Raw genomic sequence first — 57671 nt, 5'->3', positions numbered from 1 at the left:
GGGGCGGACGAGGCGGGTGAGGACGAGAAGCACGAGGTCAGGAGCGTCTCGTACCACTACGAGGGCGGCATCGTCGACTTCGTGAAGTACCTCAACTCCCGCAAGGGGGACGTGGTGCACCCCACCGTGATCGACCTGGAGGCCGAGGACAAGGACAGGAGCCTGTCCCTCGAACTCGCGATGCAGTGGAACGGTGGCTACACCGAGGGTGTCTACTCCTTCGCGAACATCATCCACACGCACGAGGGCGGTACGCACGAAGAGGGCTTCCGCGCGGCGCTGACGAACCTGGTCAACAAGTACGCGCGCGAGAAGAAGCTTCTGCGTGAGAAGGACGACAACCTCACGGGCGACGACATCCGCGAGGGTCTGACGGCGATCATCTCGGTGAAGCTGAGCGAGCCGCAGTTCGAGGGCCAGACCAAGACCAAGCTGGGCAACACCGAGGTGAAGACCTTCGTCCAGAAGGTCGTCTACGAGCACCTGAACGACTGGCTGGACCGCAACCCGGTCGAGGCGGCGGACATCGTCCGCAAGGGCATCCAGGCGGCCACCGCGCGCGTGGCGGCCCGCAAGGCCCGGGACCTCACCCGCCGCAAGGGCCTGTTGGAGACGGCGTCGCTGCCGGGCAAGCTCTCCGACTGCCAGTCGAACGACCCCATCAAGTGCGAGATCTTCATCGTCGAGGGTGACTCCGCCGGTGGCTCGGCCAAGTCCGGCCGGAACCCCGAGTACCAGGCGATCCTCCCGATCCGCGGCAAGATCCTCAACGTGGAGAAGGCCAGGATCGACAAGATCCTGCAGAACCAGGAGATCCAGGCGCTGATCTCGGCCTTCGGTACCGGAGTCCACGAGGACTTCGACATCGAGAAGCTGCGCTATCACAAGATCATCCTGATGGCGGACGCCGACGTCGACGGCCAGCACATCAACACCCTGCTGCTGACCTTCCTGTTCCGCTTCATGCGGCCGCTGGTCGAGGCCGGGCACGTGTTCCTGTCCCGCCCGCCGCTCTACAAGATCAAGTGGGGACGCGAGGACATCGAGTACGCGTACTCCGACCGCGAGCGCGACGCGCTGATCGAGATGGGCCGGCAGCGCGGCAAGCGCATCCGGGAGGACTCGATCCAGCGCTTCAAGGGTCTCGGCGAGATGAACGCCGAGGAACTGCGCATCACGACGATGGACCAGGAGCACCGCGTCCTCGGCCAGGTCACACTCGACGACGCAGCCCAGGCCGACGACCTGTTCTCGGTCCTGATGGGTGAGGACGTCGAGGCCCGTCGCGCGTTCATCCAGCGCAACGCCAAGGACGTCCGCTTCCTCGACATCTGAGTCGGTCTCAGCTGACCGCACCAGGAAGGATCTTCACCGGCCATGGCCGACCAGAACACTCCAGTGACGCCCGAAGAGGGCGGCGAGATCGTCATGCGCGTCGAGCCCGTCGGGCTCGAGACCGAGATGCAGCGCTCGTACCTCGACTACGCGATGTCCGTCATCGTGTCCCGCGCGCTGCCCGACGTACGCGACGGTCTCAAGCCCGTCCACCGCCGCGTCCTGTACGCGATGTACGACGGTGGCTACCGGCCCGAGAAGGGCTTCTACAAGTGCGCCCGTGTCGTCGGCGACGTCATGGGCAACTACCACCCGCACGGTGACTCCTCGATCTACGACGCGCTGGTCCGCCTCGCGCAGCCGTGGTCGATGCGGATGCCGCTGGTGGACTCCAACGGCAACTTCGGTTCTCCGGGCAACGACCCGGCGGCGGCCATGCGCTACACCGAGTGCAAGATGGCGCCGCTGTCGATGGAGATGGTCCGTGACATCGACGAGGACACCGTCGACTTCACGGACAACTACGACGGCCGCTCCCAGGAGCCGACCGTCCTGCCCGCCCGCTTCCCGAACCTGCTGATCAACGGCTCGGCCGGTATCGCGGTCGGCATGGCCACCAACATCCCGCCGCACAACCTCCGCGAGGTCGCGGCCGGCGCCCAGTGGTACCTGGAGAACCCCGAAGCCTCCCACGAGGACCTCCTGGACGCGCTGATCGAGCGCATCAAGGGCCCCGACTTCCCGACCGGCGCCCTGGTGGTCGGCCGCAAGGGCATCGAGGAGGCGTACCGCACGGGCCGTGGCTCCATCACGATGCGCGCGGTCGTCGAGGTCGAGGAGATCCAGAACCGTCAGTGCCTGGTGGTCACGGAGCTTCCCTACCAGGTCAACCCGGACAACCTCGCGCAGAAGATCGCCGACCTCGTGAAGGACGGAAAGATCGGCGGCATCGCGGACGTCCGTGACGAGACGTCGTCCCGTACGGGGCAGCGCCTGGTCATCGTCCTGAAGCGCGACGCGGTCGCCAAGGTCGTGCTGAACAACCTGTACAAGCACACGGACCTCCAGACGAACTTCGGCGCCAACATGCTGGCGCTGGTCGACGGCGTGCCCCGCACGCTCTCCCTGGACGCGTTCATCCGCCACTGGGTGACGCACCAGATCGAGGTCATCGTCCGCCGTACGAAGTTCCGGCTGCGCAAGGCCGAGGAGCGGGCGCACATCCTGCGCGGTCTGCTGAAGGCCCTGGACGCCATCGACGAGGTCATCGCGCTGATCCGGCGCAGCGACACCGTCGACATCGCGCGCACGGGCCTGATGGACCTCCTGGAGATCGACGAGATCCAGGCCAACGCCATCCTCGAGATGCAGCTGCGCCGCCTCGCCGCCCTGGAGCGTCAGAAGATCATCCAGGAGCACGACGAACTTCAGGCCAAGATCCGCGAGTACAACGAGATCCTCGCCTCGCCGGTCCGCCAGCGCGGCATCGTCAGCGCGGAACTCGCCGCGATCGTGGAGAAGTTCGGCGACGACCGCAAGACGATGCTGGTGCCCTACGACGGTGACATGTCCATCGAGGACCTCATCGCCGAGGAGGACATCGTCGTCACCGTCTCGCGCGGTGGTTACGTCAAGCGGACCAAGACGGTGGACTACCGCGCGCAGAAGCGTGGTGGCAAGGGCGTGCGCGGTACGAAGCTCAAGGAAGACGACATCGTCGACCACTTCTTCGTGTCCACGACCCACCACTGGCTGCTGTTCTTCACCAACAAGGGCCGTGTCTACCGGGCCAAGGCCTACGAGCTGCCGGACGCCGGACGTGACGCGCGTGGACAGCACGTCGCCAACCTGCTGGCCTTCCAGCCGGACGAGGCGATCGCCGAGATCCTCGCGATCCGCGACTACGAGGCCGCGCCCTACCTGGTGCTCGCCACCAAGGGCGGACTTGTGAAGAAGACGCCTCTGAAAGATTACGATTCGCCCCGTTCCGGTGGTGTCATCGCAATCAACCTCCGTGAAAAGGAGGACGGTTCGGACGATGAACTGATCGGAGCCGAACTCGTATCATCAGAAGATGACATGCTTCTGATCAGCAAGAAGGCGCAATCGATCCGCTTCACGGCGACGGACGAGGCACTGCGGCCCATGGGCCGTGCCACCTCGGGTGTCAAGGGCATGAGTTTCCGCGAGGGCGACGAGCTGCTCTCGATGAATGTTGTTCGACCCGGTACGTTCGTGTTCACTGCCACAGACGGCGGGTACGCGAAGCGGACCGGCGTCGACGAGTACCGCGTCCAGGGTCGCGGCGGCCTCGGTATCAAGGCCGCCAAGATCGTCGAGGACCGCGGTTCGCTCGTCGGCGCGCTGGTGGTCGAGGAGACCGACGAGATCCTCGCCATCACGTTGTCGGGCGGTGTGATTCGTACGCGAGTCAACGAGATCAGGGAAACCGGCCGTGACACCATGGGCGTCCAACTGATCAACCTGGGCAAGCGCGATGCCGTGGTCGGCATCGCTCGTAACGCCGAGGCGGGGCGGGAGGCGGAGGAGGTCGACGGCGACGAGGCCGTGGACGAGACCGCCGAGGGTGCCGCGACGACCGGTACGGACGAGGGTGAGGCGCCCTCGTCCGAGTAGCACGAGGAGTGAGTCAGCGTGAGCGGAGCCACGGGCGCGGGATCGTCCGGTACTTCGGCCGGCACTTCGACCGGGTCGGAGGCGGACGGCGGCGGCCGTGGCTCCGCCGCGCGTGCGATGGACACGCACACGACCCAACTGAAAGCGATCAAGGGCGCGACCGACTCGGCTCCGCCCGCGCCGTCGCTCGACAAGGCTGAACCCAAGGGGGGAACCGTGACGGGCACCCGTGGTCCGCAGGCCCACCAGCCCGCGCCGGGCAGCACGGCCGCGGCTGCGGGCGGGTCCCCCCGCCCGGCTCCCTCGCAGGCCGGTGGCTCGGCACTGCCCGGTGAGCGGCAGTCGCAACAGCAGGCCGGCCCGTACCACCCGCCGCAGGCGTACCAGCCGGTGCCGGACGGTGCGTCCCGCAACCCGCGTCCGGGAGCGCGCACGACGCCGCGGACGCGCAAGGCGCGGCTGAGAGTGGCCAAGGCCGACCCGTGGTCCGTGATGAAGGTCAGCTTCCTGCTCTCCATCGCCCTCGGTATCTGCACGGTCGTCGCGGCCGCGGTGCTGTGGATGGTCATGAACGCGATGGGCGTGTTCTCCACTGTCGGTGCCACCATCTCCGAGGCCACCGGCTCGAACGAGTCCAACGGCTTCGACCTGCAGTCGTTCCTGTCGCTGCCCAATGTGCTCGTGTTCACCACGATCATCGCGGTCATCGACGTCGTCCTCGCGACCGCCCTCGCCACGCTCGGCGCCTTCATCTACAACATCTCCGCGGCCTTCGTCGGCGGCATCGAGCTGACGCTCGCCGAGGACGAGTGAGCACGGCGACCACTTAGGAACGGCCCCCGGGGACGGCGTCGAACGCCGTCCCCGCCAGGGTGCCCGACCGCGTCGCGGCTCCCCTCCGGGTATCGATTTTGGGACTCCCCACGTCGTGCGCTAATCTTCAGGAGTCAGCGCGCGGGATACACACCGCACAGCGCGGCGGGGCTATAGCTCAGTTGGTTAGAGCGCATCCCTGATAAGGATGAGGCCACAGGTTCAAATCCTGTTAGCCCCACCAGCATGAAGACCCTCGACCGATGACGGTTGAGGGTCTTCGTCGTTCCGGGCGTCGACTGATGACCGATGAGTACTGACGCAGGAACCCCCGGCCATTCCGGCCGGGGGTTCCTGTTGTTCTGTCGCGGTTGTTCTCTGCCGTCGTTCTCTTTGGCCGTTCGTCCTGGCCGTTCTTCTGGCCGTTCTTCTGGTCGTGCTCTGTGGTTGTTCCGTGTGTCTGTTCAACGGGGCGTCGTACGCAAGATCGCCACGGTGGTCGTGCGGGTCTGCTGCCTGGGGCGAATCAGCGCTGGAGGGGTGGGGCGAGTCGCTCGGCCTGCGGGAGAGAGGGCCGCAGGGCGGTGGCGTCCGTGGCGTCCGTGGCGTTCGTGGCTTCCGATTCCAGGAGCGCGCGGTGGCGGCAGGAGGGCGAGGAGCCGTGGGCCTCGGCGCGGATGCGTTGTTTCATCGTGGGGGGCAGAGCGCGATCGTGGGGCCGGACCGGCAGGGCCGTCGCCGGCAGCGTCGTGGGGGCCGCGCAGTTGCGGGTGGTGCCGGTCTGCGGTACCGCGGCCGATGCCGTGGTCGTGATCAGTCCGAGTGCCGTGCACAGCGCCAGGACGGCGGTGACGACGACGGTCCACAGCTTCATGACCTTGTTCTGGGCCACGGCCCCTCACTTTCGGGTTGGGCGATTTGCGTACTTTCCCCATGATGTGTATGTGGGCTCTGGAATCGTGTACCGACGCCCGTGGCGTGTGGATCGTCGGATCAACACCACTCGGATGGCCGCAAGGGGCTCGGAAAGCTCCCGGATGCCCGTACGGGGCCGTGGGGGTCCTGGGGGGTCCTCGAGGCCGTGGGGGGCCGTGAGGGCAGGCGGGTGGACGGGGTGGAGGTCTGCGGCGACCGGAGTCCTGCGGGTTCGCGTCGCATGCGGGAGAAGTGTGGGACCTGTGTGATGAACCTGCGATCGGAACAGTCGCATCCGGTTCTACTGCGGCCTTCCCGGCGGCAGTTGAGGGGCGGGACGCAGGTCACCGATCGGTATCGGTCGGTGTGTATAGTCGGGCGCCAGAGGTCCCCTACGTCAAGGAAAGACGAGGTCGCGCGGTGAAGAAGCTTCTCCTGGTCGCACTGGCCGCCATCGGCGGGCTCCTCGTGTACCGCCAGATCCAGGCGGATCGCGCCGAGCAGGACCTGTGGACGGAGGCTACTGACTCCGTGCCCACGGGTTCGTGAACATCGACATCAGTCTCAGAGCAGACCCCGGCCGCGCTCGCGGTCGGGGTTTTGTGTCGCTCGGGCGTCTCGCCCGCATCCGCCCTGACAGTCATGAGGGTTTTGCCGGCACCGGATTCGCTCTGGCGAACGATGTGCTTGCCGAAGCAAAGCAGGGGGTCGGGTAGAGGCCGTTTTCGGCCGCTCCTTGCCAGGAACGAGGGCACCGGCGGGCACGGCCCGGCAGGATGGGCGCATTCACTCCAGGCTTTCTTCCACGCTTTCTTCCGGGCGGTTCTTCCGGGCTTTTCCGCGGGCTTCGACTCCGGAGCCGCGACTTCGGTCTACGACGAGGGGTGGCGCTAGATGGGGCGGCGCACGGGCCGGTGGCGAACTGTGGCAGCCGTGGGAGCGGCTCTGTGCACGGCGATCACGGCGGCCGGACCCGTGGCTGCCGCCGACGACCCCACGCCGTACGCCTATGCCGAGGGCGCGAGGACGGTCGAGGGCGCCACGAGCAGCACGGGTGCCGCGCGGCTGGTGGCCGGCGGGATCTACCGCGGCTCCATCGGCTCGGGCGGGAAGCTCTACTACCGCCTCGACCTCGATGCCGCCGCGAACGCGTACGTCTCGGCCACCGTCGTACCCGACGCCGGAGCGGCGGTCGCCTCCACGGACGGCATCAGGGTCTCTGTGCAGGACGCCGACGCGCATCGCTGCTCGTACGAGACCGCCCGCTTCGGCCCGACCCGCAGCGCGCACCCCGTGACCGCCTGGGCCTCGCGTGAGATCGGCAGCGACGAGTACATGTGTCAGGAGGCGGGGACCTACTACGTCGTCGTCGAACGGGTCGGCGTCGGCGTCGGAGGAGGCGCGGGAGCGGGAACGGGCGCGGGCTCGGTTGCCGGATCCGCTTCCGGATCGGTGTCGGGCTCGTCCTCGGAGGGCTCGTCGGAGAAGTGGGGGCTGGAGCTCGGCTTCGTGTCTGAGCCCGCCGTGACGAAGGGGGGTTCGACCAGTGCCCCCGAGAGCTTCGACTCCGCACCGCCGGAAGATCTGTCCGGTGACCCCGAGCGGCGGCGCGGAGGGAGCGGTTTCGCCTCGGCGAGTCCTGTGGCGCAGGGGGTATGGCGGGACGAGGCCGGGATCAGGGCCGGGGAGACGCTGTTCTACAAAGTGCCCGTCGGCTGGGGACAGCAGCTCCACGTCACCGCCGATCTGGGCAGCGCGACAGGCGGCGACGGGTACGTGGGGAACGCGTTCGCCATGTCGCTCTACAACCCCGTACGTGGCCTCGTGGACGACAGAACCGCCAACTACGGGGGCGAACAACGGTCCACCGCCCTCGACCCGCTCCCGCCCGTCGCCTACGAGAACCGTTTCTCCCTCGCCGGCGAAGTGAGCGGGATGCGGTTCGCCGGCTGGTACTACCTGGCCCTGCATCTCGGGACCTCGGTCGCGGACCGGTACGGCGAGGAGCCTCTCGGGCTGACCCTGAGGGTGCGGCTGGAGGGCCGGGCCGGGGCCGGGCCGGGATATCTCGGTACCTCCGAGCCACGCGGCGTCTTCGAGGTCACCACGCAGGACAAGGAGGCCGCTGAGAAGGGGATCACGGGGGAGACGCTGGACGGTGCGGGGACCGGTGGCGGTGGGGACGACGCGGACGCTTCCGACGGTGGGGAGGATTCCGCCGACTCCTCCGGCGGGAAGCGGCGTCTTGCCATGACGGTCGTCGCGGCGGGTGGCATCGGTACGGGAAGCCTTCTGGTGTTCGGACTCGTGGTGTGGACCCTCGTGGCGCGCAGGCGGGCATCCGCCGACGCGAAGGGGAAGGCGAGGCCGACAGCGGTGGCGGGCGCGGGCGCGGAGGCCGGGCGGCCAGAGGCGGGTGCGGTACCGCGGGGGCGGCACGGGGCATCCCGGGGGCGGTGAGGCGGGGCCGGGCCCTAAACGGTGCTGGTCAGGAGGGGGGTCAGAGTTGACCCAGAGCCCAGAACCCCACCGCGAAGCAGGCCAGCGCCAGCAGCAGGACCGGGAGCACCACCTTGAGGGGAGGACCCGTGCGGCGTCGGGGAAGCGCCCTCGAACGCCGCCCGGGAACCTGAGGCGGTCGAGCGGTGTATGAACCAGTAGAGGCGTAAGCGTGCTGCTGCACCGCCGCGGTCGGGGCCTGAGCGAGGCCCAGCGGCGAGTGGGTCTGGGGGGAGGGGACATGCGTGGGTTCGACGTACTGCGCCGGGGCGGCTTGTACGGGCGTCGCGCCGGGGGGCGTGGCCTGCTGCTCGGGCTGGTGCTCCGGGTAGCCCGGGTCGTGGCTGCGCTGTTGTTCCGTCTGGAGCGCGGACGTGCGGGCGGCGAGTACGTGGGGCGGCGGCAGATGGAAGCTGCCGGTGTCCGACATCGTGGACGGCCGCGAGGGAGCGGGGTCGCGCTCGGGCCGCGGAGGTACGGGGGTGAGGGGCGCCCCGGGTGCTGTGTGACCGGTGGGCGCCGAAGGCGCCGAAGATGCCGCTGGAGAGGGGGCCCCGTCGTGCGGCCGATGCCCTGTGTCGCTGCCGGCACCGGGGCCGGGGCCGGACGTGGTGGGGCCGGCCGGGGGCGGAGCGGTCGTGGGCATGGGCGGGGGCGGGGGCGGGGGCGGGGGCGGGGGCGGTATGAGGCCCCTGTGCTGGGGCTGGGGTCCGGAAGCCGCGGACGGTGGGGGTGGTGCGGTGCCCGCGCCAGGCGGGAGCGGCGGGCCCTGGAAGGTCGGGTTGTGGGCAGGTGGGTTGTGGGGCGGCGGAGGTGTCACCTCCGCACCGGACGGTGAGACACCTCCCACGACCGGTCCCGCGTGGGAGGGCGAGGTCGAGGGCGCCGACGGAGACGAAGCCGAAGATGAAGCCGAGAACGGGGGCGAGGACGCAGACGAAGCCGAGGACGGAGGCCCGGACAGAGAGGGAGGTGCCGCGGCCGACGGAAAGTGGCCAGGAGCCGAGGAGGCGGCGGAAGCCGAAGGAGACGCAGGGGTCTGTCGGCCGAGCGGGCTGAGAGCGGCGGCGTCCGTACCCTGGCCGGGAATCGGCGAGGACATGCCACTGTCCGTCCCCGTGCCGCCGGTGTGCGTGCCTGTTCCGGTCTTGTCCAGACCGGATGCCCTGTGCAGGGGCCCTTGGGGGGCGAAACCGGACGGCAGTGGGCCGAGTTGGTCGAAGACCTCCACCAACTCTTCGTCGGGCCCGGGTTCGGGGAGGAGCTCCGTGGCGGCGGCGAGGGCCTTTCGGGCGCCTGTGGCGGTGCGGAAGCGGGAGTCGGGGTCGGGCTGGAGCAATGTGGCGATGACCTGCCACAGCGGCTCGGGGATGCCTCGCGGGGCCTTCGGAGTGCCGTGGGCGGCGAAGTGCTCGATGAGGGCCTTGGAGTCGGGTTTCGCGCCTTCGAGGAGGTACAGGGCGACGAGGCCCACCGCGAAGAGGTCGGCCGGGAAGTCCGGGTCGGCTCCCAGCATCTGCTCGGGGGCGAAGTAACCCGGCGTCCCCACCACGTAGTTGGTCTCGGTCAGACGGGGCTCGCCCAAGCGCATGGCGATGCCGAAGTCGGACAGGCGCAGGCGGGGCCGGGCCGTGCCGGTGGCCTCAAGCAGCACGTTGGCGGGCTTGATGTCGCGGTGGATGATGCCCTCGGCGTGCACGGCGGCGAGGCCGGACAGAAGCTGATCGAGCAGGCCGCACACGTAGACGGGCGGGAGGGGGCCGTAGTCGTTGATGAGGTTGACCAGGGAGCCTCCGGCCACCAGGTCCATGGTGAACAGGACCTTGTCGTCGTCGGCGGCCCAGCTGGCGGGCGCGAGCACATGAGGATGGTCGATCCGCACGGCCTGCTCGCGGACGAAGCGCAGCAGGGCGTGCGCGTCGCGCTGTTGCAGGACCTTGGCGGCCACATAGCGGCGGCGGCGGTGGTCCCAGGTGCGCCAGACCGCGCCGACTCCCCCGCGTCCGATCGGGTCGACCAGTTCGTACCGGCCGGCGAAGACCTCACCCATGGCTGTGCGTCGTTCCCCCTTCGGCTCCCCCGTGGCTGCCCGCCGACGGAGGACACGGCGTTCCTGCCGCCCATTGCGGAGCCGGCTCGCACGTGCCCCGGCTTCCCCGCAGCTCGATGTCCCGCCTCGGTATCCCTTGTTCCCCGTCGCCTTCCGCTTGTGTCCACCGGCTTGCCTGGAGCCTACGTCCACGTCTCCAGGGCTCAAGAGGGGCCTACAGAACCCTCGTTCCCATTTCGGCCTCGGCCCGGCCGCCGAACCCCCTTCCGGGGACCGGGCCTCGGGCTCAGCTCTGGTGGGACTGGTAGTGCGCCACCGCGTCCGAGGTGCGGCCCGCGCCGTACACCCGGAGGAACTCTGCCAGTTCCGGGTGGGTCGGGGCGAGGGTGTCCGCCGCCTCGATGATGTCGCCCGCGGCCGCCACCGAGCGAAGCAGCGACTGGATCTCGCGGACCACCCGCTTGACCGTGGGCGCCCCCGAACTCGTCGTCGACTGCGTGGTGTTGCTGAGCACCGATCCCCCCTGTGACTTCTTGATCTCGTCCATGCGCTCGGTCGCCTCGGCGGCGCTCACGCTGCCGTCCGCGACCTGACCCGCCAGGTCCTGCAGCAGCTGCACCCGCTGGACCACTGCCGGATTGCCGATCTTGGCACGCTGACCGCTCATCAGCTGCGACAGCATCGGTGCGGACAGGCCCAGCACCCCCGCGAGACGGGCCTGGTTGAGCCCCAGGTCCTCGATGAGCCTACGGAAGAGCGCCCCCAGCGGCTCTCCGTACCAGTTCCGCTGCAGCTCCCGGGCTCTTGCGGTCGCTTCCTGCTGTGCGGCGTCCATTGCGTCTCCCCATCGCTTCCCCAAATACCGTGGTTCGCTGTAGCGAACCACGACGAGCATCTTACGGAGAGTGGTCGTTCACGGGGACCCCCAATCTTTTTGCGAGATCCCGGGGGTGACCCGGTACTCTGGTCTGCGAAGCCCCCCGGTGGTCGGTTGTTCCGGGTGGATGCTTCGCCTCCGGGGCCTTAGCTCAGTTGGTAGAGCGCTGTCTTTGCATGGCAGATGTCAGGGGTTCGACTCCCCTAGGCTCCACAGCGGATCGGCCGGGCCGGATGTCGTACGACATCCGGCCCGGCCCTTTTCGTGCTCCAGGTGTCGATTCGCCGGAGCCGCGTCGGACGAGGTTCGTCGCGATCGCTACGTGTGCACTTTGCGGAGAAGGGGCCGTTGGTGCGGGGTGACGTGCGGTGGCGTATGCCGGTGTGCGCATATGCGAAACGGTGTTCTGCGTCACAGGCGAGGGCGGCGGAATGTGTGCCTCACTCTTTGCAACCGGATCAATACATTCCAGTCTGCGTGTGAACGAGTCCGAGCGGGCCCGCCGTTTCACGTGAAACAGCCCGGTGGGGCAGAAGACCAGCAAGTCTTCTGCCCCACCGGGCTGTTGGAGAATGTCCCGCCGAACGGGCCTTCGGGCACGACCGGGCCACAGGCGAGATCTTCGCGGGCCGGCCGCGGCCGTGCGAAGAGGACCTGGGGCCCAGACCCTCAGCGGTGGTTGTCGCGGTCGGCGGCCTCGTCCTCGGCCTGCTTGGCCTCAACCTCCGGATCGAGGACGGACTGACCGCTGCCGTCGACGGAGGACAGCCGACCGGAGTCGGAGACCTCGGTGGCGGCGGGCGGCTCGACCAGCCAGTCGGGGTTGGCCTGCTTGTCCCACCACTTCCAGGCGGCGAACGCGCCCCCGGCCAGGACGCCGATCACGGCCAGCCCCTTGGCGGCGCGCCCGAGCTTCGCGCGGCGCTGCTGCCTGCGGACCAGCCTCTGGATCTGCTGGGGCGAGACCTGTCCACGCAGCGCGGCCAGTGCCGCGACGCTGCGCGCGGTGGCCTCCTCGCGTACCGGGCCGGCGGCGGCCACGGCCTGCTCGATGCGGGGGCGGGAGTAGTCGGCGGCCTGACGGGCCGCCTTGCGGGTGCGGACGGCGGCTTCATGGGCCGCGTGGTCGACCTTCGGCGGCACATGCGTGCGAGCCTGCTCCAGGCGCGGGACGACAAGGGCGCCGTACTGGACGCGGGCCTGCTCCGCGGCCTGCGACACCTTCGGCGCGATGAGCACGCGTGCCTCGTGCGCGTAGTGCGAGGCCTTGTCCTTGGCCGTGTCGGCGTAGGGCGCCACCACTTCCGCGGCGTGCAGCACGCTGTCCTTTGCCGAGCCGGTCGCGGCGCGCACGCTGTCGATGCGGGTCACGGGATCCTCCTCCTCGGTGGCGTACGTAATTCGACTTTCCACCCTTTTGGGGATCATGCCTCTCGGAGCGATCCGGGGCATGTGCGGGCGGGCATCCGGGTCATGGGCGCCGGCTCCGGCCGATCATCGAGCAGGAGCCGTGCCGGACCGGTCCATGCGATGGTCCGGGCGTTTGGGTCCGTGCAATAGAGGATGAATACGGGGCAACGGGAACTTGTCCGCGACAGTGCCGACAATGCCACGGATCGTCGCGAAGCGCGCCACTACCGGGGGTACTCGACCGGTTTTTGCGTGTTCTTCCGGGCGAGAGCGCGGGCGTCGCGGGACGCACGGTGTCGGCCGTGCGAGGATCGGAGGAGTCACAGAGGACAACGGAAGGCAGATCGTGGCAGAGCAGCTGTACGCCACCCTGAAGACCAACCATGGCGACATCGAGGTGCGGCTGCTGCCGAACCACGCGCCCAAGACGGTCCGCAACTTCGTCGAGCTCGCCCAGGGTGAGCGTGAGTGGACCAATCCGGCCACCGGCCAGAAGTCCACGGACAAGCTCTACGACGGCACGGTCTTCCACCGGGTGATCAGCGGATTCATGATCCAGGGCGGTGACCCGCTGGGCAACGGCACCGGCGGCCCCGGCTACCAGTTCGAGGACGAGTTCCACCCGGACCTCGCCTTCGACAAGCCCTACCTGCTGGCCATGGCCAACGCGGGCCCGGGCACCAACGGCTCGCAGTTCTTCATCACCGTCTCCCCGACGGCGTGGCTGACCCGCAAGCACACCATCTTCGGTGAGGTGGTCGACGCGTCCAGCCAGAAGATCGTGGACGCCATCGCCGGGATCCAGACCAACCCGCGCACCGACCGCCCGGTCAACGACGTCGTCATCGAGTCGGTCGTCGTGGAGACCCGTCAGGGCTGACCCCGTCGGCATGCGCCGCCAGGGCCGAGGACGCAGGGTTCCCCGCGAGGCCGGAACCGAAAGGTTCACAAGGTTGTGAAGGGAACCAATCGCCCCGCTCATCCGTAGGGATGGGCGGGGCGACGCGCTCCACACACGAGACGGAGGGGACCCGATGGACCAGGTGCCGAGCAGCCCGCAGGACGCACAGAGCCTGCCCACCTGCTACCGGCACCCGGACCGTGAGACGGGCATCCGCTGCACCCGCTGTGAGCGCCCCATCTGTCCCGAGTGCATGGTGAGCGCCTCCGTGGGCTTCCAGTGCCCCGAATGCGTCCGCGGTGGCTCCGGCACGGGTCACGCGCCCTCCGCTTCCGTCCCGCGCACCCTCGCGGGCGGCACGGTCGCCGCCGACCCCCGGCTCCTCACCAAGATCCTCATCGGTGTGAACCTGCTGCTCTTCCTGGTGCAGACGGCCGTCGGCGACACCTTCACCGACCGGTTCGACCTCATCGGGCGGGCATGGGTGCCGGAACTGGGCTCCTCGCTCCAGGGCGTCGCCGAAGGGCAGTGGTACCGGCTGGTGACGTCGATGTTCCTGCACGGCAGCGTCACCCACATCCTGTTCAACATGCTCAGCCTGTGGTGGATCGGCGGCCCCCTGGAGGCGGCGCTCGGCCGGGCCCGCTACCTGACGCTCTACTTCGCCTCGGGCCTCGCGGGCAGCGCGCTCACGTACCTGCTCGCAGCGCCGAACCAACCGTCGCTCGGTGCGTCAGGCGCCATCTTCGGTCTCTTCGGTGCGACAGGCGTTCTGATGCGCCGTCTCAGGTACGACATGCGTCCGTTGATCATCCTGCTGGTGATCAACCTGATCTTCACCTTCAGCCCGATGTTCAACATCGCCTGGGAAGCCCACGTGGGCGGCCTCGTGGGCGGTGTGCTGATCGGCTACGCGATGGTGCACGCACCGCGCGAGCGGCGGGCGCTGATCCAGTACGGCGTGTGTGCTCTGGTACTCGCCGCTGTGGTGATCATGACAGTGGTCCGGACGGCACAGCTGACCTGAGGTGATGGCGCACCGTCACCGTTCCGCTGCTCCATCGGCACCGTCCCGGCACTGTTGTCCACAGAACGTGGCGGATCTTGTGCATAGGGTGCGGGTACAGGTGCGCCCCCTGCCGCTCACCTGCGTTCTCGCAGGTCAGGCAGGGGGCGAACGTGTTTGCGGATGCCGGTAGGTCAGTCATACCGGCGTCAACGCCCAGTGAGTTATCCACAGATCGTCGTTCTTTTTCCCCACTGTGGAAAACGCCTGTGGATAACTCGGTGGATGGCTCTGGGGAGAGCTACGTCCGCCGGGCGGAGACCGCTACTTCCACTGGGTGGAGACGCCGAATCCCGCGGCGATGAAGCCGAAGCCGACCACGATGTTCCAGTTGCCGAGCGCATCGATCGGCAACGAGCCGTCGGTCACGTAGAAAACCACGATCCAGGCCAGCCCGATGAGGAACATGGCCAACATGACCGGAGCCACCCAGCCCCGGCTGTTCAGCTTGATGTTCGTGGCCTGCTTGGACGGCGGCGGCGTGTAGTCGGCCTTCTTGCGGATACGTGACTTCGGCACGAGGGTCTCTCCTGTCGATGCGCTGCGTGGCCGCGCAGGGAACTGTGGCGGGCTCCGGGGCAGAGTACAAGGGGACGCGGAATGCTCCCCCGGGCGTCCGTTAGCGTAGTGCTTCCGCGGCGCCTAAGGAGATAAGGGTACGTTGAGCAATTCGGCCGACTCCCCCGAGGCCGGTTCCGGCACCTCCCCGGAGGCCGGGTCCGGTGGCTCCACCGGGACGGGCTCCGCTCCCGCCGACCGGAACGAGGGCAGCTCGTCCCGCGGCGGGATCCGCCCCGTGCGGGTGCTCACCGTGGGCGTCTTCGCCCTCGCCGGGCTGATCTTCTTCACCAGCTTCGACACCGCCAAGGGCACCAACATCCGGACGGACGCCTCGTTGCTGAAGCTCTCCGACCTGATCCAGGAGCGCAGTCACAAGAACGGGCAGCTCGACGAGACCAACGCGGTGCTGCGGGACGACGTCGAGGCCCTCGCCGAGCGGGACGACGGCAGCACCGAGGCCGAGGACGCCCGGCTCAAGGCCCTGGAGAAGAACGCCGGCACGCAGAAGCTCAGGGGCGAAGCCCTCACGGTCACCCTGAACGACGCCCCGCCGGACGCCACCGCCAAGCTCCCCGGCTACCCCGAGCCGCAGCCCGACTATCTGGTCATCCACCAGCAGGACCTGCAGGCCGTGGTGAACGCCCTGTGGCTCGGTGGCGCCGAGGGCATCAAGGTCATGGACCAGCGGCTGATCTCCACCAGCGCCGTCCGCTGCGTCGGCAACACCCTGATCCTCCAGGGCCGCGTCTACTCACCGCCGTACAAGATCCAGGCGGTCGGCGATCCGGAGAAGCTGCGGAAGGCGCTCGCCGCGAGCGAGGCGATCCAGAACTACATGGTGTACGTCAACGTCTACGGGCTGGGCTGGAAAGTCACCGAGGACGGGCCGGTGACTCTGCCCGGGTACTCGGGCACAGTTGATCTGAAGTACGCGAAGCCCGTGGAGTGACGGCAGCCGGGGGACCTGTGTCGGTGCGCGTGATCGTGAGGACCGTCAGCGAACTCTGCATCACCGTCGGCACCCTGATCGTGCTGTTCGTCGTCTACGTGCTGTTCTGGACGGGCGTGAAGGCCGACACCGAGATGGACCACCAGGCCGACCTGCTCCGGGACCGGTGGGCGAAGCAGCCCGCGGGGCCGGCGCCCGGACAGGGCACCCCGGCCGCTCCGCAGCGGCCCGCCCCGTACCGGGACGCCGAGCCCTTCGCCCTCATGTACATCCCCCGCCTCGGTTCCACGTGGAACAAGCCCGTCCTGGAGGGCACGAAGACGGACACTCTCAAGAAAGGGCTCGGGCACTACGCGAACACCACGCAGCTGGGGCAGAAGGGGAACTTCGCGGTCGCCGGCCATCGCCGCACCTACGGTGATCCCTTCAAAGATTTTCCCAAGCTGCGCCCCGGCGACGCGGTCGTCCTGTCCGACGGCTCCAACTGGTTCACGTACGTCATCGACAAGGGTCCCTATCGGACATTGCCCGCGGATGTCCAGGTCATCGACCCCGTGCCGCGGAAGTCCGGGTACACGCGCGTGGGGCGCTATCTGACACTGACGACCTGCGACCCGGAGTGGGGACACAGCCATCGGCTCGTCGTCTGGGGCCATCTGGATTCCACCCAGCCCGTGGAGTCAGGGAAACCGGAGGCTCTCCGCCGTTAGTCTGGTGGCGGTACGGCGTGATTCCGGTGCCGTGGTGTGAAGGAAGGGACGGCATGTACGGCTGGATCTGGCGGCATCTGCCGGGCAACGCGTGGCTGAAGGCCCTGATCTCCCTGGTGCTGACCCTGGCCGTCGTCTATGTCCTCTTCCAGTACGTCTTTCCCTGGGCGGAGCCTCTGCTCCCCTTCAACGATGTGACGGTGAACGACCAGTGAGTGCCGCCCGACCCGCCCGGGTCCTCGTCGTCGACAACTACGACAGCTTCGTCTTCAACCTGGTCCAGTACCTCTACCAGCTGGGCGCGGAGTGCGAGGTGCTGCGCAACGACGAGGTGGCGACCGCCCACGCCCAGGACGGCTTCGACGGCGTCCTCCTGTCCCCCGGACCGGGCACCCCCGAGGAAGCCGGCGTCTGCGTCGACATGGTCCGTCACTGCGCGGCGACCGGCGTCCCGGTCTTCGGCGTCTGCCTCGGCATGCAGTCCATGCAGGTGGCGTACGGCGGTGTCGTGAACCGTGCTCCCGAGCTGCTGCACGGCAAGACCTCGCTGGTGGAGCACGAGGGCGAGGGCGTCTTCGCGGGCCTGCCCACCCCCTTCACGGCGACCCGGTACCACTCCCTGGCCGCCGAGCCGACGACCGTACCGGCCGAGCTGCGGGTCACGGCGCGTACCCACGACGGGATCATCATGGGCCTCCGGCACCGCGAACTGCCCGTCGAGGGCGTGCAGTTCCACCCCGAGTCGGTGCTCACCGAGCACGGCCACCGCATGCTCGCCAACTGGCTGGCGGAGTGCGGCGACCAAGGGGCCGTGGCGAGGTCGACGGGGCTCGCCCCCGTGGTGGGCAGGGCCACGGCGTGACCGCACTGCGCCCCGAGCGCGAGAGTGCCCCCTACGGCGGCGAGGCCGCGTACGGGGGCGCCGAGGCGTTCGAGGCGGAGGCCTTCGAGCCCGGGGTGCCCTTCCGCGACACGGCCGAGCCCCAGCAGTGGGCCGCCCCGCAGGCATCTCCCTACGCCCAGGGCGACTGGCACGGACAGCAGCCGTACCCCGAGCCATCGTTCGGGCCCTACGAGAACTACGGGCAGCGTCCCCAGGCCCCGTACGACGGCACGTACGACACCTATGCGGCGGCGGGCGTCCAGGGGGGCCTGTCGGCGGACACGGCCCAGGAGCACCCTCCGATCGACGAGGAGACCGTGGCGCTCCGGGTGGAGGAGGCGCGGCGGGCAGCGGCGATGGCCGAGTCCATACCCCCCTCCGCCGTCACGGCGGGCCGTGCGGCCCGCCGTAAGGCCGCCAGACGGCACGGGAGGCACGGAGGCTCCCCGGCCGCCCACGCGGCCTCCAGGGCCGCTCAGGGGCCCGATCAGCCCTTAGGTGCGGCCACGGGGGCGTCGGCACCGCTGTCCCGGATCGAGGCGCGGCGGGCGGCGCGGGCGCAGAAGCCCGGCATGGCGGTGATCGCGAGCCGCGTGATCGGCGAGGTGTTCATCACCACCGGTGTGGTGATGCTGCTGTTCGTCACGTACCAGCTGTGGTGGTCGAACATCCGGGCCCACCAGCAGGCGGGCAGGGAGGCGACGAGCCTTCAGGAGGAGTGGAAGAGCGGGAAGCGCGCGCCGGGAGCGTTCGAGCCGGGGCAGGGCTTCGCCATCCTGCACATTCCGAAGCTGGACGTCGTCGTGCCGATCGCCGAGGGCATCAGCAAGTCCAAGGTCCTGGACCGCGGGATGGTCGGCCACTACGACGCGAACAGCATCAAGACGGCCATGCCCGAGGACAAGACGGGCAACTTCGGCGTCGCCGGCCACCGCAACACCCATGGTGAACCGTTCCGCTACATCAACCGGCTGAAGCCGGGCGACCCGATCGTCGTGGAGACGCAGGACAAGTACTACGTCTACGACATGTCCTCGATCCTGCCGGTGACACCGCCGTCGAACGTCAGTGTGCTCAACGCCGTGCCCCCGGGCTCCGGTTTCACGAAGCCCGGCCGCTACATCACGCTGACCACGTGTACGCCGGAGTTCACGAGCAAGTACCGCATGATCGTGTGGGGCAAGATGGTGGAGGAACGGCCGCGCAGCGAGGGGAAGCCCGACGCGCTCGTTCAGTAGGGGCTCGACCGAGGGCGGAAGAAGAACTGTGGCAGTGACCACCGACGACACCGAAGAGAAGACGAGCGAGCCCGAGGCCGCTCCGCGCCGCCGCCGGATGAGCCGGCTCGCCATGGCGGTCAGTGTCTTCGGTGAACTCCTCATCACGGCGGGCCTGGTGCTCGGACTGTTCGTCGTCTACTCGCTGTGGTGGACGAACGTCCTCGCCGACCGCGAGGCGGACAAGGAAGCGAGCAAGGTCCGCGACAACTGGGCGGCCGAGAACGGTCCGGGCGCCCTGGACACCAAGGACGGCATCGGCTTCCTGCACGTCCCCGCCATGAACAACGGCGAGGTCCTGGTGAAGAAGGGCACCTCCGCCAAGATCCTCAACGGTGGTGTCGCCGGCTACTACACCGACCCGGTCAAGGCGACCCTTCCCGGCTCCGAGAAGGACGGCAACTTCAGCCTCGCCGCCCACCGGGACGGTCACGGCGCGAAGTTCCACAACATCGACAAGCTCGGCAAGGGCGACTCGATCGTGTTCGAGACCCGCGACAACTGGTACGTCTACAAGGTCTACGACACGCTCACCGAGACCTCGAAGTACAACGTCAAGGTGCTGTCGAACATCCCCAAGGAGTCCGGCAGGAAGAAGGCCGGCAAGTACATCACCCTCACCACCTGCACGCCCGTCTACACGTCCCGGTACCGGTACATCGTCTGGGGCGAGCTGGAGCGCGTGGAGCGGGTGAACGCGGAGCGCACACTGCCGAAGGAACTGCGGTAGCCGTCGCGTCCCCTGGCTGCTCGGAGGGACGTTTCACGTGAAACATCCGGTTTCACGTGAAACATCGCCACGACAAAAGGAGTCCCGGCCCCCTCTCAGGGGGCCGGGACTCCTTCGTTACGGGAACCGGTGGCGCTATCCGAAGAAGCCGCCGCCGTCGCCCCCGCCATTGTTGTTGTTGCCGTTGTTCCCGCCGAAGCCGACCGACGCCAGGGTGATCGTCGTCTGGGTCGGGTCGGCGTCGTTGCCGCCGTCCGGGTCCTGGTCGGTGACCAGCGCGGTGTCGCTCTGGTCGCTGCCGTTCGCGAACTGGATGTTGGTGAAGCCGGCTGCCTGCAGGATCTGCTTGGCCTGGCCCACGGTCCGTCCCACGACGTTCGGGACCTTGGACTTCGGCTTCTCCTCCTCGGCCTTCTTGCCGATCTGGATCGTGACCGTGTCGCCCTTGTTCAGCTGGGAACCCGCCTCGGGGCTGGTCGCGACGACCTTCCCGACGAGACCGTCGTCGTCGGTCTCGACCTCGGTGCAGGTGCCGACGAGGTTGTTGGCCGCCATCTGGTTCTTGGCGGCGTCACAGCTCTGCCGGGCCACGTCCGGGACGGTTTCCTTGTCCGGGGCCTTGGCCACGGTCAGCGTGACCGTGGAGCCCTTTTCGAGCTTGCCGCCTTCCGGGTCTTGACCGATCACGACTCCTGCCGTGCGATCCGACTCCTCGTTCTTCCTTTCGACCTCGAAGCCCTTGTCCTTGAGCTGGTCCCTGGCCTCGTCGAACTGCACGCCCTTGACGTCGGGGACCGTGACCTTCGGAGCACCTGTCGAGATCGTCAGGGCGATGGTGTCGCCCTTCTTGACCTTGGTGTCGGCCTTCGGCGTCTGGTCGCAGACGTTTCCGGTCTTCTCCTTCTCGCACTCGGCCTTGGTGACCGTCACGTTGAGGTCGACGTTCTCGGCCGACGCTCTCGCCTCGGCCTCCGTCTGGCCGACGAAGTTCGGCGTCTTGAGGGTGTCCTTGCCCGCGTCGTTCCCCGAGAACATCCACTGCCCGATGAGGACCGCGCCGATCAGCACCAGCACACCCGCGACCACCAGGAGGATCGTCGAGGTGTTGTTCTTCTTCTGCTGACGGCGGCGGCCCTGGCGGTCGTCGTAACCGCCGTAGCCGTCGTCCGGGCCGACCGGAGGCAGCATCGTCGTGGCACCGGCGTCGGAACGCAGGGCCGTGGTCGGCTGGTCGTCGGGGTAGCCGCCGTAGCCGACCGAACCCATCGCCGCCGTGGCCGCGACGGGCTGGCCGTCGAGGCAGGCCTCGATGTCGGCGCGCATCTCGTCGGCGGACTGATAGCGGTAGTCCGGGTCCTTGACCAGGGCGCGCAGAACGATGGCGTCCATCTCCGGCGTGATCTCCGGGTCGAAGACGCTCGGCGGCTGGGGCTCCTCCCGCACGTGCTGATAGGCGACCGCCACGGGGGAGTCACCGATGAACGGCGGGCGGACCGTCAGCAGCTCGTAGAGCAGACAGCCCGTCGAGTACAGGTCGGAACGGGCGTCCACCTGTTCGCCCTTGGCCTGCTCCGGGGAGAGGTACTGGGCGGTGCCGATGACCGCGGACGTCTGCGTCATCGTCATGCCGGAGTCGCCCATGGCGCGGGCGATGCCGAAGTCCATGACCTTGACCTGGCCGTTGCGCGTCAGCATGACGTTGGCCGGCTTGATGTCGCGGTGGACGATCTGGTTGCGGTGGGCGTACTCCAGGCCCTGGAGGATGCCGATGGTCATCTCCATGGCCCGCTCCGGCAGCAGCTTGCGGCCGCTGTGGAGAAGCTCACGGAGGGTGGAACCCTCGACGTACTCCATGACGATGTACGGGATCGAGACCCCGTCGATGTAGTCCTCGCCCGTGTCGTAGACCGCCACGATCGCGGGGTGGTTGAGCGAGGCGGCCGACTGGGCCTCCCGGCGGAACCTGGCCTGGAAGGTGGGGTCGCGCGCGAGGTCCGCTCGCAGCGTCTTCACCGCCACGGTGCGGCCGAGGCGGGTGTCCATCGCGAGGTAGACCTCCGCCATGCCACCACGGCCGAGCACCTGGCCCAGCTCGTACCGGCCGCCGAGGCGACGCGGCTCTTCCATAGCTTCCTACCAGCCCTCTCCGTCGGATCCCGACCGCACCAATGTGTGGTCCGGCGGCTGTGCTCCGGGCATACGGTACCCGGCTCGCCTTCTGTGACCTGGTCAACCGCGTCACCCGATACAGGACCGGTATCGCAACGTGCACCGATGTGAAGGTGACGTGAGCGGGGTCACTTCTTGCTGTTGATCACTGCCTGCATCACGCTCTTCGCGATCGGGGCGGCCAGACCGCCACCGGAGATGTCACCGCGATCGGCCGCACCGTCCTCGACGACCACGGCCACGGCGACCGGCGAGCTGCCGTCGCTGAGCTTGGCGTAGGAGATGAACCAGGCGTACGGCTTCTCCTTGTTGTTCAGGCCGTGCTGCGCGGTACCGGTCTTGCCGCCGACGGTGACGTCGCCGCCGATCTTCGCCCTGCCGCCGGTGCCCTGCGGGTCGTTGACGACGGTCTCCATCATGTCCTGGAGCTTCTGGGCAGTCTCCGACGAGATCGGCTGGGACAGCGTCTCGGGGTCGTGCGTCTCGATGACGTCGAGGTTCGAGGCGCGCAGCTGGTCGACCATGTACGGCTTCATCAGCTCGCCGTCGTTGGCGACGGCGGAGGCGACCATGGCCATCTGCAGCGGGGTGGCGCGGTTGGATGCCTGCCCGATGCCGTCCATGGCGTTCTGCGGCTCGTTGTCCTCGGGGTAGACGCTCTCGGCGGCACGCACCGGGACGTCCAGCTCGTTCTCGTTGAAGCCGAACTTCGTGGCCTGCTCGATCATCTTCTCGTTGCCGACGCTGTCCGACATCTTCGCGAAGACGGTGTTGCAGGAGACCATCAGCGCGTAGCGCAGGCTGGCGTTCTTGCACTCGCCGTGCTCGTTGGTGAGGTCGGTGCTCGTACCGGGCAGCTGGTACGGGTCGGGGGTCTTCGTCTTGTCGTCGATACCCGAGACGATGTCGTTCTCCAGCGCCGCGGCGGCCGTGACGACCTTGAACGTGGAGCCCGGCGGGTAGGTCTCGCGCAGCGCGCGGTTCAGCATCGGCTTGTCGCGGTCCTTGTCCAGCTTCGAGAAGGTCTTGCTGTCCTTGTTGCTGATGCCGGCGAAGCTCGACGGGTCGTACGACGGCGTGGACGCCAGGGCGAGGATAGCGCCGGTCTTGGGGTCGAGCGCCGCGACCGCGCCCTTCTTGTCACCGAGGCCCGTGAAGGCCGCTTTCTGTGCTGCGGCGTTGAGGGTGGTGACGACGCTGCCGCCCTCCTTCTTCTTGCCCGTGATCATGTCCAGCGTGTTCCGGAAGAAGAGCCGGTCGTCGTTGCCGGTGAGGATGCCGTCCTCAAGGTTCTCCAGCTGGGAAGCGCCGATGATCTGGGAGGAGTAGCCGGTGACCGGCGCCCACATCTCGCCGTTCTTCCAGGTGCGCTTGTACTTGTAGTCCGTCCCCTTGGTGGCGACCGATCCGGTGATGGCCTTGCCGTCGACGATGATGTCGCCGCGTGGCGTGGCATAGCGCTCGATGGCCACCCGGCGGTTCTTGGTGTCCGTTTTCAGGGAGTCGGCCTGGACGTACTGGATCCAGTTGTCCCGGATGAGCAGGGCGAGCACGAGGAGCCCGCAGAAGATCGCGATCCGGCGCAGGGGCTTGTTCATGGTCGGACCACCTGGGTCATCTCGGCGTCGGGGTTCGGGGCGGGGGCCGGCGCGGGGCGGCGTGCGGTGTCGCTGATGCGCAGCAGGATGCCGATCAGCGCCCAGTTGGCGATGACGGACGAACCGCCGTACGCCACGAAGGGCAGCGTCATACCGGTCAGCGGGATAAGGCCCATGACGCCACCGGCGACCACGAAGACCTGGAGGCCGAAGGCGCCGGACAGGCCGACCGCCAGCAGTTTGCCGAACGGGTCGCGGGCGGCGAGGGCGGTGCGGATGCCGCGCTCCACGATCAGGCCGTAGAGCAGGAGGATCGCCATGACACCAGCCAGCCCCAGCTCCTCGCCGAAGGTGGCGAGGATGAAGTCGGAGTTGGCGGCGAAGCCGATGAGGTCGGAGTTGCCCTGGCCGAGTCCGGTGCCGAGGGTGCCGCCGGAGCCGAAGGCCCACAGGGCTTCCATGGACTGTGCGGAGTGTCCGAGCACAGTCTTGGAGAGTTCCCACTCACCCATGGGGTCCAGCCAGGCCTGGACACGCTGCTGCACGTGAATCTCGAACGAGGCCACGCCCACGGCACCGACGGCCGACATCAGCAGACCGAAGACGATCCAACTGGTCCGCTCGGTGGCGACATACAGCATGATCACGAACATGCCGAAGAACAGCAGCGACGTACCGAGGTCGGTTTCGAAGACCAGGATCAGGATGGACATCGCCCACACGACCAGAATGGGACCGAGGTCGCGGCCGCGCGGCAGGTAAAGGCCCATGAAGCGACGGCTGGCGAGGGCCAGGGCATCTCTCTTCACCATGAGGTAGCCGGCGAAGAAGACCGCGATGACGATCTTCGCGAACTCGCCGGGCTGGATGGTGAATCCGGCGATGGAAATCCAGATCTTCGCACCGAAGACGTCTAGGCCGAGACCGGGAACCAGCGGCAGCATCAGCAGGACAAGGGAGCCCGCCATGGAGATGTACGTGTAGCGCTGGAGTACCCGGTGGTCCTTCAGGAAGATCAGCACGGTGATGAACAGGGCCACGCCCAGCGCGGAGTACAGCAGCTGTCGGGGCGACGCCTCGACATACGTCCTGCTCAGCTGCAGCCGTTCCGACTGGTCCAGTCGCCAGATGGCCACTAGGCCCAACCCGTTCAGCAACGTGGCCAGCGGGAGCATCAGCGGGTCCGCGTACGGCGCGAACTTGCGCACGACGAGGTGGCCGATGCCGGCCAGCAGACCGAAGCCGAGGCCGTAGGCGGCCAGCCCTGCCGGGATCTGGTCGTTCAGGGCGAGACCCACGTTGGCGTAGGCGAACACCGGGATGACGACCGCGAACGCCAGCAGGGCCAGCTCGGTGTTGCGTCGGCTCGGGGTGCCGATCGCGCCGATCGTGGACGTGTGCTGCGTCGACGGGTTGGTAGTACTGCTCATCGTGTGACTGGGCCCCTCGCGGCTTGCCTACTGCTCACCGCACCGTGAGACCAGTTCCTGCTCCTCCTCCGAGAGGCTGGGGCCGGTCGACGGTGTGGGTGCGGTCTGGGTCGGGGTCGGGGACGCCGACAGTGTCGGCGTCGGGGTCGGTGTGGCCTTGGACGTGAGGGAGGTCTTCGTGGTTCCCGTGACCCCGCCTGCCTCGCCCTCGCCGGTCTTGGCGTTGTTGTCCGCCGCCTCGCGGCGCTCGGCGTTCTTCTTGCACGCCGACGCCTGGGTGGACAGCTCCGTGATCTTCTTCTCGGCGTCTCCCAGACCGCCTTCGGCGATCGTGGCCTCGACCAGCTTCTGCTGGTAGGGCGGGAGGTACTTGAGTTCGATCTCGGGGTGGTCCTTCTGCACCTTCGAGAGCGAGATCCAGGCCAGGTCCTGGCTGATGCCCCGGTACAGCGCCACGTGGTCGTCGTTGGCGCCGACGTAGTACTGCGTCTGGGTCCAGCGGTAACCGCCGTACATCCCCCCGCCGACGACGGCGAGGGCGAGGACGCCGAAGAAGGATCTCTTCAGCCACCTGCGCTTCTTGCGCGGCTTGACGAAGTCGTCGTCCGAGTAGTCGTCGAAGCTGCCCGCGGCCGGCATGTACCCGGTGGCGTCGCCGGAGCCGGGCGGGCCGAACTCGCCGCCGCCCTGTCCGTGGCCCTGGCGGCCGAGGCCGGAGGCGCGGCCGGCCGGGGTCTGCATGATGCCGTTGTCCTGCAGGTGGAGCTGGTTCTCGGCGACCGCGCCCACTACGACCGGGGTGTCGGAGAGCTGCCCGGCGAGGGTGTCCCCGGTGTCGAGGTCGAGGACGTCGGCGATGATGACCGTGATGTTGTCCGGGCCGCCGCCGCGCAGCGCGAGCTGGATCAGCTCCTGCACGGTCTCCTGCGGGCCCTGGTAGCTGGCGAGGGTGTCCTCCATCGTCTGGTGGGACACGACGCCGGACAGTCCGTCGGAGCAGATCAGGTACCGGTCTCCGGCGCGGACCTCACGGATGGAGAGGTCGGGCTCGACGTGGTCGCCGCTGCCCAGGGCGCGCATCAGCAGGGAGCGCTGCGGGTGGGTGGTGGCCTCCTCCTCGGTGATGCGGCCCTCGTCGACCAGACGCTGCACCCAGGTGTGGTCCTGGGTGATCTGGGTGAGGACGCCGTCCCTGAGGAGGTACGCGCGGGAGTCGCCGACATGCACGAGGCCGAGGCGCTGTCCGGTCCACAGCAGGGCGGTGAGCGTGGTGCCCATGCCCTCCAGCTGTGGGTCCTCCTCGACCATGGCGCGCAGCTGGTCGTTGGCGCGCTGTACGGCGGTGCCGAGCGAGGTGAGGATGTCGGAGCCCGGGATGTCGTCGTCGAGCGTGACGAGGGTGGAGATCACCTCGGAGGAGGCGACCTCGCCGGCCGCCTGGCCGCCCATGCCGTCGGCGATCGCGAGCAGCCGGGGACCGGCGTAGCCCGAGTCCTCGTTGCCCTCGCGGATCATGCCTTTGTGCGATCCGGCGGCGAAGCGCAGTGACAGACTCATGCGCACCTCGCCCGTCGGCTCCGGGTACATCCGCACGGTGCCCACCCTCCGGTCGGGAGCGCGCCGGGGCCCCTGGTGGGGGACTCCGCTGCGTGCTCGCTCCGCTCGCGCCTATTCATGATGTAGCACTACTTCCGCAGCTCGATGACGGTCTTGCCGATGCGGATCGGCGCGCCGAGCGGAATCGGCGTGGGAGTCGTCAGTCGGTTCCGGTCGAGATATGTGCCGTTGGTGGACCCCAGGTCCTCGACGATCCACTGGCCGTCGCGGTCCGGGTAGATCCGTGCGTGCCGGCTGGAGGCGTAGTCGTCGTCCAGCACGATCGTGGAGTCGTGCGCGCGGCCCAGGGTGATGGTCTGGCCCTGCAGCGCCACGGTGGTGCCCGTCAGCGTGCCCTCGCTGACGACGAGTTTGGTCGGCGCGTTGCGCCCGCGGCGGCCGCCGCCGCCGGTGGCGGCCGCCGCGGGCTGCTGGCCGCGCTGCTGCGGTGGCGCGGCCTGGCGGGCGGCCACCTGCGGCCGCTCCCGGCGCGACCCCCGCTGGGTGACACGCGTACCGAACAGGTCGCTGCGGATGACCTGCACGGCCACGATCACGAACAGCCACAGTACGGCCAGGAAACCCAGCCGCATGACCGTGAGGGTCAGCTCTGACATTGCCCCCGCTTCACCCTTCGGCTTGCCGGTAAATGATGGTGCTGCTGCCCACGACGATCCGCGAGCCGTCGCGGAGCGTAGCGCGGGTGGTGTGCTGCCCGTCCACCACGATGCCGTTGGTGGATCCGAGATCCTGGATCGTCGAGGGCGTTCCGGTCCGGATCTCGCAGTGCCGGCGGGAGACGCCGGGGTCGTCGATCCGCACGTCGGCTTCGGTGCTGCGTCCCAGCACCAGCGTCGGGCGGGAGATCTGATGGCGGGTGCCGTTGATCTCGATCCAGTAGCGCGTGCGCCCGCCGGCAGCCGGAGCGCCGGGCGGTCGCTGGCCGAGCGGGGCGGCGCCGGGGCGGCCGCCGCCCGGCGGTGGCGCCGCCGGCATGGGCGGGGCACCCGCGGGAGCCGCGGTGGGCGGGTAGCCGTAACCGCCGGGGCGGCCGGCGGCCGGGCTCGCCGGGGCGCCCGAGGGCGCCTGCTGGTCCGTGGATCCGGCGAGCGTACGGCTGCGCACCCGGTACAGACCGGTGTCGAGATCGTCGGCCTTCTCCAGATGGACCTTGATGGGGCCCATGAAGGTGTAGCGCTGCTGCTTCGCGTAGTCGCGCACCATGCCGGCGAGCTCGTCGCCGAGCTGGCCGGAGTAGGGGCTGAGGCGCTCGAAGTCGGGTGTGCTCAGCTCCACGATGAAGTCGTTGGGGACGACCGTACGGTCGCGGTTCCAGATGGTCGCGTTGTTGTCGCACTCCCGCTGGAGCGCTCCCGCGATCTCCACGGGCTGGACCTCGGACTTGAACACCTTGGCGAAGGTGCCGTTGACCAGACCTTCGAGACGTTGCTCGAACTTCTTCAGGACTCCCATGGGGCACCTCCTCCGTCGTCACCGCTCTGCGTACCGTGTCGGTACTGCTTACTGATCGTATCCACGCGCCGGGAAATCGGCTGGTTCCCCCGGTCGGCCCGGTCGACCGGTGTCATCCGGTGTCGGCGCCCACTGAGGTCCCCCTGCCGGATTCCCGCCGGAGCTCCTCTTCGAACTACCTCGTCCGAACTCTGCCAGGGATCGTAGAGGCGGTGCAGGACCAGTGTCCCGCACCGGACTGTGCGCCCCGTCCCTCTCCGGTAGAGATGGCCGGGACCGGTACGAGGTTGATACGTGGACCAGCACTCGTTGATACGTGGCCCGAGGGGCCGTGTGTTCGGTCCGTGCTGGTGGTTCCGGTCGCGTCGCCGCGCAGCGGGCGGCGGTGAACAAGTGATGTGAAGCCACCCTCTCCAGCGTGCTAATCTTCTGCATGTCGGAAGGCGCCGACACCGCAAGGAACGGGGCCTGAGGACACACCCAATGCGCGGGTGGCGGAATAGGCAGACGCGCTGGATTCAGGTTCCAGTGCCCGCAAGGGCGTGGGGGTTCAACTCCCCCCTCGCGCACAGCGAAGCGGTCCCATCGTAATCACGGTGGGACCGCTTCTCTTTGTGTGCTCGCGACCCGCTCGGCAGCGCCGAATGAATCGAGCTGTGGGCCCTGAAGTGTGAGGAGTCTCTCAGGGGGACTGGGTAAGGGCTTTCGCCTTTCGGGGGCGCGGAACGTCGTGGGGGCGTGCCGCGCCCCTTGTGCGCGGTGCGGGTGGCGTCCGAGTCAGCGTCACGTGAATCGTCGTAGATGGGGACACGAGCGATGTTTCACGTGAAACGGTGCCGAGTGCCGCATCGGCGGCTCCGTGCGGGCGGCGAGTGTGCGAGTTCTGTCCGTACCGTTGACGCCCGCCTGCCTCATACCTATCTTCTGGTCGGCAATTCGCACAACGTTCGTATTTTCGAACATGCATCTCGCTTTCTCCGACCCCCACACCTGCCAGAGACGAGGCGCACATGGCACCGCCGCTCTCCCGACGTTTCCTCCTCCAGTCCGCGTTGCTGACCGCGGCCGCACCCGGGGCCTCCTTCGCGGCGGGGAGCGGCCGTGCGGTCGCCGCCACGGTCCCGACGCCTTCCGACTGGTCGGTGCGGCCGTTCGAACTGAAGGACGTGACGCTCGGCCAGGGCCTGTTCGCCGAGAAGCGCCGGCTGATGCTCGACCACGGCCGTGGCTACGACGTCGACCGTCTGTTGCAGGTGTTCCGGGCGAACGCGGGCCTCTCCACCAAGGGCGCGGTCGCGCCCGGGGGCTGGGAGGGACTGGACGGCGAGGCCAACGGCAACCTCCGCGGCCACTACACCGGGCACTTCCTGACGATGCTCGCCCAGGCCTACGCCGGCACCAGGGACACGGTTTACTCCGACAGGATCCGCTACATGATCGGAGCCCTGACCGAGGTGCGCGAGGCGCTGCGCACCGGTCCGCGCATGCTCGCCGTGACCGGGAGGTTCGGCACCGCGCAGGAGAACGTCCGGGGCTCCCACCAGTACGTCGATCTGCCGAACAGCGTGCTCGGCGGTGCCTCCGCGATCACCCTGTCGGCCTGGGTGAAGCCCGCGCACCATGCCGACTGGGCGCGGATCTTCGACTTCGGCGACAACACCACCCGCTATCTGTATCTGGCGGCGCGCAACGCGAGCGGTTTCCCCCGCTTCGCCGTCACCACCAACGGGCCGGGCGGGGAACAGGGGCTCAACGGCACCGCTGCCCTGCCGCTCGACCGGTGGAGCCATCTCGCGGTGACGATCGGCGGCGGCACCGGCACGCTCTACGTCGACGGCACGGCCGTCGCACGGAACACCTCGATGTCCCTCACCCCGGCGGCCCTCGGCACCCTGGCGAACAACTGGCTCGGGCGGTCCAACTTCCGGACCGATCCCGTCTTCGCGGGGGCGTTCGACGAGTTCAACGTCTGGTCCCGGGCGCTGACGGCCGCCGAGATCACCTCGCTCCAGGGCAGTCGGGCCCCTGACTCGTCGGCGGGCCGGGGCGACCTGGCCTCGTACGACTTCTTCGAGACCGGCGGCGGCACCTTCGCTGACGGTTCCGGGCGTGGCCTGACCGCCACCCTGCGCCGCACCTGGGGCGCGCCCAGCCATGACGGATTCCTGGCGGCCTACCCGGAGACGCAGTTCATCGAGCTGGAGTCGATGACGAGCGGCGACTACACACGCGTCTGGGCGCCGTACTACACCGCGCACAAGATCCTGCGCGGTCTGCTGGACGCCTATCTCCATGTCGACGACGCGCGGGCGCTCGACCTGGCGTCGGGCCTGTGCGACTGGATGTACTCCAGGCTGTCGAAACTGCCGGACGCCACCCTGCAGCGCATGTGGGGCATCTTCTCCAGCGGAGAGTACGGGGGCCTGGTCGAGGCGATCGTCGACCTGTACGCGATCACCGGCAAGGCGGACCACCTCGCCCTGGCCAAGCTGTTCGACCTGGACAAGCTCATCGACGCCTGCGCCGCGAACACGGACACGCTCGACGGTCTGCACGCCAACCAGCACATCCCGATCTTCACCGGGCTCGTCCGGCTCTACGACGTCACGGGCGAGTCGCGCTATCTGAGCGCCGCGAAGAACTTCTGGGGCATGGTGATCCCCCAGCGGATGTACGGGATCGGCGGCACCAGCACGGCGGAGTTCTGGAAGGCGCGCGGGGTCGTCGCGGGGACGATCAGCGACACCAACGCCGAGACCTGCTGCGCCTACAACCTGCTCAAACTGAGCCGGAGCCTGTTCTTCCACGAACAGGAGCCGAAGTACATGGACTACTACGAGCGTGCGCTGCTCAACCAGGTCCTCGGGTCCAAGCAGGACAAGGCCGACGCCGAGAAGCCCCTGGTCACGTACTTCATCGGGCTGGAGCCCGGTCACGTGCGCGACTACACCCCCAAGCAGGGCACCACCTGCTGCGAGGGCACGGGCATGGAGAGTGCGACCAAGTACCAGGACTCGGTGTACTTCGCCCGTGCCGACGGCAGCGCGCTGTACGTCAACCTGTACAGCGCGGCGACGCTGAACTGGTCCGCGAAGGGGGTGACGATCGCCCAGAGCACCGACTACCCCCGGGAGCAGGGCACCACGATCACCGTCGGAGGCGGCGGCGCGGCCTTCGCGATGCGCCTGCGGGTGCCGTCCTGGGCGGTGGCCGGCTTCCGGGTGACCGTCAACGGCAGCGCGGTGGGCGGCACTCCGGACCCGGGGAGCTACTTCACGATCCCCTCCCGCACCTGGAGCGACGGGGATGTCGTACGGGTGTCGATCCCGTTCCGCCTGCGGACGGAGAAGGCCCTCGACGACCCGTCGCTCCAGACGCTGTTCTACGGGCCGGTCAACCTGGTCGGCAGGAACAGCGCCACGAGCTACCTGCCGGTCGGGCTGTACCGCAACGCCGGGCTCTCCGGTGATCTGCTGCCCTCCCTCACGCCGGTGAGCGGAAAGCCGCTGCACTACACGCTGGACGGCACCGAGTTCGCCCCCTTCCACGAAGGGAGCGAGGACCCGACCCACGCCTACGTCAGGCGTGCGGAACCGAAGGTGGTCCTCGGCGGCACGGACTCGGGCGTCGCCAATCCGGCGAGGTCCGACGGCACGACCCTGCTCGACGAGATCTGGGCCGGGGCGCCGTTCGCCGACAAGGGCGCGCTGGTGGCGCGGGTGCAGTCGACCGTCACCTCCTGGGTGTCGGCCGGGCTGCTGAGCCAGGCCGACGGGCAGCGGGTGGTGACCACCGCGCGGCACGCGACGTACGCGGCCTGAGGGCACGGGCGGCCGCTCCCGGGGGCGGCCGCCGCACCGCCTTGTGCGCACCGCCTTGCGCGGGCTACGCGGCGAGACGCGCGGCCAGGCTCTTGGCCTTGACGACCGCGTCGTCGAAGGCCTTCGCGCGGGAGGCCTCCGAGAGGGGGATCAGCTCGCTCATCGCGGGGTTGTGCGGGGCCATCGTGAGCTCCGGGACGATGAAGTCGACCTCCAGCCCGAGGGTTTCGGCCAGGACCGCCGTCAGGTAGTTCTGCACGTACTCCAGGGGTTCGCGGGGCGTGCCCGGAGCGTAGGAACCGCCGCGGCTGGCGACGACCGTGACCGGGGTGCCCTTGGTCTTCGAGTCCTCGGTCATGGCGGTGCGGCCGATGAGGACGACGTTGTCCAGCCACGCCTTGAGGGTGGAGGGGATCGAGAAGTTGTACATGGGGGCGCCGATCAGGATCGCGTCCGCCTGCTCCAGCTCCTCGATGAGCTTCTCCCGCTCGGCGAAGGCCGCGGCCTGCTCGGGGGTGTGCGTGGCCGGGTCGGCGAAACCGGCGGTGTGCGCGGCGGCGCCGATGTGCGGAACGGGATCGGCGTGCAGGTCGCGATAGACGACCGTGCCGTCCGGATGCTCGTCCTCCCATGCCTTGCGGAATGCCTCCGTCACCGCACGCGATGACGAGGAGCCGGCGGGGAACACGGACGAGTCCAGATGCAGCAGCGTGGCCATGGAGAACTCCAGAGGAAGCGGCTTCGTTTTCGTACTCAGCTATTAATAACATAGTCACTTACTTTTTTTCACCCACATACCTCGGGCCAGTACTCTTGTTTTCATGGCGGAGCAGCAGGGCATCCATGGCGCCGGGCCGTGCCAGCAGGTCGACGAAGGCATCACCCGTGTGTTCGCCCTGCTCGGGAAACGCTGGACGGGGCTGATCGTGGCTGTCCTGATGCCGCATCCCGCGCATTTCGTCGACCTGCGCAGGGCGATTCCCGGCATCAGCGAGCGCATGCTCTCCGACCGGCTCACCGAGCTCGGCGCGGCCGGGCTGGTGGTGCGCGAGGTCGACGACGGGCCGCCCCTGCGCGTCACGTACCGGCTGACCGAGGCCGGGGCGGCCCTGGAACCGGCGCTGCGGGAACTCAAGAACTGGTCCGAGAGCCATCTGTCGCGGAGTTGGCCCTGCGCGGGGGCGGGACGGACGTAGCCGGGACCGCTCGGCTCGTCATTGGGTGGTGCGCCCCGGTTTCCGCTGGTGCGGGCGGGTGGGACGCCGAGTTTTCCACAGGGTCTGACGCGTTTCGGCCACCGGCTGTAACGTCAGCACGAGTTGATGCTCGCGTGTGGACGGGTACGGGGGAGGCGGTCGTGATGACCGAGGCAGGGACGACGACAGGGGCAGTGCCGGAGGCCGACGCGGGCGCGGCGGATTCGCCGTCGGCGGCCGCGCGGGTGCCGGGAGTGGCGGGGTTCGCCCGGTGGCCCTCGGCGGGGTCGCCCAAGGACGAGGGCAAGGCGCTGCGCACACGGGTGCCCCGCAGCGCGCACGCCGACCTGACGCTCACCACCGACCGGCCGGACGCGGTGTCCGCGGTGGAGGAGTCCAACCGAGGCCGGATCGCCGGCCTCACCCCGATAAGGGTCGGCAGGATGGCGGCCAGCCCCTTCGCATTCCTCCGCGGCTCCGCGGGCCTCATGGCCCACGACCTCGCCCGTACGCCCATGACCGGCATCGGCGCCCAGCTCTGCGGCGACGCCCACGCGGCCAACTTCGGTCTGTACGGGGACGCCCGCGGCGGTCTGGTCATGGACCTCAACGACTTCGACGAGACCGTGCACGGACCCTGGGAGTGGGACCTCAAGCGCCTCGCCGCCTCCCTGGTGCTCGCCGGCCGTGAGGCGGGCGCCGACGAGGACATCTGCCGCAAGGCGGCGTACGACGCGACGGGTGCCTACCGGCGCACGATGCGGCTGCTCGCCAAGCTCCCGGCGCTCGACGCGTGGAACGCCATCGCGGACGAGGAACTGGTCTCGCACACCGACGCGCATGACCTGCTGGGCACGCTGGAGCGGGTCTCGGAGAAGGCGCGCGCCAACACCAGCGGGCGCTTCGCGGCCAAGGCGACCCGGGCGGTGGAGGGCGGCGGCCGCCACTTCGTGGACGCCCCGCCGGTGCTGCGCCGTGTGGAGGACGAGGAGGCGGTCGTCGTGGCCACCTCCCTGGAGCAGTACCTGACCACGCTGTCGGAGGACCGCCACCCGCTGCTGGCCCGGTACGCGGTGCACGATGTGGCGTTCCGGGTGGTCGGCACCGGCAGTGTGGGCACTCGCTCGTACGTCGTACTGCTCCTGGACCACCGGGGGGAGCCGCTCGTCCTCCAGGTGAAGGAGGCCCGCCCCTCGGCGCTGGAGCCGCACCTCGCCACGGCCGGTTTCGAGGTGCCGGAGGTGGACCACGAGGGCCGCCGGGTGGTCCTCGGCCAGAAGCGCATGCAGGTCGTCAGCGACATGCTGCTGGGCTGGACGACGGTCGACGGACTCCCCTTCCAGGTACGCCAGTTCCGCAACCGCAAGGGCAGCGTCGACCCCGCCGCCCTGGCCGCCGACCAGGTCGACGACTACGGCCGCATGACCGGCGCCCTCCTGGCCCGCGCCCACTCCCACAGCGCCGACCCCCGCCTCATCTCCGGCTACTGCGGCAAGAACGACGAACTCGACGAGGCCATGGCCACGTTCGCCGTGAGCTACGCGGACAGAACGGAGGCGGACCACGCGGACCTGGTGACGGCGGTGCGGGCGGGACGCGTCGAGGCGGAGATGGGGGTCTGAGGGGGCCGGCGAGGGGCCTCCGGACGCGCCGGGCCCCGCCGAGCGGGCGGCTGGACGGTGTGGGGTCGTCGCTCCGTCCCCGTCTTCGGCGGCTTTCGCCAGCGGTCGGAACCGTGGCCTAGGCTGGGCCGGGTGACGACCCCGGAAGCCGAGCAGACACCGTCCGAGCGCCCCACCGAGCCCGGGCGGCCCGATGAGGCCACCGAGCCCGGCGAAGGCGCGGCAGCGACCGAGGGCGCCGAGGGCACGGCGTCCGCCGGGAGCGTGTCCTCCGCCGGGGGCGAGACATCCGCAGAGAGTGAGGCGTCCGCAGAGGGGGAGGCGTCCGTCGGGAGTGGCGGCTCGGGGCGGCCCGAGGAGCGGCTGGAGCGGGCCGTGCGGGCGGCCGAGCAGGCACTGATCGAGTACGAGATCGCTGTCGAGACCTTCCGGGTCGAGGTGGAGAACTTCTCCCGGTTGCACCACCAGAAGCTCGGCCCCGTGTACGCGCGGCTCGACGAACTGGACGCCCGGATCGCGGAGGCGAAGGCCGCCCGCACCGGTGACCCCGAGGACGTGCGCAAGGCCCAGGAGGCACGGGCCCGGGTCATGCCCATGCCGGGCGTGGAGGAGCTGTTCCACGGCTGGATGGACTCGGAGGGCCTGTTCCCCGAGGCCGCGGCCATGCTCACCGGTCAGCCCGTACGGTCCCCGGAGCGGGTGCGCCCGAGCGACGAGGCTCGCAGGCTCTACCGGGAGCTGGTCCGCAAGGCCCACCCGGATCTGGCCCAGGACGACAAGGAGCGGGCGCGGCGGGACGAGTTCATCGCCCGGGTGAACGCGGCGTACGGCCGCGGTGACGAGGTGCTGCTGCGGGAGCTGTCCGAGGAGTGGGCGGCCGGGCCCGTGCCGGAGGAGCGCAGGCCGAGCCGGGCCGAGGAGCTGTACGCCCGGCTCGAATGGCTCGCCCAGCGCAAGGAGATGCTCGCCCTCGTCGCCCGGGAGCTGGAGGAGGGTGCCATCGGGTCGATGCTCCGACTCGCACCGGAGGACCCGGACCGGCTCCTCGACGAGATCGCCGACCAGTTGCTGGCGGAGGTCGAACGGCGGGAGAGCGAGCTGGCGGGGCTGCTCGGCCGGGACGAGTAGCCCGGCGCCGGGTCGGGTAGCGTCGTACGCATGCATCTCGGAGCTGGTGTGCCCACGGTCGAGGTCGGAGACCTCAAGGACGACGACTTCCTGCTGGACGTCCGGGAGGACGACGAATGGCAGGCGGGTCATGCCGAAGGGGCACTGCACGTCCCCATCAGTGAGTTCGTGGCGCGCTACGGCGAGGTGACCGAGGCGGCTCCGCAGGACGGCAGGATCCATGTGATCTGCCGCTCGGGCGGTCGTTCGGCGCAGGTCACCATGTATCTCGTCCAGCAGGGCATCGACGCCGTGAACGTGGACGGTGGCATGCAGGTCTGGGCGGCCGCCGGCCGTCCGGTGGTGGACGACAAGGGCGGGGCCGGGTTCGTTCTGTAAGGGAACCCGTTCCCCGGGGTGCAGGTGCAGGTGCAGGTGCCGGGGAACGGCATCGGTGCCGAGTGCGCGTGGGGCGCGCGGACTGACGTGCGCGCCCCAGGCTGTGACGTGCGCGGTACTCAGCCCAGCGGGTGCGCCGCCAGAAGGTCGCCCAGTGCCTCTTCGTGGGCCGCCGCGGGGCCGAGCGAGAGTTCCAGGTGCTTGGCCCAGGCGTGATAGCGGTGCAGGGGGTAGTCGACGTCCGCGCCGAAGCCCCCGTGCAGATGCTGTGCGGTCTGCACGACCCGTCGTACGCCCTCCGAGGCCCAGATCTTGGCCACGGAGACGTCCCCGGCGGCGGGCAGCGCACCTCCCGCGCCGGAGGTGATCCGCCAGGCGGCCTGCCACAGCGCCGCCTCCATCGCGCGCAGGTCGATGAACCGGTCGGCGGCCTGTACGGCGACGGCCTGGAACGAGGCGATCGGGAAGCCGAACTGCTCGCGTTTTCCGGCGTATTCGCTGGTCATGCTGAGGACGGCCTCACCCAGGCCGAGTGCCAGTGCGCACGTCCCGGTGGCCAGCAGCTCCCGCAGCCGTTCCCACGCCCCCTCCGCGTCGATGACGTCCCGCGCGGGGATCCGTACCGACTCCAGGCGCAGTTCCGCCAGCCGTTCACCGTGGGTGGCGATCTGCTCGGCGAGCGTCACTCCCGCGTGGACGCGGGGAACGAGGGCGAGCACGGCCCGGCCGTCGGCGGAGGCCGGACCCTCCCCGGTCTCGTCGGCGGTCTCGTCGGCGGAGAGGCCGACGACCGACTCCGGCGAGAGAGTCGCGGGGACGACGACGAAGTCTGCCTGCTGCGCCCAGGGCACCGCCGTCTGTACGCCGTCCAGGACCCAGGCGCCATCGGGGTCCCGCCGTGCGGTCACCGCGAGTTCGGCGGGGTCGTGACCGGTCAGGCCGTGCGCGGCGACGGTGAGGACGACCTCGCCCCGGCCGACGCGGGCGAGCAGATCCGCCTTCAGCTCCTCGCTCCCGTGCGCCTGCACGGCCACGGCGGCGGCACTGCTCTCCAGCAGCGGCCCCCTGGCCAGCACCTTCGCCGACTCGCGCAGCACCAGGCACAGCGCGATGGGATCAAGGCCCGACCCGCCGTACGCGGGGTCCAGCAACAGGCTGAGGAGGTCCGCGTCGGCGAGCTTCGCCCACAGGGCCCGGTCGAAGTCGTCGGCCACGGCTCCCGGTACGAGCGACGGACTCGGGACGCCGTCCGGTGCGACCCCGGCGAACACCGCCTTCGCCGCCTCGGCCGCCGCCTGCTGCTCCTCGGTGAAGGTGAAGTCCACGGTTCCGCCCTTCCGTGTCGCCTATGACAGGGCGTCAAGATAGAACAGGTTCTAGAAGAGGGGAATGGCGTGGGGCCGGGGGATGGTCTCGCCATGGGCACGGCACGTCCGGCGGGCGGTACGGGCGGCTGAGAGGCGGGGGGGGGGGGGCCCGGGCGGCTTTCCGGCGAGAGGCGGACCACACCGCGCCGTAAGGTGTCCCCCGCTGTGGATAACCTCAGGGGTGCCGTGCGAGCGGTGTGACGATGTGACTGTTGTGACCATCGGGGTGTGCCGGACGGGTGTGGCTGAGTAAGTTCCGGTGGGGAAGTGGACCGGGTCGTGGGAATCGGGGAGCGGGGCGGAATGGACGCGAACGACGAGGTCTCGAACGCCCGGCGGGGGCCGGACGAGCCCGAGGGCGCCGACTCCGCGGGCGAAACGGACCCGCGGCTTCCGCGGGACTCCCGGCAGACCCCGGACCCTGCGCCACCCGTGACCTCGGTCCCTGCGCCACCCAGAACCTCGGAACCCGCCCCGCCCGTGACCTCGGACCCCGCGCCGCCCGTGACCCCGGATCCCGCCTCGCCCCGGACCGCGGATCCTGCCCCGCCCGTGACCCCGGATCCCGCCTCGCCCCGGACCGCGGATCCTGCCCCGCCCGTGACCGCCGACCCTGCTCCGGCCTCGTCTCCGGATCCCTCGCGAGAGTCCTCTCCCTGGCCGCCTTCCGGGCGGGCGGGCGGACCGGCACGGCCGGCGGCCGGTATCGCCGGGCTGACCCTGCCGTACCAGATCGCCGTGGCGCTGGTTCTCGCGGTCGTGGGGGTGGTGACCTGCGTCCATCTCGGGCTGGTGTTTCTCCATATCGCGCCCTCGAACACGCTGACGAAGCAGCACGGTCGGGCGGTGGACGAATGGGTGTATCCGGAGTTCGAGCAGAACTGGAAGCTGTTCGCGCCGAACCCGCTGCAGCAGAACATCGCCGTGCAGGCGCGCGCCGAGGTCCGTACCGCCGACGGTGGGACGCGCGAGACCGGCTGGTACGACCTGTCCGCGCTGGACGGCGCCGCGATCGACAGGAACCCGGTGCCCAGTCACACCCAGCAGAACGAGCTGCGCCGGGCCTGGGACTTCTACGTCTCCACGCATGACGCCGAGAACCGCGCCACCACCTCGCGCGGCGACCTCTCCCAGCGCTATGTACGCCGGATCGTGGTGATGCGCCTCGACCGCGAGGGGGCCGGCGAGCCCGGCGCCGTGATCGAGCGGATCCAGCTCCGGTCCCGTACCACCAACGTGCCGGCGCCCGAGTGGAGCGAGGAAAAGGTGTCCGACAAGCCAGTCGTCCGAGAACTGCCCTGGTGGCAGGTGACCGACGACGACCGGGCGGATGCCGCCGCCAACGCGGGGGGCTCCGGCCGGTCCGCCGTCGGCCGGACGGAGGCGAGCGCCGAATGAGCGGCTCCGTGCGTCCGACCGGTCCGGTCCGCCAGGGGAGCCCCCTGGTGCGGCTCACCGCCCCGATAGGCAACGGGATCACGCGTGTCACGGATCGCGCGCTGGGCCCGTACCAGAGCGCGATCATACGTATCGGCTTCTCCGCGACCTGGCTGCTGTTCCTGCTGCGTGAGTTCCCGCACCGGCGCGAGCTCTACGGCCCGAACGGGCCCTGGAGCTGGGAGCTGGCCCAGCAACTGACCGCGAGCAACGAAGCGTTCACGGTGCTGATGTGGTCCGACAGCATGGTGTGGTTCGAGATCGTCTACGGCATCGCCGTCCTGTGCAGCTTCCTTCTGCTGCTCGGCTGGCGCACCCGTGCCATGAGCGTGATCTTCATGATCGGTGTGCTCTCGCTGCAGAACCGCAGCGTCTTCATGGGCGACGGCGGCGACAACGTCCTGCACCTCATGGCGATCTATCTCGTCTTCGTCCGCTGCGCCCAGGTCTGGTCACTGGACGCGCGGCGCGCACGGCGTGGACGCGAGCGCCTGGAGCCGGACGGCAGGGCACCGGAGGACCGGGTCGGCGTCGCGCTGTGGTGCGCACTCGGGTTCGGGCTGCTGCTGGCGACCTTCGGCGGGCTGGTCCCCGGCGGTCTGCTGGGCGGCTGGCTGACGTTCTTCTGGGGGCTGTGGGCGGTGCACGCCCTGTGGTGGGCCGCCGGGCGCATCGAGTCGGACACCAAGCCGCGCGCGCTGCTCGACATCGTGGGCAACCTCGCGCACAACGCCGCACTCGTCGTGATCATGGCCGAGGCATGTCTGATCTACGCGGCGGCCGGCTGGTACAAGATCCAGGGCGGGCGCTGGCAGGACGGCACGGCGGCCTACTACCCGTTCCACCTGGACTACTTCTCGCCCTGGGCCTCGCTCTCCGACCTGCTGTCGTCGAGCGGCACGATGGTGATGCTGGCGACGTACGGGACGGTGATCGTGCAGGTCGCGTTCCCGTTCACGCTCTTCAACCGGCGCGTCAAGAACGTGCTGCTGGCGGTCATGATGACCGAGCACGCCGTGATCGCCGTCGTGCTCGGCCTGCCGTTCTTCTCGCTCGCGATGATCGCCGCCGATGCGGTCTTCCTGCCCACGCCCTTCCTGAAGCGTCTGGGCGGACTGGTGGCGCGCGTGCGCGACCGCGTCGTGCGCCGTCTTCTGCCGGGGCGCGCCCTCAAGATCCCTGGCCAGCGCCGGCCGCGCGTCCCCGACGAGGGGGAGACGGCCGAGCAGGCCCGCGTAGGCTTCACCGTATGAACGATCCGGTGAGCGGGCCCACGGGCGTCCCGACGACGGGATCCACGGAGGGTCAGGCGGCCGGATTCCCTGCCGAACCGGCGGTGGGATCCGCCGCCGGCTTCGCGGCCGGATCCCTTGGCCGTCCGGCGGCGGGACCCGCGGGTGATCGGGCAGGCCGGGCCGGGGACGGCGGTCCGGCAGGCCGAGCCGGGGACGGCGGCCCGGAGGCCGCTTCGGCCGCGTCGGTCGGCCGTCCGGCGGGTGACCCGCTGCGCGTCTGGCGGCGTCTCGCCGACACCGCCGTCCTGCTCGACGGTTTCCACGCGCTCAAGCACGCCGTCCGCTTCGGCGCCGAGGTGTCCGTGGCCGTCACCGCCGACCGTACGGCGGCCCTCGCCCTCGCCGACGATCTGGCCCCGGACGTACGGGACCGGCTCGCGGACCTCCTTCAGGAGGTCCCGGAGGAGACGTACCGGGCGCTCGTGCCGCGCCCGCACCCCACCGCCGTCGCCGCGCTGGCCGTGCGCCCCTCGCGCGCGGACCATCTGGCGGCACTCGCCCGCACCCCGCGCGCCGCCCCCGTCGTCGTCCTCGACAACCCGCGCAATCTGGGCAACGCAGGGGCGGTGATCCGGCTGGCGGCGGGGTTCGGGGCGACCGGCGTGGTCACCACGGGCACCCTGGACCCCTGGCACCCCACGGTCGTGCGGGGCGGGGCGGGGCTGCACTTCGCCACCGCGGTCGAGCGCCTGGAGGTGGCCGACCTGCCTCCCGGGCCGCTCTTCGCGCTGGACCCCGAGGGCGACGACATCCGGGGTCTGAAGCTCCCGGACGACGCCGTCCTCGCGTTCGGCTCGGAACGCAGCGGTCTGTCGGCCGGGCTGCGCGCCCGTGCCGACCACCTGCTGTCACTCCCGATGCGCCCGCAGGTCTCCAGCTACAACCTGGCGACCAGCGTGGCGATGACGCTGTACCACTGGAGCGCGGGCTCCTTCTGAGGAGGCGCGCGCCCCGGCCGGACGCCCTACCGGAGCGTCTCGCTGCGGACCTCGACCACCCGGAACCGGTTGGCGACGAAGGCTCCGTCGCACAGGGCCGCGTTCGCCGCCGGGTTGCCGCCGGACCCGTGGAAGTCCGAGAAGGCCGCCGTCTGGTTCACGTACACCCCGCCCGTGAGGTTCAGCGACAGCTGCGCGCACTCCTCCAGGCAGACCTCCTCGACGGCCCCGGCCACCTCGTCGGAGGTCGTGTACGCGCCGACGGTCATCGCGCCCTTGTCGCCGATGGTCCGGCGCAGCAGCTCCAGCCCTTCCGCGGCCGAGTCGACGGCGACGGCGAACGACACCGGCCCGAAGCACTCGCTCAGGTAGGCGGCCTCGTCCTCCGCGCCCTCCCAGTACTTCCGCGCGCCGTCGAGCTTCACGATCACCGGCGTCCGGACGACAGCGTCGGGGAACTCGGGGTTGGTGATCTCCCGTGAGGGGAGGGCGACCTCGCCGAGCGACGCGGCTGCTTCGAGGCGGGACTTGACGTCGGGGTTCACGATCGCGCCGAGCAGCGCGTTCGCGCGCGCGTCGTCGCCCAGCAGACCGCCGACCGACCGGGCGAGATCGGCGACGACCTCGTCGTAGGACTTGGGGCCCTGGTCGGTGGTGATGCCGTCGCGGGGGATGAGCAGGTTCTGCGGGGTGGTGCACATCTGGCCGCTGTAGAGGGACAGGGAGAAGGCCAGGTTGGAGAGCATGCCCTTGTAGTCGGCGGTGGAGTCGATCAGCACGGTGTTGACGCCGGCCTTCTCCGTGTAGACCTCCGCCTGGCGGGCGTTGGCCTCCAGCCAGTCGCCGAAGGACGTCGAGCCTGTGTAGTCGATGATGCGGATCTCGGGGCGGGTGGCCAGGTCCTTGGCGATGCCCTCGCCGGGGCGCTCGGCGGCCAGCGCGACCAGGTTGGGGTCGAAGCCGGTCTCGGCGAGCACCTCGCGGGCGACCTGGACGGTGAGGGCGAGCGGCAGCACCGCGCGCGGGTGGGGCTTCACCAGGACCGCGTTGCCGGTGGCGAGGGAGGCGAACAGGCCCGGGTAGCCGTTCCACGTCGGGAAGGTGTTGCAGCCGATGACGAGGGCGGTGCCGCGCGGCACCGGCTTGAACTTCTTGGTGAGCGCGAGCGGGTCGCGCTTGCCCTGGGGCTTGCTCCACTCGGCCGCGTCGGGGGTGCGGACCTGCTCCGCGTACGCGTACGCCACCGCCTCCAGGCCCCGGTCCTGGGCGTGCGGGCCGCCCGCCTGGAAGGCCATCATGAAGGCCTGGCCGCTGGTGTGCATGACGGCGTGGGCGAACTCGTGGGTGCGGTCGCTGATCCGCTTGAGGATCTCCATGCACACCGCCGCGCGCGCCTCGGCGCCCGCGTCGCGCCACGCGCGCCGGCCGGCCTTCATGGCGGGCAGCAGCGTGTCGAGGTCGGCGTGCGGATAGGTGACGCCCAGCTCGATGCCGTACGGGGAGACCTCGCCGCCCACCCAGTCGTCGGTGCCGGGCTGGCCGAGGTCGAGCCGGGTGCCGAGGAGGGCGTCGAAGGCCGCCTTGCCCTCGGCCATGCCCAGGCTGCCGTTCTCGCCGTACGCCTTGGGGTGCTCGGGGTGGGGCGACCAGTACGCGCGGGTGCGGATCGCTTCCAGCGCCTGGTCGAGGACGGGCCGGTGCTTGGCGATCAGGGCGTGCGCGGACGGTTCGGCGGCCATGCTGGACCAACTCCTCACGTCAAGGACTCTTCTCAGAGCTCTGACCTGGGCAGGAATGGATTCGAGGGTGTTCGGGGGGTGGCGTGAAGCGCCTTGTTCCATGCCAGTGGTGGGCGACGGATGGGCGGACAGAGTTAGAGTAACCGAACGATCGGTCGGGACAAGGGGGTCCGCCGTATCTGTGGACAACCCCGTGCGGGAGGATCGCGCACATGACAGGACTCGACCCCGGCAGCCCCGTGGCCGTCGTAGGCACCGGCACCATGGGCCAGGGCATCGCCCAGGTCGCACTGACCGCGGGCCACTCCGTACGAATGTTCGATGCTGTGCCCGGACGGGCACGGGAGGCCGCCGAGGCGATCGGCGCCCGGCTCGACCGGCTCGTCGCCAAGGACCGCATGACCGGCGCCGACCGGGACGCCGCGCGTGCCCGGCTGCACGCCGCCGAGCAGCTCGCCGACCTCGCGGACTGCGGTCTGGTCGTCGAGGCCGTCCTGGAGCGGCTGGACGTCAAGCAGGAGCTGTTCCGCGCGCTGGAGGACGTCGTCGGCGAGGACTGCCTGCTCGCCACCAACACCTCGTCCCTGTCCGTCACGGCCATCGGCGGCGCCCTGCGCAACCCGGGCCGTTTCGTGGGTCTGCACTTCTTCAATCCCGCGCCGGTGCTGCCCCTCGTGGAGGTCGTCTCCGGTTTCGCCACCGACGTCACCTCGGCCACGCGCGCGTACGAGACGGCCCGAGCCTGGGGCAAGACGCCGGTCGCCTGCGCCGACACCCCCGGATTCATCGTCAATCGCATCGCACGGCCGTTCTACGCCGAGGCCTTCGCGGTGTACGAGTCGCAGGCCGCCGAGCCCGTCACCATCGACGCGATCCTGCGCGAGTGCGGCGGGTTCAGGATGGGCGCCTTCGAGCTGACCGACCTGATCGGGCAGGACGTCAACGAGTCCGTCACCCACTCCGTGTGGCGGGCCTTCTTCCAGGACGTGCGCTTCACGCCCTCGCTGGCCCAGCGCCGGCTCGTCGAGTCCGGCCGGCTGGGCCGCAAGACGGGTCGGGGCTGGTACGACCACGGCGACGGCGCCGAGCGTCCCGAGCCGCACACCGCCGACCCGGTCCCGGCGCCCGCGTACGTGGTCGTCGAGGGCGACCTCGGCCCCGCCGCCGAGCTGCTCACGCTGATCCGGGAGGCGGGTGTCTCCGTCCGCGAGGACGAGGAGGACCACGGCACCCGGCTCGTCCTGCCGAGCGGTGGCCAGCTGGCCCTCGCCGACGGCCAGACCTCCGTGGAGTTCCGGGACGTCGTCTACTTCGACCTCGCGCTCGACTACCGCAGGGCCACCCGGATCGCCCTGTCCGCCTCCCAGGACACCTCGCCGCAGACCCTCGCGGAGGCGACCGGCCTCTTCCAGGCGCTCGGCAAGGACGTCAGCGTCATCGGGGACGCCCCCGGCATGATCGTCGCGCGCACGGTCGCGCGGATCATCGACCTCGCGCACGACGCCGTCGCCAAGGGCGTGGCCACCCAGGAGGACATCGACACGGCGATGCGGCTGGGCGTCAACTACCCGCTGGGGCCCTTCGAGTGGAGCCGCCGACTGGGCCGAAACTGGGCGTACGCCCTGCTGGACGACCTGCACCTGCGCGACCCCTCCGGGCGTTACGCGCCCTCGCTGGCGCTCTACCGCCACGCCTACGCCTCGGACAAGCGGGAGGGCACCTCCTCATGACGACCGCCAAGCGCGACACGTACACCCCGGAGACGCTGCTGTCCGTCGCGGTCCGGGTCTTCAACGAACGCGGTTACGACGGCACCTCCATGGAGCATCTCTCCAAGGCGGCCGGTATCTCCAAATCGTCGATATACCACCACGTCACGGGCAAGGAGGAGCTGCTGCGCCGGGCCGTCAGCCGGGCGCTCGACGGTCTCTTCGGCATCCTCGACGAGGAACCCGCGCGTGGGGGGCGCGCGGTGGATCGCCTGGAGCACGTCGTGCGGCGCATGGTCGAGGTGCTCATGGCCGAGCTGCCCTACGTGACCCTGCTGCTGCGGGTGCGCGGCAACACCGACACCGAGCGCTGGGCGCTGGAGCGGCGCCGCGACTTCGACCACCGGGTCGCCGACCTGCTGAAGGCCGCGGCCGCCGAGGGTGACGTGCGGCGCGACGTGGAGGTGCGGCTCGCGACCCGGCTGGTGTTCGGGATGATCAACTCGATCGTGGAGTGGTACCGGCCGGACGGGCGGGGCATGGGCGAACGGGAAGTGTCCGAAGCGGTGGCGCACCTGGTGTTCACGGGGTTGCGCGCCCCGGAGTGAGCGCATGCGGGGAGGCCGCGCGCGTCGTCGGCGGGCCCGCGCGCCCGTCGGGAGGCCCGGGTGCCCGCCGGGAGGTCCGGGTGCCCGGGCGGGTCACCCCTCCGGCTCCACGTCCTCCTCCTCGAACACCAGCAGGGTCCGGGTGCTGAGCACCTCCGGGATGGCCTGGAGCTTGGTGAGGACGACCTCGCGCAGGGCCCGGTTGTCCGAGGTGTGCACCAGGAGCAGGACGTCGTAGTCGCCGCCGACCAGCGCGATGTGGGCGGCGCCGGAGAGCTGGCGCAGCTGGTCGCGGACGGTGCGCCAGGAGTTCTGCACGATCTTGAGAGTGATGTAGGCCGAGGTGCCCTTCCCGGCGCGCTCGTGGTTCACGCGCGCCCCGAAGCCACGGATCACGCCGTCCTCGACGAGACGGTTGATGCGCGCGTAGGCGTTGGCGCGGGAGACATGGACGCGTTCGGCGACGGACCGTATCGAGGCGCGGCCGTCGGCCTGCAGCATGCGCAGGATGTCCTGGTCTATGGCGTCCAGCGGTCGAGGGGGCGGCAGCGTCGGGCCGGGCTCCGGCGGCTCGGCCATTTGTTCAGGTGCCATGTGCCCCTGCCTCCCTGCCATGGACGGACTGCGTTCATTCCAGGCTGTGCAGAACCGTTTGTCCACAGCCTGTGGGTGCCTGTAGCCAAAATGCGCCAACGACCGAACAATCGGTAGGTGAGACGCGTCACAACCGTGCCGCGTCCCTGAGCCACTCCCACGAGGAGGTGCCGTATGACGGTCATGGAGCAGCGGGGCGCGTACCGCCCGACACCGCCGCCCGCCTGGCAGCCCCGCACGGACCCCGCGCCGCTGCTGCCCGACGCCCTGCCCCACCGCGTGCTCGGCACGGACGCGGCGGCCGACGCCGACCCCGCGCTGCTGCGCCGGCTCTACGCCGAGCTGGTGCGCGGCCGCCGCTACAACACGCAGGCGACCGCCCTGACCAAGCAGGGCAGGCTCGCCGTCTACCCCTCCAGCACCGGCCAGGAGGCGTGCGAGGTCGCCGCCGCGCTCGTCCTCGAGGAGCGGGACTGGCTCTTCCCCAGCTATCGCGACACGCTCGCCGCCGTCGCCCGCGGCCTCGACCCCGTGCAGGCGCTCACGCTGCTGCGCGGCGACTGGCACACCGGCTACGACCCGCACGAGTACCGTGTCGCGCCGCTGTGCACCCCCCTCGCCACCCAGCTCCCGCACGCCGTGGGCCTCGCGCACGCCGCCCGCCTCAAGGGCGACGACGTGGTGGCCCTGGCCCTGGTCGGCGACGGCGGCACCAGCGAGGGCGACTTCCACGAGGCGCTCAACTTCGCCGCCGTCTGGCAGGCACCGGTCGTCTTCCTCGTCCAGAACAACGGCTTCGCGATCTCCGTCCCGCTCGCCAAGCAGACCGCCGCCCCGTCGCTGGCCCACAAGGCCGTCGGCTACGGGATGCCGGGCCGCCTGGTCGACGGCAACGACGCGGCGGCCGTGCACCAGGTGCTCGCCGAAGCCGTGGCCCACGCGCGCGCGGGCGGCGGTCCCACGCTGGTCGAGGCGGTGACGTACCGCATCGACGCCCACACCAACGCCGACGACGCGACCCGCTACCGGGGCGACGCCGAGGTCGAGACCTGGAGGGCGCACGACCCGATCGCGATCCTGGAGCACGAGCTGACCGAGCGCGGCCTCCTCGACGAGGACGGCATCCGGGCCGCCCGTGACGCCGCCGAGGCGATGGCGGCCGACCTGCGTGAACGCATGAACCAGGACCCGGTGCTCGACCCCATGGACCTCTTCGCCCACGTCTACGCCGAGCCCACCCCGCAGCTGCGCGAACAGGAAGCCCTGCTCAAGGCCGAGCTGGCGGCGGAGAACGAAGGGGCGCAGCCGTGACCACCGTCGCTCTCAAGCCCGCCACCATGGCGCAGGCGCTCAACCGTGCGCTGCGCGACGCCATGACCGCCGACCCCACCGTGCACGTCATGGGTGAGGACGTCGGCGCCCTCGGCGGTGTCTTCCGTGTCACCGACGGGCTCACCAAGGAGTTCGGCGAGGACCGGGTCACCGACACCCCGCTCGCCGAGGCGGGCATCCTCGGCACCGCCGTCGGCATGGCCATGTACGGGCTCAGGCCGGTCGTGGAGATGCAGTTCGACGCGTTCGCCTACCCGGCGTTCGAGCAGCTCATCAGCCATGTCGCCCGCATGCGCAACCGCACGCGCGGAGCGATGCCCCTGCCGATCACCATCCGTGTCCCCTACGGCGGCGGCATCGGCGGCGTCGAACACCACAGCGACTCCTCCGAGGCGTACTACATGGCGACTCCGGGGCTCCATGTCGTCACGCCCGCCACCGTCGCCGACGCCTACGGGCTGCTGCGCGCCGCCATCGCCTCCGACGACCCGGTCGTGTTCCTGGAGCCCAAGCGCCTGTACTGGTCGAAGGACTCCTGGAACCCCGAGGAACCGCAGGCAGTCGAGCCGATCGGCCGCGCGGTCGTGCGCCGCGCCGGCCGCAGCGCCACCCTCATCACCTACGGCCCGTCCGTGCCCGTCTGTCTGGAGGCCGCCGAGGCGGCCACGGCCGAGGGCTGGGACCTCGAAGTCGTCGACCTGCGCTCCCTGGTCCCCTTCGACGACGAGACGGTCGCCGCCTCGGTACGCCGGACCGGCCGCGCGGTCGTCGTGCACGAGTCCGGCTCCTACGGCGGTCCGGGCGGCGAGATCGCGGCCCGCGTCACCGAGCGCTGCTTCCACCACCTGGAGGCGCCCGTCCTGCGCGTGGCCGGGTTCGACATCCCGTACCCCCCGCCCATGCTGGAGCGGCACCATCTCCCCGGCGTCGACCGGATCCTGGACGCCGTGGGGCGCCTGCAGTGGGAGGCGGACAACTGATGGCCCAGGTGCTGGAGTTCAAGCTGCCCGACCTCGGGGAGGGGCTGACCGAGGCCGAGATCGTGCGCTGGCTGGTCCAGGTCGGGGACGTCGTCGCGATCGACCAGCCGGTCGTCGAGGTCGAGACGGCCAAGGCCATGGTCGAGGTCCCCTGCCCCTACGGCGGTGTCGTCACCGCCCGCTTCGGCGAGGAGGGCACGGAACTGCCCGTCGGCGCGCCCCTGTTGACGGTGGCCGTGGGGGCACCCGCCTCGGACGCCACCGCCGGTGAGGGCTCCGGCAACGTGCTGGTCGGATACGGCACCGGTGCGCCGCCGGCGCGCCGCAGGCGGGTGCGGCCCGGGGAACCGGTCCGGTCCGCCAAGCCCGCCGCGCCGCCGTCTCGGCACACCGTCGTCGACGCGGCCCCCGTCCCGGTCGCCGCTCCCGTGTGCCCGGACGGACCCGTGCCGGTCATCTCCCCGCTCGTCCGCCGTCTCGCCCGCGAGAACGGCCTGGACCTGCGGACGTTGCACGGCTCGGGCCCCGAGGGGCTGATCCTGCGGGCCGACGTGGAGCACGCGCTGCGGGCCGCCACGGCCCCCGCCACCGCTCCCGCTCCGGAGCCGGGGGCCGTCGCCGCACAGCCGGCCACGCGGCCCGCGCCCGCCGAGGCACCCTCCGCCACCCGCATCCCCCTGCGGGGCGTCCGGGGCGCCGTCGCCGACAAGCTCTCCCGGAGCCGGCGCGAGATCCCCGACGCCACCTGCTGGGTGGACGCCGACGCTACGGAACTGATGCGCGCCCGTACGGCGATGAACGCGGCCGGGGGCCCGAAGATCTCCGTCCTCGCGCTGCTCGCCCGGATCTGCACCGCCGCGCTGGCCCGTTTCCCGGAGCTGAACTCGACGGTCGACATGGAAGCCCGCGAGATCGTCCGGCTCGACCGGGTGCACCTCGGGTTCGCCGCGCAGACCGAACGCGGGCTGGTCGTGCCCGTCGTCCGGGACGCGCACACCAGGAACACGGAGTCGCTCACCGCCGAGTTCGCCGGGCTGACCGAGGCGGCACGGACCGGGACCCTGACGCCCGGCCAGCTGACCGGCGGGACCTTCACCCTGAACAACTACGGCGTCTTCGGCGTCGACGGCTCCACGCCGATCATCAACCACCCCGAGGCCGCCATGCTCGGCGTCGGCCGCATCGTCCCCAAGCCGTGGGTGCACGAGGGCGAGCTGGCGGTACGGCAGGTCGTGCAGCTCTCGCTCACCTTCGACCACCGGGTGTGCGACGGCGGCACGGCGGGCGGCTTCCTGCGCTTCGTGGCCGACTGCGTCGAACAGCCGGCGATGCTGTTGCGCACGCTCTGAGCAGCGGAGGTACCCGGCCGGGACCGATCGCCCACCCCGGCGGACCCGGCCGGGCCTGATCACGCGGTCTCCCCCACGTTCCCTGTGATCGTCGGGGCCCGCATACTCGGAGGGTGACCGCGTACGAGCCCCCGGGCGCCCCCGGTACCGAGTCGTTCGACGCCGTCGTGCTCGCCGGAGGCGCCGCGCGGCGGCTCGGCGGCGCCGACAAGCCCGCCGTGCGCGTGGGGGGCCGGGCGCTGCTCGACCGTGTGCTGACCGCCTGCGCCGGCGCCGGAACGACCGTCGTCGTCGCCGAACCCCGGCCCACCGCGCGACCCGTGCGGTGGGCCCGCGAGGAACCCCCGGGCGGCGGCCCGCTCGCCGCGCTGGGCGCCGGACTCCGGCACACCACCGCGCCCCGCGTCCTCCTTCTCTCCGCCGACCTGCCGTTCCTGGGGGAGGAGACGGTGGGGCGTCTGCTCCGTGCCCTCTCGGACAGTTCGGGCTCCGCCGACGGCGTCCTGGTCACCGACTCCGACGGCCGTGACCAGCCGCTCGTCGCCGTCTACCGGGCCGAGGCCCTGCGCCGGGAGCTGGCGCGGCTCGCCGTCGAGCACGACGGCCTCACCGGGCTCCCCCTGCGGCGGCTGACCGCCGCGCTGCGCCTCACCCGTATCACCGACCCGGTCGCGTCCTTCGACTGCGACACCTGGGACGACATCGCCGCCGCCCGCGCACGGATCAGGGAGCATGGCCACGTGTTGGATGAATGGATTTCCGCAGTCAAGGACGAGCTGGGGATCGACCTCGACGTCGACATCACCGAGCTGCTCGACCTCGCCCGTGACGCCGCCCACAGCGTGGCCCGGCCCGCCGCCCCGCTGACCACCTTCCTGATCGGCTACGCCGCCGCCCGGGCCGGGGGAGGTCCGGAGGCGGTCACCGAGGCCGCCCGCAAGGCGTCCGCCCTGGCCCTGCGCTGGGCCGAGGAGGACACACCCGACGCCGGACCGGACGCCGGATGACCGCCCAGGACGCCGAAGAGCTCGACGTGGAGGAGGCGCTGGCCGTGGCCAACGACAGAGCCGTCCAGGGGCCGAAGGAGCCCCGCACCTCCCGCGAGACCCCCGCGACGGGGCGGTCCGACGCGCACCGGACCAAGGGTGACTCCCCCCACCGGGCCACCTCCTGGCCCGAGGCCCGGGCCGTCGCCGAACGCGCCGCCCGCACGGCCGGCCGCCGGGCCCCCGTGTCGGTCACCCTCGACAAGGCGCTCGGACTCGTTCTCGCCGCGCCCCTGACCGCCCTCACCGACCTGCCCTCCTTCGACACCTCGGCCATGGACGGCTGGGCGGTGGCGGGCCCCGGCCCCTGGGCCGTGCGGGAGGAGGGTGTGCTCGCGGGGCACGCCGATCCCGGGCGGCTCACGGACGGGGAGGCGGTCCGGATCGCCACGGGTGCCCGTATCCCGCCCGACACCACCGCCGTCCTGCGCAGCGAGCACGGTCGCACCGACGACAAGGGCCGGCTGCATCCGATCAGGGACCTCGTCCACGGGCAGGACATCCGCCCCCGGGGCCAGGAGTGCCGCCACGGCGACCAACTGCTGCCGCTCGGCACGCAGATCACCCCGGCCGCGCTCGGGCTCGCGGCCGCCGCCGGGTACGACACGGTGAGCGTGCTCCCCCGCCCGCGTGTCGAACTGCTCGTCCTGGGCGACGAACTGCTCACCGACGGGCTTCCGCGCGAGGGCCTCATCCGAGATGCTCTCGGCCCCATGCTGCCGTCCTGGCTGCGGGCGCTCGGCGCCGAGGTCGTCGCCGTACGCAGCCTCGGGGACGACGCCGACGCCCTCCACCGGGCCGTGAAGAAGTCCTCCGCCGACCTCATCGTCACCACGGGGGGCACGGCCGCCGGGCCCGTCGACCACGTCCACCCCATCCTGCGCCGCGTGGGGGCCGAACTGCTCGTCGACGGCGTGAAGGTGCGCCCCGGGCATCCGATGCTGCTGGCCCGCATCAAGCAGGACCAGCATCTCGTCGGGCTGCCCGGAAACCCGCTGGCCGCCGTCTCGGGGCTGTTCACGCTCGCCGAGCCGCTGCTGCGCACCCTCGCCGGACGCCCGGCCCCGGAGCCGTACGCGGTGCCGCTGCGCGAGGGGGTGCATGGGCATCCGTACGACACCCGACTCGTTCCTGTCGGCCTGCGCGGGGACGACGCCGTGCCGTTGCACTACAACGGTCCCGCTATGCTCCGCGGAATCGCCACCGCCGATGCCCTTGCCGTCGTACCACCCGGCGGCGCCCGCCCCGGTCAGGAGCTGGAACTGCTCGACCTGCCCTGGGCGACGGCGGGGATCCAGGTGTGTTTCACGTGAAACGTCGGTATGGCCGACCGGCCGTAGGACCAACGGTGTTTCACGTGAAACAACGGGCCGTCGGGGGCGGAGTACAGCCAGGGGACGTACGTCGAAACGGGGAGTGTTTCACGTGAAACTGCCGGGCCAGGACGCGATCGCCCGCAACGCGGACGAGCGTCTGGTGACCCACCAGGTGAGGCTGCCGAGACAGGAGGTCGAGCGGCCGATCCGACAGGTCGGCAGGCGGCTGGCGATGGCCTTGTTCGTGCTGGTCGCGACCGCGTTCATCGTCTACGCCGACCATGAGGGGTACAACGACAACTCCGACGGTTCGGTGGATCTGCTCGACGCGTTCTACTACGCCACCGTCACCCTCTCCACCACCGGGTACGGCGACATCACCCCGGTCAGTGACGCGGCGCGGCTCACCAACATCTTCGTGATCACGCCGCTGCGTGTGCTGTTCCTGATCATCCTGGTCGGGACCACGCTGGAGGTCCTCACGGAACGCACCCGTGAGGAATGGCGACACAACCGCTGGAGGGCGGCCTTGAGGGATCACACCGTTGTCGTCGGCTGGGGGACGAAGGGGCGGTCGGCGATCCAGACCGTCTGCGCGACCGGGCTGAAGAAGGAGCAGGTCGTCGTCGTGGACCCCAGCTCCAAGGTCATCGAGGCCGCGAACGCCGAGGGGTACACGGGGATCGTCGGTGACGCGACCCGCAGCGATGTGCTGCTGCGGGCCGAGGCGCAGAAGGCGCGGCAGATCATCATCTCCACCGCGCGGGACGACACCGCCGTCCTGGTCACGCTGACGGCCCGCCAGCTCAACCGCCAGGCGAAGATCGTGGCCGCCGTGCGGGAGGAGGAGAACGCGCCGCTGTTGAAGCAGTCCGGGGCGGACGTCGTCATCACCAGTGCCAGCGCGGCCGGACGGCTGCTCGGGCTCTCCGTGCTCAGCCCGGCGGCCGGCATGGTGATGGAGGACCTCATCCAGCAGGGCAGCGGGCTCGACATCGCCGAACGGCCCGTCATAAAGGCGGAGGTGGGGCGCGGGGTGCGAGAGACGGAGGACCTGGTGGTCAGCGTGTTGCGCGGACATCGGGTGCTCGGCTACGACGATCCGTCCATCGGTGGACTCCAGCTGACGGACCGGCTCATCACGATCGTCCGTGCCACCCCGAGCACCAAGGTCACCCCCGAGACCAAGCACCTGCCGTAGGGGAAGCGAGAGGGTGGCCGCGGGGTACGGAAACCCCGGGGCCACCCTCTTGGCGTGATCGCCTACTTGCGGTTGTACAGCCGCATCGTGATCGGCCCGAAGACCAGCACGAACAGGGCGGACCAGCCCAGCGTCCAGGCGATCTCCGACGCGGGCCACTCGCCCGCCATCAACGCGCGGACCGCCGAGGCCAGATGGGTGACCGGGCTGTTGTTGACGAACGCCTGGAGCCAGCCCGGCATCGTGCTCGGGTCGACGAAGACGTTGGACAGGAAGGTCAGCGGGAAGATCACCATCATGCTGACGCCCATCACGGACTTCTCGGTGCGCAGCATCAGGCCGAACATCGTCCAGATCCACGAGAACGCGAACGAGAAGACGATGAGCAGCGCGACTCCGGCGACCACGCCCAGCACCCCGCCGCCCGGGCGGTAGCCGAGGATCATGCCGACGGTGAGCATCACCACGGACGCGATCGCGTAGCGCAGGGCGTCGCCCAGCAGATAGCCGACCATCGTCGACGGCCGCCAGATCGGCAGCGAGCGGAAGCGGTCGAACACGCCCTTCTCGATGTCCGTGTTGACGGAGACCCCGGTGTACATCGTGATCATCACGACCGACATCACCAGGATGCCCGGCAGCAGGAACTGGATGTACTCCTCCGGCGAGCCGGCCAGCGCACCGCCGAAGAGGTACGTGTACATCAGCACCATCATGATCGGGAAGGCGGTGACGTCGAAGAGCTGCTCCGGCACGTGCTTGATCTTGAGCATGGCCCGCCAGCCGAAGGTCAGCGACGCCGACAGCGCGCTGGGCCGCGGTGGCCGGTCCTTGGAGATGAGCAGCGCGGCGAGCGACTCGGCGCTGACGGGAGCGAGTTCCTTGTTCTCGGTGGTGGTCGCGGTGCTCATACCGCCGCCTCGTCCTTCGTCTCGGGGGCGTCGTCGGCCTGCGTGGCCGCCGCCTGGGTGTCGTGTCCGGTGAGGGCGAGGAAGACCTCGTCCAGGCTGGGCTGCCCCAGCGAGAAGTTGTCGACGGTGATGCCGGTGCGGGCCAGTTCGGCGAGTGCCCGGGCGGCCGCCTCGGCGGCGCCCTGCCCGTTGGCGGAGCCGCCGCCCACGCGCGCGGTCAGCGCCACCGGGTCCGGTTCGCGCTGCACGTCGGCGTCGAGGGCGAGCCGCAGCACCTCCTCCGCCTGCGGCCGCTGGGCCGCGTCCCGCAGCCGCAGATGGACGGAACCGGCGCCCACGGACGCCTTCAGCTCCCCCTTCGTGCCCTCCGCGATCACCTTGCCGTGGTCGATGACCGCGATCCGGGACGCCAGCTGGTCCGCCTCGTCCAGATACTGCGTGGTGAGCAGCACCGTCGTGCCTTGGGCGACCACCGCGCGCACGATGTCCCACACCTGGTTGCGGCTGCGCGGGTCGAGGCCGGTCGTGGGCTCGTCGAGGAACAGCAGGTCGGGCGTGTTCAGGATGGACGCGGCGATGTCGATACGGCGCCGCATGCCGCCCGAGTAGTGCTTGACCTGTTTCGCGGCGGCCTCGCTCAGTCCGAACGCCTCCAGCAGCTGCTCGGCGCGGAGCCGTGCGGCCGGTTTGCCGTGGCCGAGGAGGCGGGCGAGCAGCACCAGGTTCTCGGTGCCGGTCAGGTCCTCGTCCACGGAGGCGTACTGCCCGGTCAGGCTCACCCGGCCGCGGACCTCGTCGGCCTCCCGGACGACGTCGTGACCGAAGACGTGCGCCTCGCCCCCGTCGGGGCGCAGCAGGGTGGCGAGCATCTTCACCGTGGTCGTCTTGCCGGCGCCGTTCGGGCCGAGGACGCCGTAGACCGTGCCGGCCGGCACGGCCAGGTCGACGCCGTCGACGGCCCGGGTCTCGCCGAAGGTCTTCACCAGACCCGCGGTCTCGATCGCGAGGCCGGACGTCTGTGCGCTCATGTCTGAGATCCTTCCGCGTACGGGGCCCGTGTCCTGGGCTACGCAAAGGGAGACCACGGGGACCGCCGAAACTCATCGGTCGCCGCGCGAAAAGATGGGACCGCTTCGTACTCGTGTCGGAGCGGGTCTCGCGTCGCGTCCGCGCGGCACTGCAACCTTCACGGTCTCGCCGATGGGCCGGCTACGCATCCCTATTTCCGAAGGCGGGTTCCGAAGGCGGGTTCCGGAGGCGGGGGCCGAGGAGGCGGGTCGGCGGAAGGGGCGCGGGTGCGGGCTCCGAGGGAGGAGGACGCCCGCGCGAGATCGGCTGGGTGGGGGCGCTGCTCCGGGCCGTCGGCCGGCCGGGGCGGGGCGGGGGCGGGAGCGTGGTGGGGCTGGGAGCGGAGGCGTGAAGGTGTTGGTGCCGGGGACGCGGCCTGGAGGTCGGGGAGTAGCGTCCCCCTCATGCATGCGATCACGATTCCCGAACCCGGTGGACCCGAGGCCCTGGTGTGGGACGAGGTCCCCGACCCCGTACCCGGCGAGGGCGAAGTGCTCATCGAGGTGGCGGCGAGCGCGGTGAACCGTGCCGACCTGCTCCAGCGACAGGGGTTCTACGATCCCCCGCCCGGCGCCTCCCCCTACCCCGGCCTGGAGTGTTCCGGGCGGGTCGCGGAGATCGGGCCCGGGGTGGCCGGATGGAACGTCGGCGACGAGGTGTGCGCGCTGCTCTCGGGCGGCGGTTACGCGGAGAAGGTCGTCGCCCCGGCCGCCCAGCTGCTGCCCGTGCCCGCCGGTGTCGGCCTGACCGCGTCGGCCGCCCTGCCCGAGGTGACCTGCACGGTCTGGTCGAACGTCTTCATGGTCGCCCATCTGCGGCCGGGTGACACCCTTCTCGTGCACGGCGGCTCCAGCGGCATCGGCACCATGGCCATCCAGCTCGCCAAGGCCGTCGGCGCGAAAGTCGCGGTCACGGCCGGTACCGAGGAGAAGCTCGCCCGGTGCGCCGCCCTGGGGGCGGACACCCTGATCAACTACCGCGAGCAGGACTTCGTCGAGGAGGTCCGCAAGGCCACGGACGGCAAGGGCGCGAATGTGGTCCTCGACAACATGGGCGCGAAGTACCTCGACCGCAATGTCCGCGTGCTCGCCGTCAACGGCCGCCTCGCGATCATCGGCATGCAGGGCGGCATCAAGGGCGAGCTGAACATCGGCGCCCTTCTCGCCAAGCGCGCCGCGATCAGCGCGACCTCGCTGCGCGCCCGCCCCCGAGAGGAGAAGGCGGCGATCGTCGCCGCCGTGCGCGAGCACGTGTGGCCACTGCTCGACGGCGGCCATGTGCGTCCCGTCGTCGACCGCGAGATCCCCATGGACGACGCGGCCACGGCGCACCGGGTGCTGGAGGAGAGCGGCCACATCGGCAAGGTGCTCCTGGTCGTGCCGTAGCCGACGGAAACGACCGAGCCGCTCACAGGCCGGCCCGACCCCGTACGGATCCACCGACCCCGTACGGATCCACCGACCCCCTACGGATCCACCGACCCCGTACGGATCGACCGACCCCGTACGCCGCCCCGCTCAGTACCGCCGTATCCGCAGCCCGACGAAGGCCAGACCGAGGCCCACACCCATCAGGATGAGGCCGCTGCCGAGGGCCATGAACCGCAGGACGGGTTCCTCGGCGGTCGCGGCGTCGGCTCCGGGTGGAGCGGCGGGCGGGTGCGGGGCGGTGTCCGGGCCCGCCGAGGTACCGGTTCCCGGGCCGTCCGGTTCGGGGACCGGGTCCGAGGGTGTGTACGTGTCGTCCGGGGTCACGGGCCAGGCGTCCTGCCGCCCGGGCCGCTCCCGCCCCTCGCCCGCGCGGCTGCCGGCCCAGGAGGACGCGGGGTCGGGCTCGGCCGCGTGGACGGCCGGCACGGCCCCCGCCACCAGGACCACGAGCAGTCCCGTGACGGGGAGGAGTCCCGTCAGGCGCGTCGAGCGAAGCCAAGGAGCCACGCCCTCAGGCTCACACGCCCTCCGCCGCCCGGCATCTCGGCCCGAGGTGCCGGATCCACGCCGAATCAATGCCGGGTCCACGCCGGGCCTACGCCGGACGGCTCCCGCGTGAACGGTGGATCACCCTGTGTGGGGGGCACCAGCCCGGTGGGGTGGGGGCGTGGGAGACAATGAACGGCATGGAGATGCCGAGGAACGAACGGTCGCCCGAACAGCCCCAGATCCTGGTCGTGGGCCAGGACGGAATGGCGGTGGGCGGCGGAGGAGACGAGGACTCCCGAGAGGTCCCGGTGACGGAGATGGTGGAACAGCCCGCCAAGGTCATGCGCATCGGCAGCATGATCAAGCAGCTGCTCGAAGAGGTACGGGTCGCTCCTCTCGACGAGGCCAGCCGGGCCCGGCTGAAGGAGATCCACGCCAGCTCGGTCAAGGAACTGGAGGACGGCCTGGCGCCCGAGCTGGTCGAGGAGCTGGAGCGGCTCTCCCTGCCCTTCATGGACGAGGTGATCCCGAGCGACGCGGAGCTGCGGATCGCGCAGGCCCAGTTGGTCGGCTGGCTCGAAGGTCTCTTCCACGGGATCCAGACGACGCTGTTCGCCCAGCAGATGGCCGCCCGGGCCCAGCTGGAGCAGATGCGCCGCGCGCTGCCGCCCGGCGTCGGCGGCCACGAGGGCGACGACGACCCGCGGACGATCGGCCGTTCGGGAGGCCCGTACCTCTAGATCATTAGTTCCGATGTGGCTCAGTGGTCGTAGGCGGTCAGGGACCTGGTGATGGGTGCGCCGATGGTGCGGTTGTGCCAGATCGCGCAGGTCATCGC

At 70.3% G+C, this 57671-nt stretch carries 49 protein-coding genes and 3 tRNA genes (1 of these 52 running past the window's edge); 34 read left to right on the top strand and 18 right to left on the bottom strand.

The features are described 5' to 3' along the window. From gyrB to ACZ6BB_RS26590, 4 genes are all read left to right on the top strand, one after another. On the top strand, window positions 1-1335 hold the 3' portion of the coding sequence (gyrB, locus tag ACZ6BB_RS26605; RefSeq protein WP_471617684.1) for a DNA topoisomerase (ATP-hydrolyzing) subunit B. It extends 711 nt beyond the left edge of the window; only the last 1335 of its 2046 coding nucleotides appear in the window; its start codon lies beyond the left edge, outside the window; the stop codon is at window positions 1333-1335. Between the two features lie 42 nt (window positions 1336-1377). Next, window positions 1378-3972 (top strand): DNA gyrase subunit A, encoded by a 2595-nt coding sequence (gene gyrA, locus ACZ6BB_RS26600; protein ID WP_471617683.1) that lies wholly within the window; start codon window positions 1378-1380, stop codon window positions 3970-3972. 18 nt (window positions 3973-3990) lie between these two features. After that, window positions 3991-4785, top strand: coding sequence for a DUF3566 domain-containing protein (locus ACZ6BB_RS26595; protein WP_471617682.1), 795 nt, complete (start codon window positions 3991-3993; stop codon window positions 4783-4785). 167 nt (window positions 4786-4952) lie between these two features. Further along, window positions 4953-5029 (top strand) — tRNA-Ile (locus ACZ6BB_RS26590). Window positions 5030-5311: 282 nt separating this feature from the next. Here ACZ6BB_RS26590 and ACZ6BB_RS26585 read toward each other — a convergent pair. Further along, the gene (locus ACZ6BB_RS26585; RefSeq protein WP_471617681.1) at window positions 5312-5677 is read right to left on the bottom strand and encodes a DUF6344 domain-containing protein; all 366 of its coding nucleotides are present in this window, start codon (window positions 5675-5677) and stop codon (window positions 5312-5314) included. Window positions 5678-6120: 443 nt separating this feature from the next. Between ACZ6BB_RS26585 and ACZ6BB_RS26580 the strand changes: the two genes are divergently transcribed. Beyond that, entirely contained in the window at window positions 6121-6249 is a 129-nt protein-coding gene (locus ACZ6BB_RS26580; protein ID WP_003999697.1) for a DLW-39 family protein, read from the top strand. 345 nt (window positions 6250-6594) lie between these two features. After that, window positions 6595-8160 carry a hypothetical protein gene (locus ACZ6BB_RS26575; RefSeq protein WP_471617680.1) on the top strand — a complete coding sequence of 522 codons (1566 nt, stop codon included), beginning with the start codon at window positions 6595-6597 and terminating at the stop codon, window positions 8158-8160. 40 nt (window positions 8161-8200) lie between these two features. Here the strand turns inward: ACZ6BB_RS26575 and ACZ6BB_RS26570 are convergent, their stop codons facing one another. Further along, window positions 8201-10249 carry a serine/threonine-protein kinase gene (locus ACZ6BB_RS26570; protein WP_471617679.1) on the bottom strand — a complete coding sequence of 683 codons (2049 nt, stop codon included), beginning with the start codon at window positions 10247-10249 and terminating at the stop codon, window positions 8201-8203. A 286-nt stretch (window positions 10250-10535) separates the two neighbouring features. Then, a complete protein-coding gene (locus tag ACZ6BB_RS26565; RefSeq protein ID WP_005482990.1) occupies window positions 10536-11084 on the bottom strand; it encodes a helix-turn-helix domain-containing protein in 549 nt (182 codons plus the stop codon). 182 nt (window positions 11085-11266) lie between these two features. Between ACZ6BB_RS26565 and ACZ6BB_RS26560 the strand changes: the two genes are divergently transcribed. Further along, window positions 11267-11339 (top strand) — tRNA-Ala (locus tag ACZ6BB_RS26560). Between the two features lie 456 nt (window positions 11340-11795). Here the strand turns inward: ACZ6BB_RS26560 and ACZ6BB_RS26555 are convergent. Beyond that, window positions 11796-12497: a DUF5324 family protein gene (locus tag ACZ6BB_RS26555; protein WP_471617678.1), complete on the bottom strand. Its 702-nt coding sequence runs from the start codon at window positions 12495-12497 to the stop codon at window positions 11796-11798. Between the two features lie 385 nt (window positions 12498-12882). On the opposite strand from ACZ6BB_RS26555, the gene ACZ6BB_RS26550 reads away from it, so the two are divergent. Together ACZ6BB_RS26550 and ACZ6BB_RS26545 are read left to right on the top strand one after the other, a co-directional pair. Continuing rightward, the gene (locus ACZ6BB_RS26550; RefSeq protein WP_471617677.1) at window positions 12883-13416 is read left to right on the top strand and encodes a peptidylprolyl isomerase; all 534 of its coding nucleotides are present in this window, start codon (window positions 12883-12885) and stop codon (window positions 13414-13416) included. A 154-nt stretch (window positions 13417-13570) separates the two neighbouring features. Continuing rightward, window positions 13571-14464: a rhomboid family intramembrane serine protease gene (locus ACZ6BB_RS26545; protein ID WP_471617676.1), complete on the top strand. Its 894-nt coding sequence runs from the start codon at window positions 13571-13573 to the stop codon at window positions 14462-14464. Between the two features lie 303 nt (window positions 14465-14767). Here the strand turns inward: ACZ6BB_RS26545 and crgA are convergent, their stop codons facing one another. Continuing rightward, window positions 14768-15022, bottom strand: coding sequence for a cell division protein CrgA (crgA, locus tag ACZ6BB_RS26540; protein ID WP_013002230.1), 255 nt, complete (start codon window positions 15020-15022; stop codon window positions 14768-14770). Window positions 15023-15164: 142 nt separating this feature from the next. On the opposite strand from crgA, the gene ACZ6BB_RS26535 reads away from it, so the two are divergent. The 6 genes from ACZ6BB_RS26535 to ACZ6BB_RS26510 are packed head-to-tail and all read left to right on the top strand — an operon-like array spanning window position 15165 to window position 19613. Beyond that, a complete protein-coding gene (locus tag ACZ6BB_RS26535; RefSeq protein ID WP_471617675.1) occupies window positions 15165-16013 on the top strand; it encodes a DUF881 domain-containing protein in 849 nt (282 codons plus the stop codon). Window positions 16014-16030: 17 nt separating this feature from the next. After that, entirely contained in the window at window positions 16031-16723 is a 693-nt protein-coding gene (locus ACZ6BB_RS26530) for a class E sortase (protein WP_471617674.1), read from the top strand. 53 nt (window positions 16724-16776) lie between these two features. After that, a complete protein-coding gene (locus tag ACZ6BB_RS26525) occupies window positions 16777-16938 on the top strand; it encodes a hypothetical protein (RefSeq protein ID WP_020113582.1) in 162 nt (53 codons plus the stop codon). Beyond that, the gene (locus tag ACZ6BB_RS26520) at window positions 16935-17585 is read left to right on the top strand and encodes an aminodeoxychorismate/anthranilate synthase component II (RefSeq protein ID WP_471617673.1); all 651 of its coding nucleotides are present in this window, start codon (window positions 16935-16937) and stop codon (window positions 17583-17585) included. Before ACZ6BB_RS26525 ends, ACZ6BB_RS26520 begins: the two co-directional genes overlap by 4 nt. Then, window positions 17582-18844: a class E sortase gene (locus ACZ6BB_RS26515; RefSeq protein WP_471617672.1), complete on the top strand. Its 1263-nt coding sequence runs from the start codon at window positions 17582-17584 to the stop codon at window positions 18842-18844. The genes ACZ6BB_RS26520 and ACZ6BB_RS26515 overlap by 4 nt, the downstream gene beginning before the upstream one ends. Before the next feature lie 28 nt (window positions 18845-18872). Continuing rightward, window positions 18873-19613 carry a class E sortase gene (locus ACZ6BB_RS26510; RefSeq protein WP_471617671.1) on the top strand — a complete coding sequence of 247 codons (741 nt, stop codon included), beginning with the start codon at window positions 18873-18875 and terminating at the stop codon, window positions 19611-19613. Between the two features lie 135 nt (window positions 19614-19748). On the opposite strand, the gene pknB is transcribed toward ACZ6BB_RS26510, so the two are convergent. From pknB to ACZ6BB_RS26480, 6 genes are all read right to left on the bottom strand, one after another. Continuing rightward, window positions 19749-21740, bottom strand: a complete 1992-nt coding sequence (gene pknB / locus ACZ6BB_RS26505) for a Stk1 family PASTA domain-containing Ser/Thr kinase (protein ID WP_471617670.1) — start codon at window positions 21738-21740, stop codon at window positions 19749-19751. Window positions 21741-21910: 170 nt separating this feature from the next. After that, window positions 21911-23380 (bottom strand): peptidoglycan D,D-transpeptidase FtsI family protein, encoded by a 1470-nt coding sequence (locus tag ACZ6BB_RS26500; RefSeq protein ID WP_471617669.1) that lies wholly within the window; start codon window positions 23378-23380, stop codon window positions 21911-21913. Then, window positions 23377-24810: an FtsW/RodA/SpoVE family cell cycle protein gene (locus tag ACZ6BB_RS26495; RefSeq protein ID WP_471617668.1), complete on the bottom strand. Its 1434-nt coding sequence runs from the start codon at window positions 24808-24810 to the stop codon at window positions 23377-23379. Before ACZ6BB_RS26495 ends, ACZ6BB_RS26500 begins: the two co-directional genes overlap by 4 nt. Window positions 24811-24837: 27 nt before the next feature. Next, window positions 24838-26367 (bottom strand): Stp1/IreP family PP2C-type Ser/Thr phosphatase, encoded by a 1530-nt coding sequence (locus ACZ6BB_RS26490; RefSeq protein ID WP_471617667.1) that lies wholly within the window; start codon window positions 26365-26367, stop codon window positions 24838-24840. A gap of 128 nt (window positions 26368-26495) precedes the next feature. Further along, window positions 26496-27023: an FHA domain-containing protein FhaB/FipA gene (locus ACZ6BB_RS26485; protein WP_471617666.1), complete on the bottom strand. Its 528-nt coding sequence runs from the start codon at window positions 27021-27023 to the stop codon at window positions 26496-26498. 10 nt (window positions 27024-27033) lie between these two features. Beyond that, a complete protein-coding gene (locus ACZ6BB_RS26480; protein ID WP_471617665.1) occupies window positions 27034-27879 on the bottom strand; it encodes an FhaA domain-containing protein in 846 nt (281 codons plus the stop codon). Window positions 27880-28364: 485 nt separating this feature from the next. Between ACZ6BB_RS26480 and ACZ6BB_RS26475 the strand changes: the two genes are divergently transcribed. Then, a tRNA-Leu gene (locus ACZ6BB_RS26475) sits at window positions 28365-28448 on the top strand. A 441-nt stretch (window positions 28449-28889) separates the two neighbouring features. Then, window positions 28890-31700, top strand: a complete 2811-nt coding sequence (locus ACZ6BB_RS26470) for a beta-L-arabinofuranosidase domain-containing protein (RefSeq protein WP_471617664.1) — start codon at window positions 28890-28892, stop codon at window positions 31698-31700. A gap of 64 nt (window positions 31701-31764) precedes the next feature. On the opposite strand, the gene ACZ6BB_RS26465 is transcribed toward ACZ6BB_RS26470, so the two are convergent. Continuing rightward, the gene (locus ACZ6BB_RS26465) at window positions 31765-32418 is read right to left on the bottom strand and encodes an FMN-dependent NADH-azoreductase (protein WP_471617663.1); all 654 of its coding nucleotides are present in this window, start codon (window positions 32416-32418) and stop codon (window positions 31765-31767) included. Window positions 32419-32521: 103 nt separating this feature from the next. On the opposite strand from ACZ6BB_RS26465, the gene ACZ6BB_RS26460 reads away from it, so the two are divergent. The 4 genes from ACZ6BB_RS26460 to ACZ6BB_RS26445 all read left to right on the top strand — a co-directional run bounded on the left by ACZ6BB_RS26460 (window position 32522) and on the right by ACZ6BB_RS26445 (window position 36024). Then, complete coding sequence (locus ACZ6BB_RS26460) at window positions 32522-32896, top strand: winged helix-turn-helix transcriptional regulator (RefSeq protein WP_471617662.1); 375 nt, start codon at window positions 32522-32524, stop codon at window positions 32894-32896. Between the two features lie 164 nt (window positions 32897-33060). Next, complete coding sequence (locus tag ACZ6BB_RS26455; protein ID WP_471617661.1) at window positions 33061-34518, top strand: DUF2252 domain-containing protein; 1458 nt, start codon at window positions 33061-33063, stop codon at window positions 34516-34518. Between the two features lie 132 nt (window positions 34519-34650). Beyond that, window positions 34651-35646, top strand: coding sequence for a J domain-containing protein (locus ACZ6BB_RS26450; protein ID WP_471617660.1), 996 nt, complete (start codon window positions 34651-34653; stop codon window positions 35644-35646). Window positions 35647-35694: 48 nt separating this feature from the next. Then, window positions 35695-36024, top strand: a complete 330-nt coding sequence (locus ACZ6BB_RS26445) for a rhodanese-like domain-containing protein (RefSeq protein ID WP_471617865.1) — start codon at window positions 35695-35697, stop codon at window positions 36022-36024. 119 nt (window positions 36025-36143) lie between these two features. On the opposite strand, the gene ACZ6BB_RS26440 is transcribed toward ACZ6BB_RS26445, so the two are convergent. Next, window positions 36144-37349 carry an acyl-CoA dehydrogenase family protein gene (locus tag ACZ6BB_RS26440; RefSeq protein WP_471617659.1) on the bottom strand — a complete coding sequence of 402 codons (1206 nt, stop codon included), beginning with the start codon at window positions 37347-37349 and terminating at the stop codon, window positions 36144-36146. 345 nt (window positions 37350-37694) lie between these two features. On the opposite strand from ACZ6BB_RS26440, the gene ACZ6BB_RS26435 reads away from it, so the two are divergent. The 3 genes from ACZ6BB_RS26435 to ACZ6BB_RS26425 all read left to right on the top strand — a co-directional run bounded on the left by ACZ6BB_RS26435 (window position 37695) and on the right by ACZ6BB_RS26425 (window position 41061). Next, entirely contained in the window at window positions 37695-38789 is a 1095-nt protein-coding gene (locus ACZ6BB_RS26435; RefSeq protein ID WP_471617658.1) for a DUF5819 family protein, read from the top strand. 47 nt (window positions 38790-38836) lie between these two features. Beyond that, a complete protein-coding gene (locus tag ACZ6BB_RS26430; RefSeq protein WP_471617864.1) occupies window positions 38837-40081 on the top strand; it encodes an HTTM domain-containing protein in 1245 nt (414 codons plus the stop codon). Window positions 40082-40332: 251 nt separating this feature from the next. After that, window positions 40333-41061, top strand: a complete 729-nt coding sequence (locus ACZ6BB_RS26425; RefSeq protein WP_471617863.1) for a TrmH family RNA methyltransferase — start codon at window positions 40333-40335, stop codon at window positions 41059-41061. Window positions 41062-41087: 26 nt separating this feature from the next. On the opposite strand, the gene paaN is transcribed toward ACZ6BB_RS26425, so the two are convergent. Next, window positions 41088-42800 carry a phenylacetic acid degradation protein PaaN gene (gene paaN / locus ACZ6BB_RS26420; protein ID WP_471617657.1) on the bottom strand — a complete coding sequence of 571 codons (1713 nt, stop codon included), beginning with the start codon at window positions 42798-42800 and terminating at the stop codon, window positions 41088-41090. A gap of 212 nt (window positions 42801-43012) precedes the next feature. On the opposite strand from paaN, the gene ACZ6BB_RS26415 reads away from it, so the two are divergent. Together ACZ6BB_RS26415 and ACZ6BB_RS26410 are read left to right on the top strand one after the other, a co-directional pair. Then, the gene (locus tag ACZ6BB_RS26415) at window positions 43013-44530 is read left to right on the top strand and encodes a 3-hydroxyacyl-CoA dehydrogenase (RefSeq protein WP_471617656.1); all 1518 of its coding nucleotides are present in this window, start codon (window positions 43013-43015) and stop codon (window positions 44528-44530) included. Further along, window positions 44527-45117: a TetR/AcrR family transcriptional regulator gene (locus ACZ6BB_RS26410; protein WP_471617655.1), complete on the top strand. Its 591-nt coding sequence runs from the start codon at window positions 44527-44529 to the stop codon at window positions 45115-45117. Before ACZ6BB_RS26415 ends, ACZ6BB_RS26410 begins: the two co-directional genes overlap by 4 nt. 93 nt (window positions 45118-45210) lie before the next feature. Here the strand turns inward: ACZ6BB_RS26410 and ACZ6BB_RS26405 are convergent, their stop codons facing one another. Further along, a complete protein-coding gene (locus tag ACZ6BB_RS26405; protein ID WP_471617862.1) occupies window positions 45211-45696 on the bottom strand; it encodes an Lrp/AsnC family transcriptional regulator in 486 nt (161 codons plus the stop codon). A gap of 189 nt (window positions 45697-45885) precedes the next feature. Here ACZ6BB_RS26405 and pdhA point away from each other — a divergent pair, with 189 nt between their 5' ends. From pdhA to ACZ6BB_RS26375, 6 genes are all read left to right on the top strand, one after another. Then, entirely contained in the window at window positions 45886-47022 is a 1137-nt protein-coding gene (gene pdhA, locus ACZ6BB_RS26400; RefSeq protein WP_471617654.1) for a pyruvate dehydrogenase (acetyl-transferring) E1 component subunit alpha, read from the top strand. Continuing rightward, window positions 47019-48023 carry an alpha-ketoacid dehydrogenase subunit beta gene (locus tag ACZ6BB_RS26395; RefSeq protein ID WP_471617653.1) on the top strand — a complete coding sequence of 335 codons (1005 nt, stop codon included), beginning with the start codon at window positions 47019-47021 and terminating at the stop codon, window positions 48021-48023. The genes pdhA and ACZ6BB_RS26395 overlap by 4 nt, the downstream gene beginning before the upstream one ends. Next, on the top strand, window positions 48023-49372 hold the full coding sequence (locus tag ACZ6BB_RS26390) for a dihydrolipoamide acetyltransferase family protein (RefSeq protein WP_471617652.1): 1350 nt from the start codon (window positions 48023-48025) through the stop codon (window positions 49370-49372). The genes ACZ6BB_RS26395 and ACZ6BB_RS26390 overlap by 1 nt, the downstream gene beginning before the upstream one ends. Before the next feature lie 113 nt (window positions 49373-49485). Then, window positions 49486-50379 carry an NTP transferase domain-containing protein gene (locus tag ACZ6BB_RS26385; RefSeq protein WP_471617651.1) on the top strand — a complete coding sequence of 298 codons (894 nt, stop codon included), beginning with the start codon at window positions 49486-49488 and terminating at the stop codon, window positions 50377-50379. Then, on the top strand, window positions 50376-51731 hold the full coding sequence (locus ACZ6BB_RS26380; RefSeq protein ID WP_471617650.1) for a molybdopterin molybdotransferase MoeA: 1356 nt from the start codon (window positions 50376-50378) through the stop codon (window positions 51729-51731). The genes ACZ6BB_RS26385 and ACZ6BB_RS26380 overlap by 4 nt, the downstream gene beginning before the upstream one ends. Before the next feature lie 112 nt (window positions 51732-51843). Continuing rightward, a complete protein-coding gene (locus tag ACZ6BB_RS26375) occupies window positions 51844-52935 on the top strand; it encodes a potassium channel family protein (RefSeq protein WP_471617649.1) in 1092 nt (363 codons plus the stop codon). Window positions 52936-52997: 62 nt separating this feature from the next. Here the strand turns inward: ACZ6BB_RS26375 and ACZ6BB_RS26370 are convergent, their stop codons facing one another. Further along, on the bottom strand, window positions 52998-53846 hold the full coding sequence (locus ACZ6BB_RS26370; RefSeq protein WP_471617648.1) for an ABC transporter permease: 849 nt from the start codon (window positions 53844-53846) through the stop codon (window positions 52998-53000). Next, window positions 53843-54874, bottom strand: a complete 1032-nt coding sequence (locus ACZ6BB_RS26365; protein ID WP_471617647.1) for an ATP-binding cassette domain-containing protein — start codon at window positions 54872-54874, stop codon at window positions 53843-53845. The genes ACZ6BB_RS26370 and ACZ6BB_RS26365 overlap by 4 nt, the downstream gene beginning before the upstream one ends. Window positions 54875-55318: 444 nt before the next feature. Here ACZ6BB_RS26365 and ACZ6BB_RS26360 point away from each other — a divergent pair, with 444 nt between their 5' ends. Beyond that, on the top strand, window positions 55319-56299 hold the full coding sequence (locus tag ACZ6BB_RS26360; protein ID WP_471617646.1) for an NAD(P)H-quinone oxidoreductase: 981 nt from the start codon (window positions 55319-55321) through the stop codon (window positions 56297-56299). A gap of 132 nt (window positions 56300-56431) precedes the next feature. On the opposite strand, the gene ACZ6BB_RS26355 is transcribed toward ACZ6BB_RS26360, so the two are convergent. Further along, window positions 56432-56851 carry a hypothetical protein gene (locus tag ACZ6BB_RS26355; protein WP_471617645.1) on the bottom strand — a complete coding sequence of 140 codons (420 nt, stop codon included), beginning with the start codon at window positions 56849-56851 and terminating at the stop codon, window positions 56432-56434. A 179-nt stretch (window positions 56852-57030) separates the two neighbouring features. Between ACZ6BB_RS26355 and ACZ6BB_RS26350 the strand changes: the two genes are divergently transcribed. Then, a complete protein-coding gene (locus ACZ6BB_RS26350; RefSeq protein ID WP_318813088.1) occupies window positions 57031-57573 on the top strand; it encodes a bacterial proteasome activator family protein in 543 nt (180 codons plus the stop codon). Window positions 57574-57671 lie beyond the last annotated feature (98 nt).

This window comes from Streptomyces sp. NPDC041108, assembly GCF_055592645.1.
The sequence above is the reverse complement of the archived record's forward strand: the minus strand, read 5'-3'. Positions and strand labels throughout refer to the sequence as shown.

Coding starts and splice junctions, on each gene's coding strand:
- ACZ6BB_RS26390 (WP_471617652.1), top strand. CDS start 48,023: ATGGCCCAGGTGCTGGAGTTCAAGCTGCCCGACCTCGGGGAGGGGCTG.
- ACZ6BB_RS26370 (WP_471617648.1), bottom strand. CDS start 53,846: ATGAGCACCGCGACCACCACCGAGAACAAGGAACTCGCTCCCGTCAGC.
- ACZ6BB_RS26405 (WP_471617862.1), bottom strand. CDS start 45,696: ATGGCCGAGCCGCCGGAGCCCGGCCCGACGCTGCCGCCCCCTCGACCG.
- ACZ6BB_RS26465 (WP_471617663.1), bottom strand. CDS start 32,418: ATGGCCACGCTGCTGCATCTGGACTCGTCCGTGTTCCCCGCCGGCTCC.
- ACZ6BB_RS26495 (WP_471617668.1), bottom strand. CDS start 24,810: ATGAGCAGTACTACCAACCCGTCGACGCAGCACACGTCCACGATCGGC.
- ACZ6BB_RS26455 (WP_471617661.1), top strand. CDS start 33,061: ATGACCGAGGCAGGGACGACGACAGGGGCAGTGCCGGAGGCCGACGCG.
- ACZ6BB_RS26485 (WP_471617666.1), bottom strand. CDS start 27,023: ATGTCAGAGCTGACCCTCACGGTCATGCGGCTGGGTTTCCTGGCCGTA.
- ACZ6BB_RS26460 (WP_471617662.1), top strand. CDS start 32,522: ATGGCGGAGCAGCAGGGCATCCATGGCGCCGGGCCGTGCCAGCAGGTC.
- ACZ6BB_RS26575 (WP_471617680.1), top strand. CDS start 6,595: ATGGGGCGGCGCACGGGCCGGTGGCGAACTGTGGCAGCCGTGGGAGCG.
- ACZ6BB_RS26500 (WP_471617669.1), bottom strand. CDS start 23,380: ATGAACAAGCCCCTGCGCCGGATCGCGATCTTCTGCGGGCTCCTCGTG.
- ACZ6BB_RS26435 (WP_471617658.1), top strand. CDS start 37,695: ATGGACGCGAACGACGAGGTCTCGAACGCCCGGCGGGGGCCGGACGAG.
- ACZ6BB_RS26380 (WP_471617650.1), top strand. CDS start 50,376: ATGACCGCCCAGGACGCCGAAGAGCTCGACGTGGAGGAGGCGCTGGCC.
- ACZ6BB_RS26545 (WP_471617676.1), top strand. CDS start 13,571: ATGGACCAGGTGCCGAGCAGCCCGCAGGACGCACAGAGCCTGCCCACC.
- ACZ6BB_RS26480 (WP_471617665.1), bottom strand. CDS start 27,879: ATGGGAGTCCTGAAGAAGTTCGAGCAACGTCTCGAAGGTCTGGTCAAC.
- ACZ6BB_RS26525 (WP_020113582.1), top strand. CDS start 16,777: ATGTACGGCTGGATCTGGCGGCATCTGCCGGGCAACGCGTGGCTGAAG.
- ACZ6BB_RS26570 (WP_471617679.1), bottom strand. CDS start 10,249: ATGGGTGAGGTCTTCGCCGGCCGGTACGAACTGGTCGACCCGATCGGA.
- ACZ6BB_RS26360 (WP_471617646.1), top strand. CDS start 55,319: ATGCATGCGATCACGATTCCCGAACCCGGTGGACCCGAGGCCCTGGTG.
- ACZ6BB_RS26565 (WP_005482990.1), bottom strand. CDS start 11,084: ATGGACGCCGCACAGCAGGAAGCGACCGCAAGAGCCCGGGAGCTGCAG.
- ACZ6BB_RS26415 (WP_471617656.1), top strand. CDS start 43,013: ATGACAGGACTCGACCCCGGCAGCCCCGTGGCCGTCGTAGGCACCGGC.
- pdhA (WP_471617654.1), top strand. CDS start 45,886: ATGACGGTCATGGAGCAGCGGGGCGCGTACCGCCCGACACCGCCGCCC.
- ACZ6BB_RS26410 (WP_471617655.1), top strand. CDS start 44,527: ATGACGACCGCCAAGCGCGACACGTACACCCCGGAGACGCTGCTGTCC.
- ACZ6BB_RS26470 (WP_471617664.1), top strand. CDS start 28,890: ATGGCACCGCCGCTCTCCCGACGTTTCCTCCTCCAGTCCGCGTTGCTG.
- gyrA (WP_471617683.1), top strand. CDS start 1,378: ATGGCCGACCAGAACACTCCAGTGACGCCCGAAGAGGGCGGCGAGATC.
- pknB (WP_471617670.1), bottom strand. CDS start 21,740: ATGGAAGAGCCGCGTCGCCTCGGCGGCCGGTACGAGCTGGGCCAGGTG.
- ACZ6BB_RS26490 (WP_471617667.1), bottom strand. CDS start 26,367: ATGAGTCTGTCACTGCGCTTCGCCGCCGGATCGCACAAAGGCATGATC.
- ACZ6BB_RS26365 (WP_471617647.1), bottom strand. CDS start 54,874: ATGAGCGCACAGACGTCCGGCCTCGCGATCGAGACCGCGGGTCTGGTG.
- ACZ6BB_RS26350 (WP_318813088.1), top strand. CDS start 57,031: ATGGAGATGCCGAGGAACGAACGGTCGCCCGAACAGCCCCAGATCCTG.
- paaN (WP_471617657.1), bottom strand. CDS start 42,800: ATGGCCGCCGAACCGTCCGCGCACGCCCTGATCGCCAAGCACCGGCCC.